Origin of the sequence: Pseudomonas sp. AKS31 (assembly GCF_023634765.1) — a bacterium.
Taxonomy (GTDB): Bacteria; Pseudomonadota; Gammaproteobacteria; order Pseudomonadales; family Pseudomonadaceae; genus Aquipseudomonas.
In genome coordinates this window covers 57,319-108,670 of record NZ_JAMLFX010000002.1, presented here as the reverse complement: position 1 = coordinate 108,670, position 51,352 = coordinate 57,319, and the positions used below count along the sequence as shown (strand labels likewise).

The following is a 51,352-nucleotide window of genomic DNA, read 5'->3' as shown; positions in this document are numbered from 1 at the left end:
CAGGCCGTCGCGCTGGTCGTTGCGGAGACGTTCGAGCAGGCCCGCGCCGCCGCGCAACGGGTCAAGGTCGATTACGAAACCGTCGAAGGCAAGTTCGATCTGGCCAGCGTGAAAGCGCTGGGCGTCGAGCCAAAAGATGAGTTGCCCGACGTCAATCACGGTGACTTCGACAAAGCCTTCGCCGCCGCTCCGGTGCAGTTCGATCAGACGTACACCACCCCGGACCAGTCCCACGCGATGATGGAACCCCACGCGACCCTGGCGGCGTGGAAAGGTGATCAACTGACCGTGTGGACCTCCAATCAGATGGTCGCCTGGAGTGTCGGTGACATTGCGAAAACCCTCGGTCTACCGAAGGAAAATGTACGTCTGGTCTCGCCGTATATCGGTGGCGGTTTCGGCGGCAAGCTGTTCATCCGCGCCGACGTTATCCTCGCCGCCCTCGGTGCGCGCATGGCTGGCCGACCAGTGAAAGTGGCCCTCGCCCGCCCGCAGATGGCCAACAACACCACACACCGTCCGGCGACGATTCAGCGCATCCGCATGGGCGCCACAGCCGACGGCAAGCTCAGCGCCATCGCCCACGAAGGCTGGTCGGGCAACCTTGCAGACGGCAAGGTCGAACTCGCCGCACAACCAAGCCAGTTGCTGTACGCCGCCGAAAACCGTCGCGTGAGCATGCGCCTCGCGCCGCTCGATTTGCCCGAGGGCAACTCCATGCGCGCGCCGGGAGAAGCGCCGGGGTTGATGGTGCTGGAAATCGCCATGGACGAGATGGCCGAGCAATTGAAGATGGACCCGGTGCAGTTCCGCATTGTCAACGATACGCAAGTCGATCCGGTCAAAACCGAGCGGCCATTTTCCCAGCGCCAATTGATCAAGTGCCTGCAGACAGGCGCCGAGAAATTCGGTTGGGATCAGCGCAAGGCTCAACCGGGCAGCCGTCGTGAAGGCCGCTGGCTGATCGGCATGGGCGTGGCGGCGGCGTTTCGCAACAACCTGCTGGTCAAGTCCGGCGCCCGCGTACGCCTGGAGCGGGACGGCAAGATTGTTGTGGAAACCGACATGACCGATATCGGCACCGGCAGCTATACGATCCTCGCGCAGACTGCCGCCGAGATGATGGGCGTTGGCCTCGACGCGGTGGTGGTGCGTCTGGGTGATTCGGACTTCCCGGTGTCGGCCGGCTCCGGCGGCCAGTTCGGCGGCAACTGCTCGACCTCTGGCGTCTATGCCGCGTGCGTAAAACTGCGCGAAGCGGTGGCGAGCAAACTGGGGCTGGCGGCGGATCAGGCCGAGTTCATCGACGGTCAGGTACGCGTCGGCAGCAAGAGCGTGCCATTGCGCAATGCGGCTGAAGGCGGCGCACTGGTCGGCGAGGACAGCATCGAGTTCGGTGATCTGGCCGAGAAGTATCAGCAGTCGACCTTCGGCGCGCATTTCGTCGAAGTTGCCGTCGATGCTGCCACCGGTGAAGTACGCGTGCGCCGCATGCTCGCGGTGTGTGCGGCGGGACGGATTCTCAACCCGACTTCGGCGCGCAGCCAGGTGATCGGTGCGATGACCATGGGCGTCGGTGCGGCGTTGATGGAAGAGTTGGCGGTGGACAAGAAACTTGGGTTTTTCGTCAACCATGACCTGGCCGGATATGAGGTGCCGGTGCATGCCGACATTCCGCATCAGGAAGTGATTTTCCTTGATGAGACCGATCCGGTGTCTTCGCCGATGAAGGCCAAGGGGGTTGGTGAGTTGGGGATTTGCGGGGTCAGTGCGGCGGTGGCGAATGCGATCTACAACGCCACCGGGGCTAGGGTGCGGGAGTATCCGATTACCCTCGATAAAATCCTCTCTTCACTGCCGGAGATGATCTAAACGCCTGAAAAGAGCCCCTCACCCTAGCCCTCTCCCAAAGGGAGAGGGAACCGATCCGGGGATATTCGGGAGTTACACCGACTTGAACGTCTTGCTGTGAATCCATAATCGATACAGCACTTTCAGGTCGATGGATCACGTTTTGCTGTGAATCCATAATCGATAGAGCATTTTCAGGTCGATGGGTCGCGTTTGCTGTGAACCCATAATCGACTCGGTCTTTCCGGTCGATGTATGACACAAGACACCTCGGTCGGCTCCCTCTCCCTCTGGGAGAGGGCTGGGGTGAGGGAAGCGCTTCACTCGGAAAGCGGATATTGCTCGGCACTCACCGGCTCCATCCAATCCGCGACGTTGCCATCGAGCACTTCAGCAATCGCGATATGCGTCATCGCCGTGCCGGGCGCCGCCCCGTGCCAATGCTTGGTCCCCGGCGCGATCCACACCGTATCGCCAGGACGAATGTTGCGAACCGGCTGCCCCCATTCCTGCACAAAACCGGAACCGGCCGTGACGATCAAGGTCTGCCCCAACGGATGCGTATGCCACGCGGTGCGCGCGCCCGGCTCAAACGTCACCGTCGCGCCACTGACTCGCGCTGCGTCGGAGCCTTTGAACGGCGCATCGACCCGCACAGTGCCAGTGAACCAATCTGCCGGGCCTCTGGCCGAAGGTTGCGAACCATTCGGTGTCACGGTCACGCGCGGATTGTCATTGGCCTGCACCTCACCCGCCAACAGGGAAAGGGTCAACGCAGAAGCGGCAATCGGGTTCATGGCAATTCCTCCAGATAAGCAATGCCACTACTTTACCCATCCGAACTCTTCAGATAATCGACTAGAATTCGAAAAAACTTATGCAGGACACTCATCAATGCTTCGGGAAAACGCCACCGACCTGCTCGCCTTCCTCGCCGTCGCCCGCGAGCGCAGTTTCACCAAAGCGGCGGCCAAACTCGGCGTTTCGCAATCGGCGCTCAGTCACACGATTCGCGCGCTTGAAGCGCGTTTTGGCTTGCGCCTGCTGACCCGCACGACTCGCAGCGTCTCGCCCACCGAGGCCGGCGAACACCTGCTGCAAACCATCGGCCCGCGCTTCGAAGAAATCGAACTGGAGCTCGCCGCCCTGAGCAACCTGCGCGACACCCCGGCAGGCAAGATCCGCCTCAACGCCACCGATCATTCGCTGGACTGGCTGCTGCGCCCGGTGCTCAAGGACTTTTTGCCGAAATACCCGGATATCAGCGTCGAGGTGAGCTGCGATTATGGTTTCGTCGACATCGCCGGCCAGGGTTTCGACGCGGGTGTGCGTCTGGGCGAAGACGTCGCGCAAGGCATGATCGCCACCCGCATCGGCCCCGACATGCGCATGGCGGTGGTTGGCTCGCCCGCCTACTTCACCAAACGCCCCCCGCCGCAAACGCCACGCGACCTGACCGACCACGCCTGCAACAATCTGCGCCTGCCCACCAACGGCGGTTTGTACAGTTGGGAGTTCGAGAAGGATGGCGAAAGCCTGAAAGTGCGGGTGTCCGGGCAGGTCACCCTGAACGGCGTCTACCCGTTGCTCGACGCGGCGCTGGACGGTTTCGGCCTGAGCTACATCCCGGAGAACATCGTCGCGCCGTATCTGGCCGACGGCCGTTTGCGGCAAGTGCTGGAAGACTGGTGCCCGGCGTTTGCCGGTTATCACCTCTACTACCCGAGCCGACGCCAGGCTGCGCCGGCGTTTGCGTTGTTGCTGGAGGCGTTGCGCTATCGCGGTTGAGGGCTTGTCATTTTTTATAACAACCCGCAGCCCCCCACAACGCCTTGGCTAACGTCACCGCCTCTTTCACAGAATTCGCAGTCACGGTTGCAAACTGTCCACGCTGCGGTCCCATACACACATATTTTTCATCAAGCGCGTAGGCAGCAAACAGAATGAACACGAGGCAAACTCCGGTAAAACAGGCCAATCGACGGCTTAGCACATCCATGCTGATTCTTCCTGAGCGAAGTAGGTGTCATCATGATTACGTGCTAACAAACCCCCTCCAACTGTCAGATCTGACAGTTTCAAAGACCATTTGGAAATTAAAACCCTCAGCCATAGAAGAAAACGGAAGATCCCGGCTCGCTCAACCTGCCAACGCAATCAACTGATGCCGCTGCGCATCGGTGAGCATCGGACCGAACCCGGCCCTGGCGTTATCAGCCATGTAACGCGGATTGCCCGTGCCCGGGATCACGCAAGTCACCGCCGAATGTGACAGCAGAAACTTCAATGCCAATTGTGGCCAACTGTTGACTTGCACATCCGACACCCAGCCCGGCAGCGGTTTATCTTTGAGCCGCGCCAGCAAGCCTCCCCCACCAAAAGGCCGATTGCAGATCACCGCCACGCCGCGCTCACGACACAACGGCAGAATACGTTTCTCTACGCCTCGATCATCAAGGGCGTAATTGATTTGCAGGAAATCCACTGGTTCGGCCTTCAGCACCGCTTCGACTTCCTCATAGGCCGAGGGCGTGTAATGGGTGATGCCGATGTAACGGATGCGCCCCTGCGCTTTCCATTCGCGCAGGGTCGGCAGGTGGGTCTGCCAGTCGAGCAGGTTGTGGATCTGCATCAGGTCGATGCGCTCGGTGCGCAGCAGGTTGAACGACTGCTCCATCTGCGCGATGCCCTCCTCGCGCCCGCGCGTCCACACTTTGGTGGCCAGAAACGCCGGCGAACGCGGTTCGTGGATCGACAGCAGTTCACCGGTGGTTTGTTCGGCGCGGCCGTACATCGGTGAGCTGTCGATCAGCGTGCCGCCCTTGGTGAACAGCTCATCGAGCACCGCCTGCAATTGCCGGTAGGCCGGGTCGCCGGGGCCGACGTCGAAACCGCGATAGGTGCCCAGGCCGACGATGGGCAGCGACTCGGCGCTGGAGGGGATGGCGCGGGTCTGCATGGTTTGGCCTCCGGTGGTCGCGGACGTGGTGGTTGTGGCCAACGCCCGATCAAAGGTGAAGACCGCCGAAACCCCGGCAGCCAGCGTGAGCAATCGGCGACGGGAGTAACCCTCAGTGTGGCGCATGCTGGTTCCCCTGCTGCGTGGATCTGTTGCCGGTTGTGTGGGTGTGCGGCCCGGTTGCAGGGCTGGACTACACTGCGACAGCCATCCTTCACACACCGTTAAAAGTAGCCGAATGTCCCGAACCCTGGTGTCACTCGTCGCATTGATCGTTGCCGTGTACCTGGTGCTGTGTGCGGCGCTGTTCTTTTTTCAGCGCTCGCTGATCTATTTTCCGCAGCCCAATGCTGTCAGCGGCAGCGACTCACAACTGACTCTGTCGATGCCGGACGCGCAGATATCAGTGGTCACCCGCGAGCGCGTCGGGCCACGGGCACTGATCTACTTCGGCGGCAATGCCGAGGACGTGTCGCGCAATCTGCCGGAGTTTTCCGAGGCGTTTCCCGGTTACGCGGTGTATTTGCTCAACTACCGCGGCTTCGGTGGCAGCGGCGGCTCACCGTCCGAGGCGGCGATTGCCGAGGATGCGCTGGCGCTGTTTGATCAGGTCTACGCCAGCCATCCGCAGATTGCGGTGGTCGGGCGCAGTCTCGGTTCCGGCGTGGCCGTGCGTCTGGCCAGTCAGCGGCCGGTGCAGCAATTGATTCTGGTGACGCCTTACAACAGCCTCGAAGAAATCGCGGCACGCCAGTATCCGTGGGTGCCGGTGCAGTGGTTGCTCAAGGACCGCTTCGAATCCGGCAAGTACGCCGCGCATATCCGCGTGCCGACGTTGTTACTGGCGGCAAGCGACGACGAGGTGATTCCCCGCGCCAGCACGCAGCGTTTGCTGGAGAATTTCCCGCAGGGTGTGGCGGAGCTCCGGGTGGTACCAGATTCGGGGCATAACTCGATCTCGGACCGTGCGCAGTATTTGCAGTGGATGGGGGATGTGTTGAATCGGTGATAGTGGTCTGCCTGTGTCTTTTTGTATTGGCTGAACCGTCCCCATCGCTGGCGAGCCAGCTCCCACAGGGTACGGAGTCGTTCACACAAATCGTGTTCAGCGCAAAAACTGTGGGAGCTGGCTTGCCAGCGATTAGGCCTGATCAGCCACCGCCCATTTCCCTGAAACTGACAGCAAGTCGTCGTCCCACAATAAAACCCCTCCCCGCCCCTTGAACCAAGTCCAAAAAGCCCAGTCCTACCCGCGCCGCTTTCTGCGGTTCACTCAACTTTTGCGCTGTTTTCCTTCAGAGCTGTCCGTCTCATGCGCCACGCCGTCCGTTCGTCTCGCTTCGTTTCGCTGTGCCTGCTGATCCTTGCGCCGCTGTTCGCTGAAACCGCCCATGCCGGTGCGGAGCGACAACTGGTGGCCGCCATCAACGACTATCGCGCCCATCCGCAGCGCTGTGATCGACGCCCGGCGCAGCGCCTGGCGCCGTTGGCGCTGAAGTCGAACCTGGCCTTGCCGATCGGTTACCGCTACGCCGGGGGCATGCGCGAGGCGTTGAAGTCATCAGGGTATTCAGCCGTCGCGGTGCGCAGTATTCGCGTGGTCGGTGCCGAAGACGCCGAAGAAGCCTTCGACCTGCTGCAGAACGACCACTGCACCGCGCTGCTGGATGCGAGCTACGCCGACATCGGCGTCAGTCGTTCGCGCAATGAATGGCAAGTGGTGTTAGCACAACCGGTGCTCGACCGCCGCGTCGGCGATAACCGCAGCGTCGGCAAGGCGCTGCTCGCGGAGGTCAACGCCGCACGCGCGCGACCACGGATGTGCGGACGCCAGCGCTTCGCTGCCGCCCGGCCATTGAGCTGGAACGCAGCGCTAGGCGCCGCCGCGCAGGGGCACAGCAAAGCCATGGCTTACGGTAACTACTTCGCGCACCGCGATCCGGACGGCGACCTGCCGGCCGATCGTGCCCGTGCGGCGGGCTACCGTGGTCGGCAAATCGGCGAAAACATTGCCGCCGGGCAAAGTTCACCGGGCAAGGCCATGGCCGGATGGCTGGCCAGCCCCGGGCATTGCGCCAACCTGATGAACCCGATGTTTACCCAGGTCGGCGCCGGGTTTGCCAGCGAGCCGCGCAGTGATGAAGGGGTTTACTGGACGATGGTGTTTGGCGCGCAGTGACTGGTAGCGTCAAGGCCCAATTTCAACAATTCCTTGCGCAGCATTGACGGCACCCGAACGGCCAGCCCGGCCTGCCAGTCGAGTGGCAACAAATGATTGAGCTTTGCCTGGCTAACCTCGGCTGGCGCCAGAAAACAGCTTTTGCGGTCGCGAATACTGATCACATTCAGCAGCCAGTCATCGCCCTGCTCTGCCATCCAGCGATTGATCGTTGAGCGATGCCTTTGCAGCAAGTTGTCGGCATCCCACACGGTCATTTGCGCGAATATCTGCGGCAGACCGGATTCGGGCGCCATCTGTTTCAGATCGGCGGCCAAAGCGACGGCAACATCAGATTCGACGGCAGCCTGGCACTCGATGAAATACTGCTCTGGCCAGTCTGCCGACAAATTCGCCAGCCGCGCGAGCAGCGCATACGCCTGCACATCCTGCGCCGTGGTCATTTGCCCGGTGAAGTTCAAGGTGTTGTCGAGTATCGCCGTGGCCAACAGCGCAGCGCTTTGCTGACTTATTTTCGGCAACAAGTCAGCCCGATCCCAACGCTGCACGACCTGCGTGGCGGCAGCACCGATCGGCCGGATATCGGCGGCAGAGCCGAGTCTCTGCGCCCAGTAATCCTCGTAACCGGGATGATGGTCGATGATCTCCACCACCCGATCGAGCACCACCAGCGGGTCGAAATGGTGATAGTCCGAGACATCCACCAGAACAAACTCATCCATTGCCGTCGGCAGGTAATCGTCGAGCGAGTCGCCATTAACCTTGAGTCGTTGGGGAATGCTGGCATTGAGCGGCGCACCGCTGACCGCCCGGGCCGTCACGCCCTGGCAGTTCAGCAGTTCGGCATACGCAATGCAGCAGGCGTAGGCATCAATGTCCAGGTAAGCCGAACCGGACGTCACCACTCTCACAAAACATGCTCCTCTAGCCGTGCTGCCGTTGCGCTCTGCGGTAAATTCAAGGCCTGAGCGATGCCGGCGAAAATTCGTTCGTAGGCAACCTGACACTGTTCCTCGGCAATGGAAATTCGCACGGTGCTCGCGGCGATCCGCTCAGGGTAGCCCAGTTGCGTGACGGTATTGGACAGGTTGTTTTTCTTGTCCGAACAGGCTGATCCACCCGTGATGTAGATCGCCTGGTTGTTCAATGCCCACTGCAGTTTTTTCGTATTGATCCCCGGCAGTGCGACGAAGCTGACGCAGGGCACTCGTGGCGCTTGCTGTCCGATCACAACCACTTCATCGAGCAAGCCTTGCAGCTTGCCTTCAAACCACTCCCTCGCGAGCTGCACCTCGCCATTCCCTTGCGAATACTTGAGGTGCTTTTCTTGCAAAGCCGTTTCGATTGACAGAATCCCGGGGTAATTCTGCGTGCCACCGCGCAGCCCGCCCTCCTGGCCACCGCCTGCAATCAACGGCGATAAGTCATAACGATTGCGCGCATACAGAAACCCCGCGCCGGGCAGTGCGCCGAACTTGTGTCCCGAGGCAATGGCGAAGTCGACGCCGGATGCCTGTAGATCCACAGGGATTTTGCCGATCGCCTGGGTCATGTCGGAAAACAGCAACCCGCCCTGCGCCTTGACCAGTCCGGCGATGGCTTCCAGGGGTTGAATCACCCCAGTTTCGTTATGCACGGCCATGACGCAGACCAGCGTCGGTCGCCCGGCATGGTCAATCAATAATCGCTGCAGCTGCTCGAGGTCGAGCAACCCGTTTGTGTCATGACCGACGGCGATGGCGTGCAGACCTTCCAGGCAATAACGCTTGATGTTTTGCAGCGTACAGGCGTGCTCAATGGCCGAGTAAAGCACCACCGGCCGCTCGTGCTTGTAGCGCTCGAAAAAATCATGAAAGACCTGCGCGCAACCTTCGCTGGAACCGCTATTGAAAATCAGGCATTGCGTGTCGACATTTAACAGGCGAGCGACACTGCCTCTTGCCCGCTCGACCCTTTCCAGCAACTGCACACCGAGGGCATGGTTGGCATTGGGATTGGCACACTGGCGGTTCGAGAACAGTGCCTGGAGCATGTTGCTCACACCCGTCGAGACTGGTGCCGAACCACACACATCGGCATAAATTGCATCCACAGGGATATCCATATCAAACACTTCCAGTTTTCTGTTTTATGTCATTAGGATGCTGCCCGAGATACCCGGACAGTCGTGGTTATTCAGATGATCAAGCGCGCCATAAGCTGAATCGAACAGAGCAGAACAAAAGCATTGAGCGCGCGCTTCAAATGCCTGGCCTCCAGTCGATGAGACAAGGCAGCGCCAAAAAAACCGCCCAGCACAATCCCGATTACCAGTTCACCGGTGTAACCGAGAAACTCCCCCGCCGAGCCCAGCCGGCCAAACAAAGCCCCACTGGCGCCGATGATGCCGATCAGCGCCGAGGTCGAAATGGCTTGTTTGATGGGCAGGCCGAACAGGCTGATCAACACCGGCAGATAAATGAATCCGCCACCCTGCCCAACCAGCCCGCACAACACCCCAAGCACCAACCCCGTCAACGGCAGCGACAGCGTCGGGTAGTTGCACAACAAGGCAACCGGCTGGCGGAACAGATACGTCACCAGCAGCGACAACAATCCCAGCAGTCCGAAGACAAACAGAATGAAGTTCTCACTGAACGCTTCGGCATGGACCGAGGCGAAGAAATTGGCAACGGCCATCGGTATCGCGAAGTTTCTGATCACTCGCCAATCCGGCTGAAAGCGGACTCGGTGCAGCGCAAACGAAACCAGCGAAGAGAAAAAGCCCTGCGCGGAAGACAGCCCCGTGACCACTTCAATCGGTAACTTCTGACCGGCCAACATCGGATAAACCAGCACCAGCAGAGGCGTCACAATGATGCCTCCACCGATACCGAACAGGCCCGACATGAACCCGGCCATCACTCCCACACCGGTCATGACCGGGTAGAACGTCATGGCAGTCATCTCAGCACACCTTGATCTTGCCCGCCCCGTCCGTCACCCGGCCGATCACCATCAGATCGGGGCACAACGATTGCCACGCTTGTCGGTTTTCCGCCAGGCACGCTTCGCTGACGGTAAACAGCAACCCGCCGTTGGTTTGCGGATCGTGCAGCAGAAACTTGTGCGCCAGTGACAGCTCGCCGAGGTATTCGACGTGCTGCGCGTACTTTCTGATGTTGGCGAAAACGCCGCTTTCAGATGAGGTCACCGCCACCGCCAATGATTCGGCACCGTCATAAAAAGCCAGTGCAGCGCTGTCCAGCATGACATCCAGCTGCCCCAGCCCGACCATTTCACTGATATGCCCGATCAAGCCGAACCCGGTAATGTCGGTCAGGCTGCTGACCTCGGGACTGGCGCTCAGGGTGCGGCCAAACTCGTTGTCACCGGTGATCAACGCCAGGGTGCGCGGAGCAATATCCGCTTGTTCGAGAATCCCGGCCTTCAGCGCGCTGGCGAGGATGCCTACGCCCAGCGGACGCGTCATCACCAACACATCGCCGGCCTTGGCGGTGTTGTTCTTTTTCAAACGATTTTTTTCGACCTGGCCGATGATTGAAAAGCCGTAGAGCGGTTGGCTGTTCTTGATCGTGTGCCCGCCAACGATACTGACATTGAACTTGTTCATGACTGACTGGGCGCCGAGGATCATCTGCGTGACCTGCTCCACCGGTACCAGCTCGGGGTCGAATGCCATGATCGAGTTGGCAATCAACGGATAACCGCCAGAAGCAAAGACATCGCTCACCGCGTTGCTCGCCGCCAATTGGCCGAACACATAAGGATCGTTGACGATCGGGGAGAAATAATCGGTCGTGAACAACAGGTAATTGTCGCCGTTGTCATACACGGCGCAATCATCGGAGGACTCGAAACCCAGAACAACTTTGTCATCCGCAACGGTATTGGCCGCGGCGGTTTCCGACAAGATTCTGCTCAACACGCTGGATGGGATCTTGCACCCGCACCCGCCACTCTCAGATTTATCCATAATCTGGCAAAACGTCGACATCAGACTTCCTTAGAATCCATTTTCCGTTTTAAAAACAGAGCGTTACCCCGCTCAGCACCTGTTACATCATGTTTCAGGCAGGGGCAAAGTCGCACACTCTGATGACGGAAATATGACAAGGCGAAGAGATTTCGACGTCTGAACAATGACAACGGGATAACCGCTATTGAGCGGTTACCCCGTTTTTAATACGCGCTCACGCCGCGCGCTGACCGCCCGCCACCATCGCCGAAGCCGCCAGCATCGCCCGCAACAACACCGCACACCCCGCCGCCAGATCATCCGGCGCGGCGTTTTCGATTTCGTTGTGGCTGATGCCGCCTTCACACGGCACGAAAATCATCCCGGCCGGGCCGAGTTCGGCAAGGAAAATCGCGTCATGCCCGGCGCCGCTGACGATGTCCATATTCGACAAGCCAAGGCCTTTTGCCGCACCGCGCACGGCTTCCACACAACCTTTTTCGAAGTACAGCGGCGGGAAGTCAGCAGTAGGCGTCAGTTCGTAGGTAAGGCCATGTTCTTCACAAGTGGCGTCGATGACTTGCTTCACCTCGGCAATCATCGAGTCGAGGCGCGCCGGTTCCAGGTGACGAAAGTCGAGGGTCATGCGCACCTCGCCGGGGATGACGTTGCGCGAGCCGGGATAGGCTTGCAGGCAACCGACCGTGCCGCAGGCGTGGGGTTGATGGCCGAGGGCGGCGCGGTTGACCGCACCGACGATTACCGAGGCGCCGACCAGCGCGTCTTTACGCAGGTGCATCGGCGTCGGGCCGGCGTGGGCTTCGACGCCGCGCAGCTTGAGGTCAAACCACTTCTGCCCCAGCGCGCCCAGTACGACGCCGATGGTTTTTTGCTCGTCTTCGAGGATCGGGCCTTGTTCGATGTGCGCCTCGAAATAAGCGCCGACCTTATGCCCGCTGACCTTGCGCGAACCAGCGTAGCCGATGGCGTTGAGCGCTTCGCCAACGGTCACACCATCGGCATCGACTTTGGCCAGGGTTTCTTCGAGGGTGAATTTCTCCGCGAACACCCCGGAGCCCATCATGCACGGGGCGAAGCGCGATCCTTCTTCGTTGGTCCAGACCACCACTTCCAGCGGCGCTTCGGTTTCCACTTTCAGGTCGTTGAGGGTGCGCAGGACTTCGACGCCGGCGAGCACGCCGAAGCAGCCGTCGAACTTGCCGCCGGTAGGCTGGGTGTCGATGTGGCTGCCGGTCATCACCGGCGGCAGGTCGGGATTGCGCCCCGGGCGCCGGGCGAAGATGTTGCCGACGGCATCGACCGTGACGCTGCACCCGGCGTCCTTGCACCATTGCACGAAGAGGTCGCGGGCCTGGCGATCGAGGTCGGTCAGGGCCAGGCGACAGACCCCACCCTTGACCGTGGCGCCGAGCTTGGCCAGCTCCATGAGCGACGCCCACAGTCGGTCGCGGTTGATGTGCTGATGGCTCGATTGCAGAACGTCTACGGCTGCGTTCATGGTGATCTCCTCAGGCTGCTTTTCTTATGGATATTGCTGTGGTGTCGGGTAGACCGCTATCGCTGGCAAGCCAGCTCCCACAGGTTTTTGAGTGAACACACAATTTGTGTACGACTCGATCCCTGTGGGAGCTGGCTTGCCAGCGATGGGGCCCTCATTCACACCGCTGTTTTCACGACCGAAGGCTGCGCACGCATCACGCACAACCCGTAATAAATAATCCCGCCCAGCGCCGAACCGGTGAACCAGCCGTAGCTGTAGAACCAGCTGAACGCATCGCTGCCCAGCGACAGCAAGGTCAACACCACCGGCACACCGAACGCGAGAAACCCGGCCCAGTTCCATGCCGGATAGACGTCGTCGCGGTACAACCCGGCCAGGTCCAGTTGCTGTTTCTTGATCAGGAAATAGTCCACCACCATGATCCCGGCGATCGGCCCGAGCAGGCTCGAATAACCCAGCAACCAGTTGGAATACACGGTTTCGAGGCTGACATCGGAGACGATCAAACCGAGCTTCTTCAACAGCTCATGCGCCATCAACACCAGTCCGACAAAGCCTGTCAGCAACACGGCTTTGGTGCGGTTGATCACTTTGGGCGCGATGTTCTGGAAGTCGTTGGTCGGGGAAACGATATTGGCGGCGGTGTTGGTCGACAGCGTGGCGATGATGATCAGCGCCATCGCCACCGCGACCCACACCGGGCTCTGGATATGACCGATCAGACTGACCGGATCGGAGACGGTGACACCGACCAGTTTCACCGACGCGGCCGTCATGATCACGCCGAGCGAAGCGAACAGAAACATCGTCAGCGGCAGGCCAAAAATCTGCCCGAGAATCTGATCCTTCTGGCTCTTGGCGTAACGGCTGAAGTCAGGAATGTTCAGCGACAACGTCGCCCAGAAACCGACCATCGCCGTCAGCCCGGCGGCGAAGTAACTGACCACACTGGCGCCCTCCGGACGCTTGGCCGGAATCGCCAGCAGCTCGGTCATCGACACATTGGGCATCGCCCACACCAGCAGGCCGATGCCGACCGCCACCAGCAACGGCGCCGACAAGGTTTCCAGCCATTTGATCGACTCGGCGCCGCGGATCACCACCCACAGATTCAGCGCCCAGAAAATCATGAAACCAATCACCTCCCCCGTACCGCCGAGGGATTTCCAGCCCTCGAACACTGAGCCGAGAAACAGGTGAATCGCCAACCCGCCAAACATCGTCTGAATGCCGAACCAGCCACACGCCACCAGTGCGCGAATCAGACACGGCACGTTGGAACCGAGAATGCCGAACGACGAGCGCAGCAACACCGGAAAGGGAATGCCGTACTTGGTGCCGGGAAAGGCGTTGAGCGTGAGTGGAATCAGGACGATGACGTTGGCGAACAGAATTGCCAGCAACGCTTCACCAACGGTCAGGCCAAAGTAAGCGGTGAGTACGCCGCCGAGGGTGTAGGTCGGCACGCAGATCGACATGCCGACCCACAGCGCGGTGATGTGCCATTTGTTCCAGGTTCGTTCATGCACCTTGGTCGGTGCCATGTCGTGGTTGTAACGGGGACTGTCGAGGACGTCGCTGCCGGCTTCAAGCTCGAACAAGCCGTCGCGCTCGGTCACTTGCGATCTGATCTGTTGCATGGCCGCTCCACTGTTCTTCTGATTATTTTTTTGCTCATCAAGCGGCTGGCACACAAGGGTGCGAGCCGGACGATGGCCGGAGGAACTGACAACTTTCGTGCACCGGCCATGGTGTCAGCGGCGGCATCAATAAACGTGCCGGGTGCCCCGCTTGCGCATCGGGCCGAGGGTTAAACGCTGTGCAACTTTCTGATATTCATCAGTTTTAATTATTTATCTGCTGAGCCCGTGGAAACTTGTCTGAACGCTCAGGCTAGACGTCTGGCAAGTTGTCCGAACTGTCAGGACTCAATCTGGTGCACTGCACTTTTTTTCATCGTGAGCGAGCAACCGCAGCTCAACTTCAAGCGGCTGATTTCACATAGGAAATCTTGCTCATATTTCCATCCTGTCAAGTGCGTCAAAATGGTGAACAGCCTCACCATTTTGGTGATTTTGTATTTTTATCGTTATTTTTCATGCACTTAAAACAGTCATAAGCTTATAAAAAATAATCTTGCTCTATTGCAAATCTGCGACTAGCTTCTATTCCTGACAGCGCTGACAGGAATACGCCCTTCATCGCCGTACATCAATAAAACATCTAGAACCGGCACAAGTCGGTCAATGCCTGCGAGGAACTCGGAATGTCTCTGTTGATCCGTGGCGCCACCGTTGTTACCCATGATGAAAGTTATCGCGCCGACGTCTATTGCGCCGACGGCGTGATCAAAGCCATCGGTGAAAACCTTGATGTTCCCGCCGGCGCCGAAGTCCTCGACGGCAGCGGCCAGTACCTGATGCCCGGCGGCATCGATCCGCACACCCACATGCAACTCCCCTTCATGGGCACCGTGGCCAGTGAGGACTTCTACAGTGGCACGGCGGCCGGTCTGGCTGGCGGCACCACGTCAATCATCGATTTTGTGATTCCCAATCCTCAGCAGTCGCTGATGGAAGCGTTTCATCAGTGGCGCGGCTGGGCGGAAAAGTCCGCCTCCGACTATGGCTTCCACGTCGCGATCACCTGGTGGAGCGAGCAGGTGCGTGAGGAAATGGCCGAGCTGGTCAGCCATCACGGCATCAACAGCTTCAAGCATTTCATGGCGTACAAAAACGCGATCATGGCCGCTGACGACACGCTGGTGGCGAGTTTCGAGCGCTGCCTGGAACTCGGCGCGGTGCCGACCGTGCACGCGGAAAACGGCGAACTGGTCTATCACCTGCAACGCAAGTTGATGGCCCAGGGCATCACCGGGCCGGAAGCGCATCCGCTGTCGCGGCCCTCGCAGGTTGAAGGCGAAGCGGCGAGTCGGGCGATTCGTATCGCTGAAACCATTGGCACGCCGTTGTACCTGGTGCACGTTTCGACCAAGGAAGCCCTCGACGAAATCACCTATGCGCGCAGCAAGGGCCAACCGGTGTACGGCGAAGTCCTCGCCGGGCATTTGCTGCTCGACGATAGCGTCTATCAACACCCGGACTGGCAGACCGCTGCCGGTTACGTGATGAGCCCGCCGTTCCGTCCGCGCGGGCATCAAGAGGCACTGTGGCACGGGCTGCAAAACGGCAATCTGCACACCACCGCGACGGACCACTGCTGCTTCTGCGCCGAGCAAAAAGCCGCCGGCCGCGATGACTTTAGCAAGATTCCCAACGGCACGGCCGGTATCGAAGATCGCATGGCGGTGTTGTGGGATGAAGGCGTCAACAGTGGGCGTTTTTCGATGCAGGATTTCGTCGCCCTCACCTCTACCAACACCGCGAAGATCTTCAACCTCTACCCGCGCAAAGGCGCGATTCGCGTCGGTGCCGATGCCGACCTGGTGCTGTGGGACCCGCAAGGCACCCGCACCATCTCCGCCAAGACCCACCATCAGCAGGTGGACTTCAACATCTTCGAAGGCAAGACCGTGCGCGGCGTGCCGAGCCATACCATCAGCCAGGGCCGGCTGGTTTGGGCCGACGGCGACCTGCGTGCCGAGCGTGGTGCCGGACGGTATATCGAACGGCCGGCGTACCCGGCGGTGTTTGATTTGCTGAGCAAGCGGGCTGAGTTGTATAAGCCGACTGCTGTGAAACGCTGAAAGCGGCCTTCGGCCTATCGCTGGCAAGCCAGCTCCCACAGGGATCTGTGGTGCTCACAAAACCTTGTGGGAGCTGGCTTGCCAGCGATGAGGCCATCCCGAACGCCACAAAAACCACTGCCCATCAGAGGCAGAGAACCTCAATAACCGTGAGGCACAAAACCGTGATCGAGACCCTGAACCATCTCCCCCACCCGCACGAAAGCGCGGCCGCCCTCGCCGGGCATTTCACCGATCTGGCGCCGCCGCTCAACGCCCGGCAGGCGCATCTGGAAGCCTCGCGCTGCCTGTATTGCTACGACGCCCCGTGCGTCAATGCGTGCCCGAGCGAGATCGACATCCCGTCGTTCATCCGCAACATTCATCAAGACAACGTGCCCGGTGCGGCGCAGAAAATCCTTTCGGCGAACATCCTCGGCGGCAGTTGCGCGCGGGTCTGTCCGACGGAAATCCTTTGCCAGCAAGCCTGCGTACGCAATAACGCTCAGGAATGCGCGCCGGTGCTGATCGGCCTGCTGCAACGCTACGCCGTGGACAATGCGCACTTCACCGAGCACCCGTTCCAGCGTGCTGCCGCGACTGGCAAACGCATCGCCGTGGTCGGTGCCGGGCCGGCCGGTTTGTCCTGCGCTCACCGCAGTGCCATGCACGGGCATGACGTGGTGATTTTCGAAGCGCGGGAGAAGGCTGGCGGCCTCAATGAATACGGGATCGCCAAGTACAAACTGGTCGACGACTACGCGCAGAAAGAACTGGATTTCCTCCTGCAGATCGGCGGCATCGAGATTCGTCACGGGCAGAAACTCGGTGACAACCTGACGCTGAGCGAACTGCATCAACAGTTCGACGCGGTGTTCCTCGGCCTCGGTCTCAACGCCAGCAAGCAACTCGGCCTGCCTCACGAAGATGCTCCGGGCCTGCTCGCCGCCACCGATTACATTCGCGAACTGCGCCAGGCCGATGACCTCACGCAACTGCCACTGGCCGAACGCTGCATCGTGCTCGGCGCCGGCAACACGGCGATCGACATGGCCGTGCAAATGGCCCGCCTCGGTGCCCGCGACGTCAATCTGGTGTATCGCCGTGGCGCCGCCGACATGGGCGCCACCGGTCATGAACAGGACATCGCCAAAGCCAATCAGGTACGCCTGCTGACCTGGGCGCAACCGGAAGAGGTGCTGCTCGACGATCAGGGCCAGGTGCGCGGCATGCGTTTCGCCCGCACCGATCTGGTCGACGGTCGCCTGCAAACCACTGGCGAAACTTTCGAGCTGGCCGCTGACGCGATCTTCAAAGCCATCGGTCAGGCCTTCGACGGCAGCGCCCTCGCCGACCCGTTGGCGCGTGAACTCAAGCGTCAGGGCGAACGCATCTACGTCGATGAGAACCTGCGCACCAGCATCCCCGACGTGTATGCCGGCGGCGACTGCACCAGCCTCGATCAGGACCTCACCGTACAAGCCGTGCAGCACGGCAAACGCGCCGCCGAGGCGATCAACGCTCAACTGATGCTTAACGTGGAGGCTGCGTAAATGGCCGATCTGTCGATTGTCTTCGCTGGCATCAAAGCCCCTAACCCGTTCTGGCTGGCCTCTGCGCCACCGACCGACAAAGCTTATAACGTCGTCCGTGCCTTTGAGGCAGGCTGGGGTGGCGTGGTGTGGAAAACCCTCGGAGAGGACCCGGCGGCGGTCAACGTGTCGTCGCGCTACTCGGCGCACTACGGCAATAACCGTGAAGTGTTGGGCATCAACAATATCGAGCTGATCACTGACCGTTCGCTGGAAATCAACCTGCGCGAAATCACTCAGGTCAAGAAGGACTGGCCGGATCGCGCGCTGATCGTTTCGTTGATGGTGCCGTGTGTCGAGGAGTCGTGGAAACACATTCTGCCGCTGGTGGAAGCGACTGGCGCTGACGGTATCGAACTGAACTTCGGCTGCCCCCACGGCATGCCCGAGCGCGGCATGGGTGCGGCGGTCGGCCAGGTGCCGGAGTACGTCGAGCAGGTCACGCGCTGGTGCAAGACCTATTGTTCGCTGCCGGTGATCGTCAAACTGACGCCGAACATCACCGACATCCGCGTCGCCGCCCGCGCGGCCCATCGCGGTGGTGCGGACGCGGTGTCGCTGATCAATACGATCAACTCGATCACCAGCGTCGACCTGGAACACATGGTTGCCCTGCCCACCGTCGGCAGCAAAAGCACCCACGGCGGTTACTGCGGCTCGGCGGTGAAACCGATTGCGCTGAACATGGTCGCCGAGATTGCCCGCGATCCGCAGACCCAGGGCTTGCCGATCTGTGGCATTGGCGGCATCGGCAGTTGGCGCGACGCGGCGGAATTCATGGCGTTGGGCAGCGGCGCGGTGCAGGTGTGCACGGCGGCGATGCTGCATGGCTTCCGCATTGTCGAGGAGATGAAGGACGGCTTGTCGCGGTGGATGGACAGTCAGGGCTACGCCAACATCGCCGAGTTCTCCGGGCGCGCGGTGGGCAATACCACGGACTGGAAGTACCTCGACATCAACTATCAGGTGATCGCGAAGATTGATCAGGACGCGTGCATTGGTTGCGGGCGCTGCCACATTGCTTGCGAGGACACCTCACACCAGGCGATCAGCAGTCTGAAGCAGGCGGACGGGACGCATAAATATGAAGTGATCGATGAGGAGTGTGTGGGTTGTAATTTGTGCCAGATCACATGCCCGGTGGCCGATTGCATCGAGATGGTGCCGATTGAGACTGGGAAGCCGTTTCTCGATTGGAATCATGATCCGCGCAATCCGTATCACGTTGCGCTCTAGCCCCTCACCCTAACCCTCTCCCAAAGGGAGAGGGGACTGATCCGGGGATATTTCAGAAATCCACCGACCTGAACGATTTGCTTTGAATCCATAATCGATACATGCACAGGCACGGACGGCTAATCGAAACAGGCAAAGGCTCGGACGGCTTTTTGAATCCATAATCGACTGGATTTTTCAGGTCGATGTATCTCTAAATACACCTCGGTCGGCCCCCTCTCCCTCCGGGAGAGGGCTGGGGTGAGGGTCTGCTTTCAGGGTTCCAAACCGATCCCACGCAAAATCACACTCGTCACCGTCTGCACCGCCCGCTCAAACTGCATGTCCGACAACGGCTGGTGATCATTGAGGATATTCACCTGATGATCAAAGTCGGCATAGTGCTGGGTCGACGCCCAAATCATGTACAGCAGACTCGACGGTTCCACCGGCAAAATTCGCTTGTCCTCGACCCACTGACGAATCTTCGCTTCCTTCATCTTCGCCCAGTCATACAGGCTGACATCCAGCGCCTCGCCCAAGGTCGGTGCACCGTGAATGATCTCGTTGGCCCAGACTTTCGAGCCATACGGACGGCTGCGCGAGTGGTTCATCTTGGCGCGGATATAGCTGCTCAGCACCACGCGCGGATCGTCGAACATCTCGAAGCACAGCGCATCCTGTTTCCACACTTCCAACAGGTCGAACAGCACCGCGCTGTACAGCTCGCTCTTGGTGCTGAAGTAGTAATGCAGGTTGGAGCGCGGCAGTTGCACCTCCGCTGCGATGTCGGCCATGGCGGTGCCGCCGAAGCCTTTTTCGGCGAAGACTTTTTCCGCCGCGAGGAGGATTTTCTCGACGTTACTGCGACGAATCTCGATCTTGTGATTGCCCATGAGGGCTCCCTGACAACAGCGTTGCCCAAGACTAGCATCCGCTCTGGTCCGCGGGCGACCGCTGCAAACAAAACTTCGTACTGGCGTCAGCGGATGGCTAAACTGACGCTTCTTCGATCCTGCCTCAGAGGTATCCGCGATGCTGTTCAAGAACGTCCTGACCACCACCGCCCTGCTCGCTTCGCTGTTCGCCGCATCTTCCGTGTTTGCCCATGCCCACCTGAAAAGCCAGACCCCGGCCGCCGACAGCACCGTCGCCGCTCCCGCCGATTTGCGCCTGACCTTTTCCGAAGGTGTCGAGGCCAGTTTCACCAAAGTCACGTTGACTCGCGATGGCGCACCGGTCGCGGTCAAGCCGCTAACCACCGAGGGCGACAAGAAAACCCTGATCGTCACACCGGCCGCTCCGCTGAGCGCCGGCGAGTACAAAATCGAATGGCATGCGGTGTCGGTGGACACGCACAAAAGCGAAGGCGCCTACCAGTTCAAGGTGGGTCAGTAATTCATGAGTGAAGCGCTGGTGCTGTGCCGCTTCGTGCATTTCATCGTGGTGTTGATGCTGTTCGGGGCCTGGCTGTTCAGGCCGTTACTGCTCAAAGATGAAGCGCCGCAAGTGGATCGGTACCTGGCGCGACTGGCGCGCGGGCTGGCTGCAGTGGCGCTGGTCAGCGGGATTGCCTGGGCACTTTTGATTACTGCAAGCATGGCCGGTTCGGCTACAGCGGCGTTTGATCCGGACACGGTTGCGCGGGTGCTGGGCCATACGTTTTTTGGTCAGGTCTGGCGTTGGCATCTGCTGATCAATGCTGTGCTGTTGGCGCTGTTGTTCACACCTTGGCGTTCAAACATGCCGTTGCGACTTGGCTTGAGTGCACTGCTGCTGGCGACTCTCGCTCCGGTCGGACACGGCGCCATGCTCGATGGTTTGAGTGGGCAATTGCTGATTTTCAACCAGATCGTGCATCTGACCTGCGTAGCGGCGTGGCTCGGCGGGCTGTTATTGCTGGTGCTGATTCTGCGTCAGCCGACGGAGCCGGTGAATGAAGTTTTGCGACGTTTCAGCGGGATCGGTTATACGCTGGTCGCGGGGTTGCTGATCACGGGTTTGATCAACGTACGCGTGCTGACCGGCCAGTGGTGGCCGACGCCATTGTTCAGCGGGTTTGCGTTGATTCTGTTGATCAAGGCGATGACCGTGCTGGGGATGCTTGGATTGGCGCTGTTCAATCGTTTGCGGATTGAGGATTGCGAACAACGGATTGGCACGCTCAGGCGCAGTGTGCTGCTGGAGTGGTTGCTCGGCATTGGTGCCGTAGCCGCCGTATCCCTGCTCGGCACCCTGCCCCCGATGATCACAACCTGAAACACGATCCCCCTGTGGGAGCTGGCTTGCCAGCGATGGCGGTGTGTCAGGAACAGATATTTCGGATATGCCGACGTCATCGCTGGCAAGCCCACAGGGTTATGCATTGTGTCAGTGAGGCTGGGTGTCGCCCGCCGCGGTGTCGATGCTGACCACCACCGACATCCCCGGCCGCAACCGCTCCTCTTCCTGCTGATCCGGATCGATGGTGATCCGCACCGGCACCCGCTGGGCAATTTTCACGAAGTTGCCGGTGGCGTTGTCCGCCTGCAACAGGGCAAATTCAGAACCGGTGCCCGGGGAAATATGCTGCACATGTCCGGTGAATTTGCGGTGGTTCAGCGCATCGACTGTGAAGCGTACCGGTTGCCCGACGCGGACGTTGTCCATCTGGGTTTCCTTCATGTTGGCGATCACCCATTTCTGGTTCGGCACCAACGCCATCAACTGCGCCCCGGAGTTGACGTAAGCGCCGAGGCGCACGCCGATCTGCCCGAGCTGACCGTCACGCGGGGCGACAATACGCGTATTCGACAGGTCGATCCGCGCCAGTTGCACCGCTGCTTCGGCGCTGGCCACCGCTGCTTCCAGCGAGCCACGATTGACGATCACCGTTTGCAGATCCTGACGGGCGATTTCCAGATTGGCCTTGGCTTGCGCGACCGCCGCAATGCTTTGCGCATTGGCCGCCAGCGCGACGTCCATCTCGCGTTTCGACACCGAACCGTCGCGCACCAATTCCTGATTGCGGCGCAGATCCGCCTCGCTTTTACGCAACTGCGCTTCGCTGTCGGCCTGCACCGCCTGACGCAACTTGATCGTCGCCTCGGCGCTGTTGCGTTGCTGCACCACATTGGCCAATGCGGCCTTCTGCACTGCCAGTTGCGCCAGTGCCTGGTCGAGGCGTTGCTGATAGATACGGTCGTCCAGACGCACCAGCAAATCCCCAGCCTTCACGTACTGGAAATCCTGCACCGGCACCTCGTAGACATAGCCGGCGAGTTGCGGGCCGATGATCGTCACCTGCCCGCGCACCAACGCGTTTTCGGTGGTTTCGACCGCACTGCTGAACGGCGGCAATTGCCAGGCATACAAAACGATCAATACGCCGACGATGGCAATCGCGGCAAAGCCCAGCGACGAGATGATCCGCACCCGCAGCGAGCGTGGCTCGGTGTTCGGCGATGACGGCGGCGCGACGCCCTCAGGCGTGGCAGCGATAGCATTGGTGGTTGTGGTGGTCGGTTCGGTCATGAAGAAGTGGCACCGCTCGGAGGTGTGGATGGCGCAGGGGCGACGGCTTTGGTGGTGCTCATCAGCCACAGCGCACGAATGGACAGCCAGATCATGGTCAGCACCGCAATCACGGCGATCAGCATGAACACATCGTTATAGGCCAGCACGTTGGCCTCGCGGGTCGCGGCGTTGGACAGGCTGCGAATCCCCGCCAGGTTGCGCAGGCTCGGGTCGGCCAACAGCGAGCCGTACGCCGAGCCGCCGCTCTGCACGCGCGCGGCCACCAACGGGTCAGACAGCGTCAGGTGTTCAACGATGTGACTGGAATGAAATTTTTCCCGGACGATCTGAAAGGTGCCCAGCAGTGCCGCACCCAGCAGGCCGCCGAGGTTGTTGCAGATCCCGAACAGCACAGAAAAACTCACCAGGTTGCGTGGATTGGTCAGCACATTGCGCGTACCGAAGACCATGGTCGGGCCGAGGAAAAACGTACTGCCGAACGCCAGCAGGAATTGACTGAAGTAGAGGTTTTCCGGGCGGGTCAGGTTGTTGGAAAAACTGTCCATCACCGACCCGGTGGCCATCAGGCCCAGCGAGATGATCAATGGCATCAGCAGGTGTTTGGGGTCGATGGTCAGCGCACTGGTCAATAGCCCGGCGACACTGCCGATCAGCATCACCACGTAGAGGCTGTGCAGTTGCTCATAGCCCATGTTCAGGTTCTGCATGAAACCGACCGCACCGGTCGACTGCTCCGAGGTGACCATGCGAATCAGGGTCACCGCCAGCGCCAGGCGGATCATCGTCCCGCTGCCAAGCCAACGGGTCATCAGCAGCGGGTTGCTGCGATTATGTTCGATGGCCAGGCCGGCGAGGATCAAAGCAATCGAGGCGGCCAGCGCATAGCCGATCCAGTTGGCCTCCAGCCACCAGTCAATCCGCCCCAGCGACAACACCGCACACAGCAGCGCCACGCCCGTGGCGAGAATGGCGAAGGTGAGAAAGTCGAGTTTTTCGAAGGTTTTGAAACGGTCGCCCGGCGGAAGCTTGAGCAGCAATACGCAGCCCAGCGACAGCAGTGCCATGCCCAGTTCGAAGAGGTAGAGGCCGCGCCATTCGGCGATCTGCAGCAAATCTTCCGAGAATAATCGCGCCAATGGCAGCGCCAGTTGTGAAGTGCCGAGGCCGAGCACCAGGGCCTTCATGCGCCACTTCGCCGGGAACGCCTGGACCATGTAATACAGACCCAGCGAACTCAGTGCCGCGCCGACCATGCCGTGGGCCGCGCGCACCGCCACCGCCGAATTCAGGTCATTGACGAACAAATGGCCGAAGGTCACCAGCGCATACAACACCAGAAACACCTCGGTGAACGCACGCAAACCGAACTGCTGACGAAACTTCACCAGCAGCAGATTCATCGATACGTTGGTCATCACGAACGCCGCCGGCAGCCAGGCCATTTCCGCCGTGGTCGCGCCCAGTGCGCCTTGCAGGTAAGGCAGGTTGGCCACCACTAGCGAGTTGCCCAAGCCACCGGTCACCGCCACCAGCACGCCGACCAAGGCATAGGCCAGGCGCTTGGGGTTGGAGTGCAACGGCGTCGAAGGGGAACCGGGCAGACTGGGCTTTTCGTGGGGCTGCCAGTTGCGCGGGGCGTATTGATCCATGGACAGGCCTTGTGCGGAAGGTGGGTGAAGTTTGCCGCAAATTCACCGGCAACACACTCATCCCCTGTCATCCACCAAACCCTGTGGGAGCTGGCTTGCCAGCGATGAGGCCGGCATATCCAGCATCCTTGTTGAATGACACTACGCAATCGCTGGCAAGCCAGCGCCCACAGGTTTTAGCGATAAGTTGAAAATTCGGGCACGACAAGGTCATCGTATAACTGGCAGTTGACTTTCCCGTAAAACCTAGGAAATATCCGCATCCATGTTGTACGACGACGTATGACAAATAATAAAAACAACAAACGATTCAGGGAGCGTCACAGTGAGCACACTTGTCTGCAGTTCCGTCCGCCCTTTCCGCTTTGCCACGCTTCGACCACGCACCACCCTTGGCCTGATCGGCTGCAGCAGCCTGGCCCTGGCCTTGCCGATGAACGCCGATGCCGAAGGCTTTCTCGAAGACAGCAAAGCCACGCTGAACCTGCGCAATGCCTACTTCAACCGCAACTTCGTCAACCCGGCCAACCCGCAGGGCAAGGCTGAAGAGTGGACGCAAAACTTCATCCTCGATGCCAAATCCGGCTTCACCCAAGGCACGGTCGGCTTCGGGCTCGACATCCTTGGCATGTACTCGCAAAAGCTCGATGGCGGCAAAGGCACGGGCGGCACGCAACTGTTGCCGATCCACGATGACGGGCGCCCGGCAGACAACTTCGGTCGCCTCGGTGTGGCGCTGAAGGCCAAGGTTTCGAAGACTGAACTGAAGGTCGGCGAATGGATGCCGGTGCTGCCGATCCTGCGTTCCGACGATGGCCGTTCGCTGCCGCAGACCTTTCGCGGCGGCCAGATCACGTCCACCGAGATCAACGGTCTGACTGTCTACGGCGGCCAGTTCCGCGGCAACAGCCCGCGCAACGACGCGAGCATGGAAGACATGTCAATGAACGGCCGTGGCGCGTTCACTTCCGACCGCTTCAACTTCGGCGGCGGCGAATACACCTTCAACGACAAGCGCACGCTGGTCGGCGTGTGGTACGCCGAGCTCAGCGACATCTACCAGCAGCAGTATTTCAACCTCAGCCACAGTCAGCCATTAGGCGACTGGACCCTGGGCGCCAACCTCGGTTTCTTCACCGGCAAAGAAGACGGCAGCGCCCAGGCCGGCGACCTCGACAACAAGACTGCGTTCGCCCTGCTCTCGGCCAAATACGGCGGCAACACCTTCTATGTCGGCCTGCAAAAACTCAGCGGCGACGATGCGTGGATGCGGGTCAACGGCACGAGCGGCGGCACCCTGGCCAACGACAGTTACAACGCCAGTTATGACAACGCCAAGGAGCGCTCCTGGCAGTTGCGCCACGACTACAACTTCGTCGCCCTCGGCATCCCCGGCCTGACCCTGATGAACCGCTACATCAGCGGTGACAACGTGCACACAGCCAGCACCACTGATGGCAAGGAATGGGGCCGCGAGTCGGAACTGGCCTACACGGTGCAGAGCGGCCCGTTGAAAAACCTCAACGTGAAATGGCGCAACGCGACGATACGCCGCGACTTCAGCACCAACGAGTTTGACGAGAACCGGATCTTTATCAGTTATCCGATTTCGTTGTTGTAAAGCCAGTCGCCACACCGAGCTTCCCTGTGGAAGCGAGCCTGCTCGCGAAGGCGGCGTGTCAGGCGATGCAAGAGTTGCCTGCACCGGCCTCATCGCTGGCAAGCCAGCTCCCACAGGTATCGAAGTTGTTTTCGATGTCTGTGTCCACCACAACACCCTGTGGGAGCTGACTTGCCAGCGATGGCGGCGGCAGATTCACCATTGATGTTGATTGACACACCGCCTTCGCGAGCAGGCTCGCTCCCTCAAGGGGGTTGCGTAGCTACGAAGTCATTGTGGTGATCGAAAAGTGTTTTGGGCCTTCCGTCATTTACACCGAAAGTCGCGTTGACAAGTTCCAGAAACCCTACCGATACTTCAGCGTAGTCATACGACAACCTACAACAAACCTAATAACAACGTGTAAGGGCTTGCCATGACGTCTACCTCTACTCCCCGCGCCCCTTTCAACCGCCTGCTGCTGACCGGCGCCGCCGGGGGCCTGGGCAAAGTCCTGCGCGAACGTATGCGCCCTTATGCCAATGTCCTGCGCCTGTCAGACATTGCCGCCCTCGCCCCGGCCGTCGACGATCGCGAAGAAGTCGTCCCGTGCGATCTGGCCGACAAACACGCCGTGCACCAACTGGTCGAAGGCGTCGACGCGATCCTGCATTTTGGCGGCGTCTCTGTAGAACGGCCCTTCGAAGAAATCCTCGGCGCCAACATCAGCGGCGTGTTTCACATTTACGAAGCGGCGCGCCGGCATGGCGTCAAGCGCGTGATCTTCGCCAGCTCGAACCACGTCATCGGTTTCTACAAACAGGACGAAAAACTCGACGCCACCTCGGCGCGCCGTCCCGATGGTTACTACGGTTTGTCCAAGTCCTACGGCGAAGACATGGCCAGTTTCTATTTCGATCGCTACGGCATCGAGACCGTCAGCATCCGCATCGGCTCCTCGTTCCCCGAGCCGCAGAACCGCCGGATGATGCACACCTGGCTGAGCTTCGACGACCTCACGCAACTGCTCGAACGCGCGCTGTACACACCCAACGTCGGCCACACCGTGGTCTACGGCATGTCCGCCAACAAGGACGTCTGGTGGGACAACAAATTCGCCAGCCACCTCGGTTTTGCCGCGAAGGACAGCTCCGAAGTGTTCCGCGAAAAAGTCGAGGCACAGCCCATGCCGGCCGCCGATGACCCGGCGCGGATCTACCAGGGCGGCGCGTTCGTCGCGGCAGGGCCGTTCGGCGACTGATCACTCTGACAACGACGCAAAGGAATGAGTATGCAAGCCGAATTGATCGTCGATGCCCGCAACGCCGTGGGCGAAAGCCCGGTCTGGGTGCCGCAGGAAAACGCGCTGTATTGGGTGGATATTCCCAACGGCGGGCTGCAACGCTGGAGCGCTGACACCGGCCATGTGCATGCCTGGACAACCCCGGAAATGCTCGCCTGCATCGCTCGTCACAGCGATGGCGGCTGGGTAGCCGGCATGGAGAGCGGCTTTTTTCATCTGCACCCGCACAGCGACGGCAGCCTCGACAGTGAGTTGCTTGCCACCGTGGCGCACAGTCGCGCAGACATGCGCCTGAACGATGGTCGCTGCGACCGCCAAGGGCGTTTCTGGGCCGGCAGCATGGTGCTGAACATGGGCCTGAATGCGCCCGAAGGCTGGCTCTACCGCTACGGCGCCGGGCAATCTGGCGTGATCGAAGCGCAGCTCGACGGTTTCATCGTGCCCAACGGCCTCGGTTTCAGCCCTGACGGCAAGACGATGTACCTGTCCGATTCGCACCCCGACGTGCAACTGATCTGGGCGTTCGATTACGACACCGAGACCGGCACGCCGTCGAATCGTCGAGTGTTCGTCGACATGAACCACTTTCCCGGACGGCCCGATGGCGCTGCCGTGGATGCTGAAGGTTTTTACTGGATCTGCGCCAACGACGCCGGCCTGATTCACCGCTTCGCGCCGGACGGTCGTCTGGATTTCTCACTGGAGGTGCCGGTGAAAAAACCGACCATGTGTGCCTTCGGCGGTGACCGGATGGACACCTTGTTCGTGACTTCGATTCGTCCCGGCGACGACCATGATCCGCACTCCCTGGCCGGTGGCGTGTTCGCCTTGAAGCCAGGCGTCAAAGGCCTTGCGGAACCCTTGTTCAACGATTTGCTTTAAACCCTCTGCTGCACCGCTGCGCCTTGAACACAACAATAACAAGACTGGAGACTCACCCCCATGAACTTCAAACGCACCTTGCTGGCCGCTGCACTCCCGCTGATGTTTACCTTCACTGGCGCCGCTCAGGCACTGCAACTCAAATTTGCTGACATCCATCCCGCCGGTTATCCAACCGTGGTGGCCGAAGAAAACATGGGCAAGACCCTGACCAAGGAAACCAACGGCGAGCTGACCTTTCAGTACTTCCCCGGCGGTGTGCTGGGTTCCGAAAAGGAAGTCATCGAGCAGATGCAGGTCGGCGCAGTACAGCTGTCTCGCGTCAGCCTGGGTATCGTCGGCCCGGTGGTACCGGACGTGAACGTGTTCAACATGCCGTTCATCTTCCGCGACCATCAACACATGCGTAACGTCATCGACGGCCCGGTGGGCGACGAAATCCTCGACAAAATCACCCACTCCGAATTCGGCCTGGTGGCCCTGGCCTGGATGGACGGCGGCACGCGCAACGTCTACACCAAGAAACCGGTGCGCAAGCTCGAAGACCTCAAGGGCATGAAAATCCGCGTGCAAGGCAACCCGATGTTCATCGACATGATGAACGCCATGGGCGGCAACGGTATCGCCATGGACACCGGCGAAATCTTCAGTGCCCTGCAGACCGGCGTGATCGACGGCGCGGAAAACAACCCGCCAACCCTGCTCGAACATAACCACTTCCAGAACGCCAAGTACTACAGCCTGACCGGTCACCTTATCCTGCCAGAGCCGATCGTGATGTCGAAAATCACCTGGGAAAAACTGACCCCGGATCAACAAACGCTGGTCAAGACCGCCGCCAAGGCTGCCCAGGCTGAAGAGCGTGTGCTGTGGGACAAGAAGTCCGCTGCCAGTGAGGAAAAACTCAAGGCCGCGGGCGTCGAGTTCATCGAGGTCGACAAGAAACCCTTCTACGACGCCACCGCTCCGGTGCGGGAAAAATACGGCGCGAAATACGCCGACCTGATCAAGAAAATCGAAGCCGTCCAGTAACACTTCCCGCTCCGTACTCATGAGAAAAGGCCCGGCGCATCTGATGACTCAGGCGCGCCCGGTTACGGTGGAACCCGATGAAGAATCTGCTGCTGCGTATCAACGACAAGATCTACATGACGTGTATCTGGGTCGCCGGTCTTTCGGTCCTGGCGATTTCCCTGATGATTCCCTGGGGCGTGTTCGCCCGCTACGTGCTGGGCACCGGCTCGAGCTGGCCCGAGCCCACGGCGATTCTGTTGATGATGGTGTTTACCTTCATCGGCGCCGCCGCCAGTTACCGCGCCGGTGCGCACATGGCCGTGGCCATGCTCACCGACCGCATGCCTCCACAGCTGAGATCTGCGGCGGCGATATTCTCGCAACTGCTCATGGCGGCGATCTGCATCTTCATGACGATCTGGGGCGCCAAGCTGTGCATGTCCACCTGGAACCAGTTCATGGCGGCCCTTCCCGATCTGCGGGTGGGCGTGACCTATCTGCCGATTCCTGTGGGCGGCTTGCTGACGCTGGTTTTTGTTCTGGAAAAACTCTTGCTCGGTGACCAGAGCAAACGGCGGGTCGTGCAGTTCGACCTGGTGGAAGAAAGTGAAGGTGCCGCTTAATGGACGCTTTGATACTGCTGGGCAGTTTTATCGTATTGATCCTGATCGGCATGCCCGTCGCCTACGCGCTGGGCGCCGCCGCGCTGATCGGTGCATGGTGGATCGACATCCCGTTCCAGGCGGTGATGATCCAGGTCGCGTCAGGGGTGAACAAATTCTCGCTGCTGGCCATTCCGTTCTTCGTGCTGGCCGGTGCGATCATGGCCGAGGGCGGCATGTCGCGCCGGCTGGTGGCGTGTGCCGGGGTACTGGTGGGTTTTGTCCGCGGCGGTCTGTCACTGGTCAACATTGTCGCCTCGACCTTTTTCGGCGCGATTTCCGGCTCGTCGGTGGCCGACACCGCATCGGTGGGTTCGGTGCTGATTCCGGAAATGGAACGCAAGGGTTATCCACGGGAGTTCTCCACCGCCGTGACCGTCAGCGGCTCGGTGCAAGCCCTGCTGACTCCGCCAAGCCATAACTCGGTGCTCTACTCCCTGGCCGCCGGTGGTACGGTTTCGATTGCCTCGCTGTTCATGGCGGGCATCGTGCCAGGCTTGATGATGAGTGCCTGCCTGATGGTGCTGTGCCTGATCTTCGCGAAAAAGCGCAACTACCCCAAAGGTGAAGTCATCCCGATGCGCCAGGCGCTGAAAATCGTCGGCGAAGCCCTCTGGGGCATGATGGCGATGGTGATCATCCTCGGCGGCATCCTCTCGGGGATCTTCACGGCTACAGAGTCGGCGGCCATCGCCGTGCTGTGGTCGTTCTTCGTCACCATGTTCATCTACCGCGACTACAAGTGGAGCGAACTGCCGAAACTGATGCACCGCACCGTGCGGACGATTTCGATCGTGATGATCCTGATCGGTTTCGCCGCGAGCTTCGGCTACATCATGACCCTGATGCAGATCCCGGCGAAGATCACTACGCTGTTCCTGACCCTGTCGGACAACCGCTACGTGATCCTGATGTGCATCAACGTCATGCTGCTGTTGCTCGGCACGGTGATGGACATGGCGCCGCTGATCCTGATCCTCACGCCGATCCTGATGCCGGTGATTCTCGGCATCGGCGTGGATCCGGTGCAGTTCGGCATGATCATGCTGGTCAACCTCGGGATCGGACTGATAACACCGCCGGTGGGCGCGGTGCTGTTTGTCGGTTCAGCGGTGGGCAAGGTCAGCATCGAGAGCACCGTGAAAGCGCTGTTGCCGTTTTACGCGGTGCTGTTTCTGGTGCTGATGCTGGTCACATACGTTCCGGCGATTTCGCTGTGGTTGCCGCATCTGGTGTTGTAACACCCTAAAAGATCGTCCGATCGCGGCCCGAGCCTTCGGCAGCTCCTGCATGAATCGCATTCCCATGTAGGAGCTGTCGAGTGAAACGAGGCTGCGATCTTTTGATCTTCCCCACGCTCAGGCGCGAAACAGCATGTAGGCCGCCACCACCAGACACACGCTGGCAAACCCCACCTGCAATGCCCGCGCCGGCACCCGCGCACTGAGTTTGCGCCCGATGATCATGCCGACAATGCTGGCCACGATAAACGCTGCACCCTGCGCATCAATCCGCACACCGGCGTGAAACGAGCCGATCACCCCTATCACCGAAATCAGACTGATCACCATCAACGACGTCGCGACAATCCCGCGCATCTGCACATCGGTCAGTTGCTTGAACGCCGGCACGATCAAGAAGCCGCCACCGACGCCGAGCAAACCGGACACCACGCCGGTAATCGCGCCCAGTGCAGCCAGCGTTGCGGTGCATTTGGCGGTCCAGTCGAAGCGCCCGGTTTCTTCGTTGAGCATGCAATTCTTCTGACCCCAACTGGCGTGACCGTGATCGCTCGGCCCTTCCTGCTGACGCTCGCGGCGCAGCATGCGCCAGGCCACCATGACCATCAGCAGACTGAACAGAATCATCAGGATTTTCTCCGGCAACTGGTGCGCGAAGTAAATCCCCAATGGCGAAAACACGGCGCCCAACGCGGCAATCAACAACGCGGCGCGATAGCGCACCAGGCCATGACGCAAACCGTCGATAGCCCCGACCGCCGCCGCACTGCCCACCGCAAACAACGCCACTGGCGCTGCCTGGGTCATCGTCCAGCCGAGGCCGAGGACCAACGCCGGCACCGCGAGAATACCGCCGCCGGCCCCGGTCAAGCCGAGGACCAACCCCATCACCACACCAAACAGACTTGCCAGCAACATAGGGTTTTCTCAGTCGACTCTGGACAGAGTTGTCAGCCACTCGCGGCCCTTGAGCATGCCGTTCCAGTAGAACCACGGCAGCAAGGTTGCCTTGAGAAACCACGCCGAACGCCGCGCCACGGTCGGGTCCATCGGGAAGGTCGGCAGCAACTTGCCGGCATAGCCGAACTCGGCGAGGATCACCTTGCCCTTCTCCACCGTCAGCGGGCAGGAACCGTAGCCGTCGTACTTCAGCGGCAGCGGTTGCTGCTTGCGCAGAGCCAACAGGTTTTCCGCAACCACCACGATTTGCTTGCGCACTGCTGCGGCGGTTTTCGCGTTGCTGGTGCCGCAGATGTCACCCAGTGCGAACACCTCGGGATAGCGCGGATGCTGCAGGCTGTGTGGGTTGACCTCACACCAGCCAGCCGCGTCAGCCAGAGGACTTTGCGCGATGAAGTCCGGCGAAACCTGCGGTGGCACGACGTGGAGCAGATCGAAGGTTTTCGCCTCGAGGCTGGCATTGCCGTCCGCGTCCTTGACCTCGAACCATGCAGTTTTCGCCGGACCGTCGACCTTGACCAGGTTGGAGTTGAACGCCAGTTGTGCGTTGTATTTCTCGATGTACTTCATCAACGGCGGCACGAACGTCGCCACGCCGAACAGCGCGGCGCCAGCCAGATTGAATTCGACATGGATGTTGTTCAGCGCAGCGCTTTTACGCCAGTGATCGCACGACAGGTACAGCGCTTTTTGCGGCGCGCCGGCGCATTTGATCGGCATCGCCGGTTGCGTGAACAGCGCATTGCCGCCGCGCAGTTTCTGCACCTGATCCCAGGTGTACTGCGCGTGCTGATAGCTGTAATTGGAGGTGACGCCGTGGTTGCCAAGGCTCTCTTGCAAGCCTTCGATCTTCTCCCAGGCCAGGCGCAGACCGGGGCAGACGATCAGGTTCTGATAGCTGACCGTGCGTTGGTCGTTGAGGGTGAGCTGGCGCTGGTCCGGGTCGATCGCGGTGACTGCCGCTTGCAACCAGTTCGCTTGCTTGGGCATGACCTTGTTCATCGGTTTTGCGGTGTCTTTGACGTCGTAGGCGCCACCGCCGACCAGTGTCCACGCCGGTTGGTAGTAATGCTGGGTGCTCGGGTCGATGACTGTGATCTTCAAGTGTGGATCACGCTTGAGCAGACTGGCGACAAACCCGATACCGGCCGTACCGCCGCCGATGACTACGATGTCTGCACTGATGGATGGGCCCCAGTGTTGATCGTTCATTGCTTGTTCCTTTTACTGCACGCAAGGATTTCTCAGCCTCTACACAAAACCCTGTGGGAGCTGGCTTGCCAGCGATGGCGGAGTTTCAGTCGCCATCAATGTTGGCTGACACGCCCTCATCGCTGGCAAGCCAGCTCCCACAGGGTAAGTGATGTATTGGCTGGCATTTATTGATGGCCCAGACTTTTCAGCACGGCTCCGCAATACAGCCCGGACAGGGTCTTCATCACCTGAATGACTTCCGGACTGGCCAGACCATAAAAAATGTACTTGCCCTCACGACGGGTCGCGACCAGCCCTTCATCCCGCAGGATGCCCAGTTGCTGCGACAGCGTCGGCTGGCGTACGCCGGTCATTTTTTCCAGTTCGCCCACGTTGCGTTCGCCCTGGGTCAATTGACACAGGATCAACAGACGATCCTCATTGGCCAAGGCCTTGAGCAACGCGCAGGCCTTGGAGGCCGAGGCGCGCAGTTGGGCGACTTCACATTCGGTCAGACTGGATTGCATTTGCACGATGCCTTCAAGGTCACTTAAGCTGCGAACATTATGTTTTTAGATAAAGTGTTGCAACCCATTTTCCTTGTTCAGGTTGGTGTCCATGCCCGCGCAGATTGAAGCTTTCCTCGACCCCGCCTCCTCGACCTACAGCTATGTGGTCTATGAAACCGACGGTGGGCAGTGTGCGATCGTCGACCCGGTGCTCGATTACGACGGCGCCGCCGGACGCACCTGCACCGCCCAGGCCGACAAAATCATCGCCTTCGTCCGCGCGCACAACCTGCAGGTGCAGTGGCTGCTGGAAACCCATGCCCACGCCGATCACCTGTCCGCCGCGCCTTACTTGCGCCGCGAACTGGGCGGGAAAATCGCCATCGGCGAATCGATCAGCAAAGTGCAGAACGTGTTCAAGGCGCTGTTCAATCTGGAGCCGGAATTCTGCGTCGACGGTTCGCAGTTCGATCACCTGTTCGCGCCGAACGAGTCATTCCGCATCGGCAACCTCAAAGCCACTGCCCTGCATGTTCCAGGGCACACCCCGGCGGACATGGCCTACTTGATCGACGGCGAACAGATTCTGGTCGGCGACACGCTGTTCATGCCCGACGTTGGCACCGCGCGTTGCGACTTTCCCGGTGGCAACGCCCATCAGCTGTTCAACTCGATTCACAAACTGCTGGCCTTCCCGGCCAGCGTGAAACTCTACGTTTGCCACGACTACCCGCCCGACGGCCGTGCCTCGCAGTGCCAGACCACCGTCGGCGAACAGCGCAAAAGCAATATTCATGTGCATGACGGCATCGATGAGGCGGCGTTTGTCGAGATGCGTACGAAGCGTGATGCCGGGCTGGGCATGCCGACGCTGCTGCTGCCGGCGATTCAGGTCAATGTGCGGGCGGGGAATCTGCCGCCGGCCGAGGAAAACGGCGTGGTGTACCTGAAGATTCCGCTCAATTCTCTATAGGAAAAAGTCGCTCGAACCCTCGCCAGATTATTTTTCCTACGAACGCTGGCGATAGTGATGAACTGGTGAAAATCCCCTCAGCGATCAGACTCCATTGGGCAAACATTCAATGGAGTTTTCGCAATATGGATATTCGTCGTAATCACCGAGACATGACACCGCAACAGAAATCCGCGTTCATCGAAGCGATCCTGATACTGAAAAACAACGTCGACAGCGTCCTGCGCCCCGGGCAGCAAAATCGCTACGATGACTTCGTGCAGATCCACAAAAACTCGATGGGTGGGGCCAATCCGCTGATACCCAATCCGCACCGCAGCCCTTTGTTCTATCCGTGGCATCGAATTCTGCTTCGCCAGTTCGAACTGGCCCTGCAGTCCGCCACCAATGATCCGACCATCACCCTGCCCTACTGGAACTGGCAACTGACCGGAGCCGACAACCCCTTCACGTCTGACTTCATGGGTCCAAACGGTGACAACCTGCAAGATCAACGCGTCACTGGCGGCCCGTTTTCCAGGGAGCACTCACAATTCGATGTCAGGGTCTGGGACGAGGGCATTGGCAACACCGGCATTCTTCGAAATCTGGGGGCAAGCGGCGCACTGCCCACGCCGCTGGATGTTATTTCGGCCCTCAACAGAACGCCTTACTGGATGGATGAAAGCGGCTGGGAAAACGTCTCGGAAAGCCTTTTGCACAATCCGGTACATACCTGGATTGGCGGCAGCATGGCACAAGCTTCCTCACCCAACGATCCGATATTCTTCCTGCACCACTGCTACCTCGACTTGCTGTGGGAGCGCTGGAAACATCAGCATGCTGGAACTCCAGGCTTCACCAATGAGGCTGGCTCGGCAGACATGAATGAAACCGTTCTGGTCTTTCATCCTGCCAATGAACTGGCGCCCTGGGAGCAAAGCTTTACCGTCCAACAAACCCTCTATACCGCAGAACTCGATTACCGGTATGACTACATCTGACGTTCAGTTACCTAGCGTCAGGCCGTTCGCTGGCAGGGGCAACGCAGTCTTGTAGCGCACCTGCTTGAGCGCAAAGCTCGACCGGATGTTCGCCACACCGGGAACCTTGGTGAGGAAGTCCATCATGAAGCGTTCCAGCGACTGAATCGTCGGCACCAGGACCCGGATGAGGTAATCCGGGTCTCCGGCCATCAGGTAGCACTCCATCACCTCCGGGCGATCGGAAATGGCCTCTTCGAAATGCTGCAACGCCTCCTCGACCTGTTTTTCCAGACTGACATGGATGAACACGTTCACATGCAGCCCCAGCAGGTCGGCATCCAGCAGCGTCACCTGCTCGCGAATCAGGCCCAATTCCTCCATCGCCTTGACCCGGTTGAAGCACGGTGTCGGCGACAGATTGACCGAGCGCGCGAGGTCGGCGTTGGTGATACGCGCATTCTCCTGAAGGCTGTTGAGAATGCCGATATCGGTACGGTCCAGTTTGCGCATGAGACAAAACCACCTGTTTTTTATGTTTATGCAGAATTTCTATCTGCAAATCGTCTTCAGCGCAACGAAACAGAGATAAATATTCTTCTTGGCCGGGCCTATGATTGTTGTAGGACAAGATTTCTTCTACCGAAGAATGACTGCCAGCTCACTACAAGAAATTCACAAGATCGAGCGTAGAAGCCATGACCCAAGCGTATGAACCGCTGCGCCTGCACGTCCCTGAACCCTCGGGCCGTCCCGGCTGTAAAACCGACTTCTCCTATCTGCATCTGACCGATGCCGGTACGGTGCGCAAACCTTCCATCGACGTCGAACCTGCCGACACCGCCGACCTGGCGCGTGGGCTGATTCGCGTGCTCGACGATCAGGGCAACGCCCTCGGCCCATGGGCTGAAAACGTGCCGGTCGAGATCCTGCGCAAGGGCATGCGCGCCATGCTCAAGACGCGCATCTACGACAACCGCATGGTGGTCGCCCAGCGCCAGAAAAAAATGTCGTTCTACATGCAGAGCCTCGGCGAAGAAGCCATCGGCAGTGCTCAGGCCCTGGCCTTGAACATCGACGACATGTGCTTTCCGACCTATCGCCAGCAAAGCATCCTGATGGCTCGCGAAGTGCCGCTGGTCGACCTGATCTGCCAACTGCTGTCCAACGAGCGCGATCCGCTCAAGGGCCGGCAGTTGCCAATCATGTACTCGGTCAAGGACGCCGGTTTCTTCACCATTTCCGGCAACCTCGCCACTCAGTTCATTCAGGCTGTCGGCTGGGGCATGGCCTCGGCGATCAAGGGCGACACGAAAATCGCCTCGGCGTGGATCGGTGACGGCGCTACCGCCGAGTCGGACTTCCACACCGCCCTCACCTTCGCCCACGTTTATCGCGCGCCGGTGATCCTCAACGTGGTGAACAACCAGTGGGCGATTTCGACCTTCCAGGCAATTGCCGGTGGTGAAGCCACCACCTTCGCCGGACGCGGCGTCGGTTGCGGCATCGCTTCACTGCGCGTGGATGGCAACGATTTCTACGCGGTCTATGCGGCATCTGCCTGGGCTGCCGAACGCGCCCGCCGCAACCTCGGCCCGACCATGATCGAATGGGTCACCTACCGCGCCGGCCCGCACTCGACCTCCGACGATCCATCCAAATACCGCCCGGCCGATGACTGGAGCCATTTCCCGCTCGGCGACCCGATCGCCCGTCTCAAACAGCACCTGATCAAAGTCGGTCACTGGTCGGAAGAGGAGCACACCGCCGTCAGCGCCGAACTTGAGGCCGAAGTGATTGCCGCACAGAAACAGGCCGAACAGTACGGCACCCTCGCCGGCGGCCAGATTCCAAGCGCCGCGACCATGTTCGAAGACGTCTACAAAGAGATGCCGGAGCACTTGAAGCGCCAGCGTCAGCAGTTGGGGATCTGACATGAACGATCACAACAACAATATTCAGTTGGAAACCGCCATGACCACGACCACCATGACCATGATCCAGGCCCTGCGCTCGGCCATGGATGTGATGCTTGAGCGTGATGACAATGTGGTGGTGTTCGGTCAGGACGTCGGCTACTTCGGCGGCGTGTTCCGCTGCACCGAAGGCCTGCAGACCAAGTACGGCACTTCCCGCGTATTCGACGCACCGATCTCCGAAAGCGGCATCGTCGGCGTCGCCGTCGGCATGGGTGCCTACGGTTTGCGTCCGGTCGCCGAGATCCAGTTCGCCGACTACGTCTACCCGGCTTCCGACCAGATCATTTCCGAAGCGGCGCGCCTGCGCTATCGCTCGGCCGGCGAGTTCACCGCGCCAATGACCCTGCGCATGCCATGCGGCGGCGGCATCTACGGCGGCCAGACCCACAGCCAGAGCATCGAGGCGATGTTCACCCAGGTCTGTGGTCTGCGCACGGTGATGCCGTCCAACCCGTATGACGCCAAAGGCTTGCTGATCGCCTCCATCGAAAACGATGACCCGGTGATCTTCCTAGAGCCGAAACGCCTGTACAACGGCCCGTTCGATGGCCACCACGACCGCCCGGTAACGCCGTGGTCGAAACACCCGCAAGCCCAGGTGCCGGACGGTTACTACACCGTACCGCTGGACGTCGCCGCAATCACCCGTCCGGGCAAGGACGTCACCGTGCTGACCTACGGCACCACCGTCTACGTCTCGCAAGTCGCGGCCGAAGAATCCGGCGTCGATGCCGAAGTCATCGACCTGCGCAGCCTGTGGCCGCTGGACCTGGAAACCATCGTCAAATCGGTGAAGAAAACCGGCCGTTGCGTGGTGGTTCACGAGGCCACCCGCACCTGTGGTTTCGGCGCCGAACTGGTGTCGCTGGTGCAAGAGCATTGCTTCCATCACCTGGAAGCGCCGATTGAACGCGTCACCGGTTGGGACACCCCCTACCCGCACGCGCAAGAGTGGGCGTATTTCCCTGGGCCGTCCCGAGTGGGTGCGGCGTTGAAACGGGTCATGGAGGTCTGAATGGGCACGCACGTTATCAAGATGCCGGACATCGGCGAAGGCATCGCAGAAGTAGAACTGTCGCAGTGGCACGTCAAGGTCGGCGATCTGGTGGTTGAAGACCAGGTGCTGGCGGACGTGATGACCGACAAGGCGATGGTCGATATTCCCTCGCCGGTGCACGGCAAGGTGATTGCCCTCGGCGGTCAGCCGGGTGAAGTCATGGCCGTTGGCAGTGTGTTGATCAGCATTGAGGTTGAAGGTGCCGGTAACTTGAAAGAGTCCGCCGCACCCGCGCCCGTCAAAGAAGCACCGGTTGCGCCGAAAGTTGAAGCTGCTGTCGAAAGCAAACCCGCTCCGGCTGCCGCACCACGTCCGGCTGCGGTTTGCCAGGGCCCGATGGTTGCCCGCGAAGCCGATGAGCGCCCACTGGCCTCACCGGCCGTGCGCAAACATGCGCTGGATCTGGGCATTCAATTGCGTCTGGTACGCGGTTCCGGCCCGGCCGGTCGTGTGCTGCACGAAGACCTTGAAGCCTATCTGGCGCAAGGTCAGTCGAACGCTTCGGCACCGGTTGCCGCCGCGTACGCCCAGCGTAACGACGAAGAACAGATTCAGGTGATCGGCATGCGCCGCAAGATCGCCCAGCGCATGCAGGACGCTACTCAGCGTGCTGCGCACTTCAGCTACGTTGAGGAAATCGACGTTACAGCCATCGAAGAACTGCGCACGCATCTGAATGAAAAACACGGCGCCAGCCGTGGCAAGTTGACTTTGCTGCCATTCCTCGTCCGCGCCCTGGTCGTCGCCCTGCGCGACTTCCCGCAGATGAACGCCCGTTACGACGATGAAGCTCAGGTCATCACCCGCCTCGGCGCCGTGCATGTCGGCGTCGCCACGCAAAGCGATGTCGGCCTGATGGTGCCGGTGGTGCGTCATGCCGAGGCGCGCAGCCTGTGGGACAGCGCCGCCGAGATCTCGCGTTTGGCCAACGCAGCGCGCAATGGCAAGGCCAGCCGTGATGAGCTGTCTGGCTCGACCATCACCCTGACCAGCCTCGGTGCCTTGGGCGGCATCGTCAGCACGCCGGTGCTGAACCTGCCGGAAGTGGCGATTGTCGGCGTGAACAAAATCGTCGAACGGCCAATGGTCGTCAAAGGCCAGGTGGTAATCCGCAAGATGATGAACCTCTCCAGCTCCTTCGATCACCGTGTGGTCGACGGCATGGACGCAGCGCTCTTCATCCAGGCCATTCGTGGCTTGATCGAACAACCTGCCACTTTGTTTGTGGAGTAAGGCGCGCATGCAATCTCTGAACACTACGCTGCTGATCATCGGCGGCGGTCCTGGCGGTTATGTGACCGCGATTCGCGCCGGGCAACTGGGCATCCCGACGATTCTGGTCGAAGGCCAGTCGCTGGGCGGCACCTGCCTGAACATCGGCTGCATCCCGTCGAAAGCGCTGATTCATGTGGCTGAGCAGTTTCACCAGACGCAGTATCACAGCCAGCATTCAGCGCTGGGCATCAGCGTTTCCGCGCCGAGCCTGGACATCAGCAAAAGCGTCGAGTGGAAAGACGGCATCGTTGATCGCCTGACCACTGGCGTCGCGGCGCTGCTGAAAAAGAACAAGGTTCAGGTCATCAATGGCTGGGCCAAAGTCATCGACGGCAAAACCGTCGACGTCGGCGACACGCGCATCCAGTGCGAGCATTTGGTTCTGGCCACTGGTTCGACCAGTGTCAACTTGCCGATCCTGCCGATTGGCGGGCCAATCATCTCCTCCACCGAAGCGCTGGCACCGAAATCCGTGCCCAAACGTCTGGTGGTGGTGGGCGGCGGTTACATTGGTCTGGAACTGGGCATCGCTTACCGCAAGCTCGGCGCCGAGGTCAGCGTGGTCGAGGCGCAGGACCGCATCTTGCCGGCCTACGATGCGGAGCTGACGCAACCGGTGCACGACGCGTTGAAGCAACTGGGTGTGAAACTGTACCTCAAGCACAGCGTGCTGGGTTTCGACGGTACTTTGCAGGTGCGCGATCCCGAGGGCGAAACCCTGAATCTGGAAACCGATCAGGTGCTGGTCGCCGTCGGTCGCAAACCGAACACGCAAGGCTGGAACCTCGAAGCGCTGAATCTGGACATGAACGGCTCGGCCATCAAGATCGACAACCGCTGCCAGACCAGCATGCGCAACGTCTACGCCATCGGCGACCTGAGCGGCGAACCGATGCTCGCGCACCGGGCCATGGCCCAGGGCGAAATGGTCGCCGAGCTGATCAGCGGCAAAACCCGCGAGTTCAACCCGACCGCCATCGCCGCCGTGTGCTTCACCGACCCGGAACTGGTGGTGGTCGGCAAGACGCCGGACGAGGCCAAGGCTGCCGGGCTGGACTGCATCGTCTCGAGTTTCCCGTTCGCCGCCAATGGCCGTGCGATGACGCTGGAGTCGAAAAGCGGCTTCGTGCGCGTGGTCGCTCGTCGGGATAACCATGTGATAGTCGGCTGGCAAGCGGTGGGCGTGGGTGTTTCGGAGTTGTCGACGGCATTCGCGCAAAGCCTGGAAATGGGCGCGCGCCTGGAAGACATCGGCGGCACCATCCATGCGCACCCGACCTTGGGTGAAGCGGTGCAGGAAGCGGCGTTGCGTGCCCTCGGGCATGCGTTGCACCTGTAACTGGTGATGGCAACACCGGCCCCTTCGCGAGCAGGCTCGCTCCCACATTTGAAATGCGTTCCACCTGTGGGAGCGAGCCTGCTCGCGAATTCTTGAGGGCAACACGATTTATCTGTGTGTCATCCGATAGTCCGGGCTGCGAAACCGCTCAAGAATGAAGTATTGTTGTGCCCATCCAAAAAACGTCAGAAGCCTTGAACCGTTTCGGCGGTTGTTCAGTGATAGAGGGTGTCATGGGTAACGAAAGCATCAATTGGGACAAGCTGGGTTTTGACTACATCAAGACCGATAAACGCTATCTGTCGTACTTTCGCGATGGCGAGTGGGACAAAGGCACCCTGACCGAAGATAACGTGCTGCACATCAGCGAAGGCTCGACGGCCCTTCACTATGGCCAGCAGTGCTTCGAAGGCCTGAAGGCCTATCGTTGCAAGGACGGCTCGATCAACCTGTTCCGCCCGGATCAGAACGCCGCGCGCATGCAACGCAGTTGCGCCCGCCTGCTGATGCCGCACGTGTCCACCGAGCAGTTCATCGAAGCGTGCAAGCAAGTGGTTCGCGCCAACGAGCGCTTCATCCCGCCATACGGCACCGGCGGCGCGCTGTACCTGCGTCCGTTCGTGATCGGCGTGGGTGACAACATCGGCGTGCGCACCGCGCCGGAGTTCATCTTCTCGGTGTTCGCGATCCCGGTCGGCGCCTATTTCAAGGGCGGCCTGACCCCGCACAACTTCCAGATCTCCAGCTTCGACCGCGCTGCTCCACAAGGCACCGGTGCGGCCAAGGTCGGTGGCAACTACGCCGCCAGCCTGATGCCGGGCTCCCAGGCCAAGAAAGCGCACTTCGCTGACGCCATCTACCTGGATCCGCTGACCCACAAGAAGATCGAGGAAGTCGGTTCGGCCAACTTCTTCGGGATCACCCACGACAACAAGTTCATCACCCCGAACTCGCCGTCGGTCCTGCCAGGCATCACCCGCCTGTCGCTGATCGAACTGGCCAAGACCCGTCTGGGCCTGGAAGTGGTTGAAGGTGATGTGCTGATCGACAAGCTCTCGGACTTCAAGGAAGCCGGTGCCTGCGGTACTGCTGCGGTGATCACCCCGATCGGCGGCATCAGCTACAACGACCACCTGCACGTGTTCCACAGCGAGACCGAAGTGGGTCCAGTGACCCAGAAGCTCTACAAAGAGCTGACTGGCGTGCAGACCGGCGACATCGAAGCGCCAGCGGGCTGGATCGTCAAGGTTTGATCTGACGGCTGCTGATGCACAAAAGCCCTCCACCGAGTGATTGGTGGGGGGCTTTTTTGATTGTGGTTGTTGGTTTTTTTTGTGTAAGGCTGGAGATCTTTTCCCCCTCACCCCAGCCCTCTCCCCCAAGGGGAGCGAGGGGGAAAGGGGGCCGATTTTTGTGCTTTTCAAAACCTGAGTTCGACGCGAGCTTTCAGGTCGATGTAGTGCGGGAGAACACCTCGGTCGGCCCCCTCTCCCTCCGGGAGAGGGCTGGGGTGAGGGTAAGCTTTTAGCTCTTCAAGGCAATCCGTTTGCCTGCACGGTTGGCAATCCCGCTCGCCTGCCCATTCTGCTGCTTACCCATCCGCGCCTGCGTAATCAACCCGGGGATCAACTCCCCCTCCGGCAGGTTCTTCCAGAACCGCGCCGGCAAATGCCCCTGCATGACCTTCGGGTTCAACCGTGCCGGGTTGAAGATGTGGCTGTAATAGGTCAGCCACAGATCCCCATGGGGATCGTCGACGTTCTGCGCCAGTTGCTGCCATTCCAGCGGGCATTGCCGTTGATGGATCAGTTGTTCGCCATCGTAATAGACCCCGTCACGCGGGGTGGCGATCAACCAGCGATGGCGGCCCATCCGTCCAATGAAATGCTCACTGGCACTGTGCAGGATGTCGTGGGCCGGTTCGTGCCACGCCACGTACTGCGGACCCGCGCTGGAGGATGGGCGTTCGATGAAACGTACAAACGCATGCAGATGATGGGCCTCCCGATGCACTTGCTTGATCCGTCGCTGCAGCTCGCTGCCGAGTTTGTCCCCGGCCATCATTGCCGTACGGTCGCCGTGGCTGACGCGCCACAGCACTTCATACAACAAACTCCAGCGTTGATCACCGCGATAGCGCGAGGCCTGTTCCAGGGTGTCGAGCAGCGCTCGCGGAATACGTGCCTGAAACGGCCCCTGCCCTTCGGGCACCGGATCATCATTGGCAAACAGATCACCCACGCCTTGCGAGGCCCAGCTCACCAGACTCGGATCGACTTCATGGCTCAGCAGCCAGCGCGCCTGCTGGCGCCAGGTGTCGAACAGGTCGTCGCAATCAAGATTGATCATCCCCACAGCCCCATCTGCTGTGGCATCGGCCGGTCGCGCAATTGCTGATAGAGCATATGGCTGGTGACCTCGGCCTGCTGCGGGTGATAGTCGCTGGTGATGATGAACGGCTTGGCCTTGGCCAGCACGCAGCGCATGCGCGCGACGTCTTCGTAACGGATGCGCCGCTGGCGGCGCAGCTCCATCAGACGTTCGGTGGTGCGCAGACCAATGCCGGGAATACGCGCGATCAACGATGCTTCGGCACGGTTCAGATCCAGCGGAAACACCTCGCGATTCTGCAGCGCCCAAGCCAGTTTCGGGTCGATGTCCAGCGCCAGATTGCCCGGCCCCTTGAGCAATTCATCGGCGCTGTAGCCGTAGCTGCGCAGGAGAAAATCGGCCTGATACAAACGGTGTTCGCGCATCAGCGGCGGCGCGGCCAGCGGTACGCTTTTCGGGCTGTCGGGGATGGGGCTGAAGGCCGAGTAATAGACCCGGCGCAAACGGAAGTTGCCGTACAAGGCCTGAGCGCTATGGAGGATGGTGCTGTCGTCGGTGTCGTCGGCGCCGACAATCAATTGCGTGCTCTGCCCGGCCGGGGCGAACTTAGCCGAGCGTGGTTCGTTCAACACGGTCTGCACGCCGGTGTAGATGGTGTTCATTGCCTGTTTGATCGATGTGATGTCTTTCTCCGGCGCCAGCACTTGCAGGCTGGCATCGGTGGGCAGTTCGATGTTGACGCTCAGGCGATCGGCGTAGCGCCCCGCTTCTTCGATCAACGCCGGATCGGCTTCGGGAATGGTCTTGAGATGGATGTACCCGCGAAACTCATGTTCTTCGCGCAGCAGCTTCGCCACCCGCACCAATTGCTCCATGGTGTAGTCCGCCGAGCGAATGATGCCGGAACTGAGAAACAGCCCGCTGACGCAGTTGCGCCGGTAGAAATCCATGGTCAGCGCCACGACCTCCTCAGGCGTAAAGCGCGCACGCGGGACATCGCTGGAGCGGCGGTTGACGCAATACTGGCAATCGTAAAGGCAGAAGTTGGTCAGCAGAATCTTCAACAGCGACACGCAGCGCCCGTCCGGCGTGTAGCTGTGGCAGATGCCCATGCCATCGGTCGAGCCCAACCCGCTCTTGCCCTCGGAGCTGCGCTTGGGCGCGCCGCTGCTCGCGCAGGACGCGTCGTACTTGGCGGCGTCGGCGAGGATGCTCAGCTTGTCGATGATTTGCATGGCGCGGGCTCTATACTGTTTGCATATACAGTATAGGGTCGTCTGCGGTGATACAAGGTGGCAGATGCGCCCCTCGTCGGTCAGAAGCTGAAAATCAAAAGATCGCAGCCTTCGGCAGCTCCTACAGGGATTCGGTACGGTCGGAATTTATCGGGTGGGCACGCTTTACGGCTGGCTGCGATCTTTTGATCTGCCCGTCGACCGGCCACTCAACACCAAACCGCGCACCGATCTCCTTGCGCCCCGCCGCCGTCAACGCCAACGCCCGACTGTCCAGATCCTGCGTCACCCACTTGCGCTTCAACGCCGTTTGCAACAGCGCCGCGCCCAGCGCGCCACCGAGATGCGGCCGGCGCATGCTCCAGTCCAGGCACGGGCAGGCAAACTTGCGGCGCAGGGTGGTCAAGTCCTGCACTTCAATTCCAAGTCCGAGAAACAACGCCTCGCCGCTTGCACTCAAGCGATACGCCTGCTCGTCGGTTGCCACCAGCCAACCGGCCTCGAGCAAACGGTCGTGCAGCAACACCGCCAGCGTTCCGGCCATGTGATCGTAGCAAGTGCGGGCGAATTGAAGGCGATCCGGGGTGTGCGCCTTGAACGTCGGCGCGGCGTTCTGGCCGATCACCATCAGCGCTTCCAGCGCTTGTGCCACCCGCTGATCGGCGAGGCTGTAATAGCGATGGCGGCCCTGCACATGCAGGCGTACCAGGGCCAGGTCCTTGAGTTTCGCCAGGTGCACACTGGCGGTCGAGGCGCTGACTTCGGCGATCGTCGCCAACTCAGTGCTGGTACGGGCGTGGCCGTCCATCAGCGAACAGAGGATTTTCGTTCGCGCCGGCTCGGCGATGGCGGCGGCCACTTGGGAAACGCCGATGTCCTGATGTTCTGCGTGCATAGTTCGCTCCCGGACGAATCGTCGTCGCTGCGCAGTGGAGATAGTAGCAACACTTTCCCCGACGACAAGGATGCAAACCATGAACCCGATCAGCGCCGCAACGCACGCCGATCCTTATCCCTACTACGCCCAGTTGCGCGCAGCAGGTGGACTGACGTTTCATCCCGAGCTGAAATTGTGGGTCGCCAGCAGCGCCCGAGCGGTGTGTGCGGTGTTGGCCCACGCCGATTGCCGGGTGCGTCCGGCGCAGGAGCCCGTACCCAAAGCCCTTGCAAATGGCATGGCCGGCAAGGTCTTTGGCCAACTGATGCGGATGAATGACGGTGAACGCCAGCGCTGCCCGCGTTCTGCGATTGAGCCTGAGTTGGCCGCGCTCGACCTTGAGGCCGTCGACAGACTGGTCGCCGCGCGGCTGATCACAGCGGACGCCGACGGTGTGTATAAGGCGATGTTTCGTGGCCCGGTGTGCGTGGTCGCGGCGCTGCTGGGCTTCACCCCGGCGCAGGCGCGGGTCATCAGTGAGCTGACGGCGGACTTCGTTGCCTGCCTGTCGCCGTTGAGCAATGACCTGCAATTGGCAGCGGCAGATGCAGCGGCCGAGCAGATGCGCGGTTACTTCATCGAATTGCTCGCCGAACCCGCCAGCGACTTCCTCAGCGCGATCCAACAGCGCTTTGCCGGCGATGAAGACACCATGATCGCCAACCTGATCGGCCTCTGTTCGCAGGCGTTCGAAGCTTGCGCCGGCCTGATCGGCAATACGCTGTTGGCGCTACGTCGGCAGCCGGCGTTGCGCGGCGAATCTGTCGAAGCGCTGCTCAGCGAAGTCCAGCGTTTCGACCCGCCGGTGCAGAACACTCGGCGCTTTGTCGCCGCGTCCTGTGAGATTGCCGGTGTGCGGGTCGAAGCAGGCGATGTGATTCTGGTGCTGCTGGCCTCGGCCAATCGTGATCCGGCGTTCAACGACCGGCCGGAGCAGTTTCTGTCACAGCGCGCCAACCGCCGCAGTTTCAGTTTTGGCAGTGGCCGGCATCAGTGTCCGGGGCAAGCGCTGGCGATGAGTATTGCCGGGGCGACGGTCAGGGAAATAATCAGGCTCGACATCGACCTGAATCGCCTGAGCTGGCACTACCGGCCTTCGCTCAATGGGCGCATTCCAATATTTAGCGATGTCGACGCCTGAAACTCCGCATTCGCGAGCAGACTCGCTCCCACAGGGTTACGGGGTGTACACACTGTTGAAATCACCTTGAAAACTGTGGGAGCGCGCCTGCTCGCGAAGAGGCCAGCCCAGTCACTGCAAATTCTGGCTCACGCCGCCCACTGCAAAATCAGCCAACTGTTAGCGCCGCTGATCACCACAAACAAGCCCCACGCCAACACCCGGGTTGGCCAACGGTTCACAAACGGCCCCATCAGCTTTTTATCATTGGTCATGCGGATCAATGGATACAAGGCAAACGGCAATTGCAGACTCAACACCACCTGACTCAACACCAGCAATTTGCCGATCGCGTTATCGCCCATCAGCCACACGCCGATAAACGCCGGAATCAACGCCAGTCCGCGAGTAATCAAGCGCCGCTGCCAGCACGGGATCCGCAGGTTCAGATACCCCTCCATGATCACCTGGCCGGCGATGGTGCCGGTGAAGGTCGAACTCTGCCCCGACGCGAGCAGCGCGACGCCGAACAACACGCTGGCCAGCGCGCCGCCCACCAGCGGATCGAGCAAGTGGTAGGCGTCCTGAATGTCCACCACATCAGTGTGCCCGGACTGGTGAAACGCCGCAGCGGCGAGAATCAGGATGGCCGCGTTGACCAGCAACGCCAGGGCCAGCGAACCGATGGTGTCGATGCGCGCCAGTTTCACCGCGTCCCGCTTGCTCGCCAGATCCTTGCCGATCATCCGCGTCTGCACGATCGAGGTGTGCAGATAGAGGTTATGCGGCATCACCGTCGCGCCGAGAATACCGATCGCCAGGTACATCGGCGCCGCCTCGCTGATCGCCGCCAGCGACGGTTTGAAACCTTGGGCGACGTCCGGCCAGTAGGGTTTAATCAGCAGCAACTCAACGAAAAAACACACGCCGATCGTCGCGACCAGCACCAGCATGATCGCTTCCAGACGGCGGAAACCACGATTCTGCAAGGCCAGCACGAGCAAGGTGTCGAACGCCGTCAAGGCAATGCCGAAGGTCAGCGAACAACCAAGCAACAAGTGAAACGCCAACGCGCAGCCGAGCACTTCGGCCAGATCAGTGGCGATGATCGAGATTTCCGCCAGCACCCACTGCAGGCGTGCAGTGGGCGTGCTGTAGCGCTCGCGGGACAATTGCGCCAGATCGCGCCCGGTGGCAATGCCCAACCTCGAGCACAGGCACTGCACGACCATGCCTGCCAGACTCGCCAGCAACACCACAAATAACAGGCTGTAACCAAAGCGTGAACCGGCCTCGATGGCCGTGGCCCAGTTGCCCGGGTCCATGTAGCCGATCGACACCAGCAAACCGGGGCCGGCGAAACGCAGCACGCGTTTGAAGAACGAGGCGTTGGGATCCACCGCAACACTGCCGGCCACTTCCGGCGGGCAAAACGGCGCGGTGGCGATTTTGGGCAAACTGAATTTCACGCACACATCCAGAAACAAGTCGGAAAGGCGCAGCTTAGAGGTTTCCGCCACAGCCTTGAAGCGCAAAAGATCGTCCGATCGCGGCCCGAGCCTTCGGCAGCTCCTACATTGGAATGCACTCTCCTGTAGGAGCTGCCGAAGGCTGCGATCTTTTGCTCTTATCGACTCCCCCCCAACAACTGTTCGCGCAAAGCGGGATTGCGCGTGCGCGGATCGAGCCAGATATCAAAAAACGCCCGGGCAAACAGCGGGTCATTGATCTCGTGCTGCAATTGCTGACCAACAAAAAACCGCGCGCCCTGCCCCGGCAGGTACACGCCGGTAATCCGCGTGCCGGCCTGCACGTCGACGAATGACTGCTGCATCTGTACCTGCCACCCGGCCAATTGCGCCGGGCTGACGCGGGCACCGGCCAGGCGTTTGATTTCGTCGACACTGGCCTTGACCAGGTCGTCGCGGGAAATGTTGCGGCGGTAGATCAGCTCCAGCGCAAACGGCTGACCGTCGACCAAGGGCCGCGCGGCGCTCCACAGCCGCGCGTTGTAGACATCGAACCCGAACACGCTGAAATCACCGGTGCCGATGATCTGCGCGCCGGGCACTGCATCCTGCCAGTTGGCCCAGGTCGGCGTCAGCAACAGCGCCCACAAGCCAATACCGCAGCATCCTCGCACCAGTTTCGGTGTTCTTTTCATCGCAGCATCGACTCCGGTAAACCCTGATACACACATCATAGCCGGGTATCGCTCCCGATACTTTGTATACAAAAACTGCGCACATAGGCAGCAATCGCCGATCGACAATGCTAACGTGGCCTACCCTCAACGGACGGAGACACCTGCGTGCTGATCCTCAAACTGCTGCTGATTCCCGGTTTTCTGCTGCTGATTTCCCTGGCGGGCAAACGCTGGGGGCCGAGCGTGGCCGGGTGGCTGTCGGGATTGCCGGTGGTGGTCGGGCCGATCCTGTTTTTCCTCGCCATCGAGCAAGGTCCGGCGTTTGCCGCACAGTCAGCGGTGGCCGCGTTGTCGGCGATGTTCGCGATGATTGCGTTCTGCATCACCTACGCGCAGGTGGCGCAGCGGGCGAACTGGCCGTTGGCGTTGGCGGCGTCGCTGTCGGTGTGGGCCGTGATTGCTTGGGTGTTGTCGCTGATCCCGGCATCGCTGCCTTTTTCAGTGGCGGCGGCGGCAGTTGCGTTGTTGGCATCGCCGTATCTGTTTCCCACGGTACAACCGGTGCTCAGCGGCCCGGCGCCGAAGTCGGACAAGCTGATCTGGCGGATGATCGCTGGCGCCGCGCTGACCCTGGTGGTGACGATGCTCGCCAGCACCGTCGGCGAGCGCTGGAGCGGTTTGCTCGCGGTGTTCCCGGTGCTCGGCAGTGTGATGGCGGTGTTCTCGCAACAGACCCGCGGCCCGGCATTTACCGCCGCATTGTTACGGGCGACAGCGACTGGCATGTATTCGTTTTCGGCGTTTTGTCTGGTCTCGGCGCTGACTTTGCCGAGCATGGGGCTGAGTGGATTCGCCGTGGGTGTGGCGGTGTCGGTGGCGATGCTTGGTGTGACCAAACGATTGTTGGCCCGTCCGCTGGCGAAAGCGCAGGCGCAGCAACCGCTCAGATGATTCGCGCTGGAACGCCCGGCACGCTCCGTGGGATGATCGCCCGCCTCGCGCGACCATCCACCGGAGATTCACATGTCACTGTTGAGCAAAAAAGCCGTCGTCCTGCTGGTGGCGGCCCTCGCCGGTTTCGGCGCCCTCCACGCCCAAGCGGCCAAGGAAAAAGTCAGCGCCGAGAAAGTCTCGATGCTTGATGGCAAGTTCACATTCGTGTTGCCTAAAGGTTTCATCGCCGACCCGCTGCCGCCCAGCCCGAGCGGGACCAAGGGCACGATGTACACCAATGAAGCGACGAAGACCGTGGTCATTACAGCTGAAAACAAGATTCCCGAAGGCCAGCACGTCAAGGACAACGACGGCCAGTTCCTCGACGGCACCGTCTCAAGCTTCATCGAAGACCAACGCAAGGCCCTGCCGGACTTCAACAAACTCAGTGAAAAAAGCCTGACCCAGAAAGGCACCGGTCTTGGCTTGCGTCAGGTCGACAGCACCGCGACCCAGGGCGGCGGCCAGACCCTCAACACCACGTTGATGGCCGGCTCCGGGACGAAAATGGCGCTGGTGCAGGTGATCTCCCGCGCCAGCGACAAGAAAGGTCACGATGCACTGGTGAAAACCATCCTCAAGGATTGAGCTGCTGCAACCAGCCGCTCAAGTCACGCAGCTCGGCCGCACTGATACTGTGGCCGACGCCGGGGTAGGCATGGAACTGCGGTTTATAACCGAGTTTCTGTAACTGAGCGTTGGCCTCGGTGCCGTTCTTATACGGCACCGGATCATCGGCGGTACCGTGGCCGATGAAGATGCTCAGCGGCAACGGCTGCTGCTCGCCCTTGAGTTCAGCCTTCAAGACCGGCAATAAACGCCCGCTCAACGCGGCGATCCCGCCGACAGCGACTGGCGGCCGCAACCCCACTTCGTAGGTCATCATCGCGCCTTGGCTGAAGCCGATCAGGTACACCTTGCTCGGGGTGGTGTGATATTTCTGCGCCGCTTGCGCGATAAAGTCGCGCAGCTTCTGGGCACTGACCTTCAGATCATCGCTCTCGCCGTTGTAGGCGCCTTCGCCTTTCTTGCGGAACCACTGGAAACGTCCTTCGCCCAACGACAACGGCGCCTGCACCGACAGGTAGTTGTATTGCGCCGGGAGCTGGAATTTCATGCCGATCAGATCGGCTTCGTTACTGCCATAGCCATGCAGAAAAATCACCAGCGGACGCGCCTCGGCATCGGCGTGAACCTGCTCGATGTACTTGAGCGGCAGATCGGATTGCAGCGTCGTTTGCGCCTGCACGGCGCTGGACGCCAGCAGGGTCAACAGAGCAAACACCTTCAACATAGAGCCTTCCTTTCACAGAGTGTCGGGTTCGGGGGGAGCCTAACATCCTGCGGCGAGGATCCAAATTCGGTGGTGCTGCTGATGCCGCCATCGCTGGCAAGCCAGCTCCCACAGGATTTGTGTGAACGCAATATTTGTGAACACCTTCAATCACTGTGGGAGCTGGCTTGCCAGCGATGAGGCCAGTAGCCCCAATGAAGGTCTATAAATTGGGTTTGCT

Annotated in this window: 47 protein-coding genes; 25 read left to right on the top strand and 22 right to left on the bottom strand. The window is 60.3% G+C overall.

Annotated features, from left to right (window positions below):
• On the top strand, positions 1–1,872 hold a 1,872-nt coding region (locus tag M9827_RS06600), incomplete at its 5' end, for a xanthine dehydrogenase family protein molybdopterin-binding subunit (RefSeq protein WP_250604416.1).
• A 299-nt stretch (positions 1,873–2,171) separates the two neighbouring features.
• Here the strand turns inward: M9827_RS06600 and M9827_RS06595 are convergent.
• Positions 2,172–2,648, bottom strand: coding sequence for a (R)-mandelonitrile lyase (locus M9827_RS06595; RefSeq protein ID WP_250604414.1), 477 nt, complete (start codon positions 2,646–2,648; stop codon positions 2,172–2,174).
• A gap of 97 nt (positions 2,649–2,745) precedes the next feature.
• Here M9827_RS06595 and M9827_RS06590 point away from each other — a divergent pair, with 97 nt between their 5' ends.
• The gene (locus M9827_RS06590) at positions 2,746–3,639 is read left to right on the top strand and encodes a LysR family transcriptional regulator (protein ID WP_250604413.1); all 894 of its coding nucleotides are present in this window, start codon (positions 2,746–2,748) and stop codon (positions 3,637–3,639) included.
• A 7-nt stretch (positions 3,640–3,646) separates the two neighbouring features.
• Here the strand turns inward: M9827_RS06590 and M9827_RS06585 are convergent, their stop codons facing one another.
• Positions 3,647–3,850, bottom strand: coding sequence for a hypothetical protein (locus tag M9827_RS06585; RefSeq protein WP_250604411.1), 204 nt, complete (start codon positions 3,848–3,850; stop codon positions 3,647–3,649).
• A gap of 141 nt (positions 3,851–3,991) precedes the next feature.
• Positions 3,992–4,936, bottom strand: a complete 945-nt coding sequence (locus tag M9827_RS06580) for an aldo/keto reductase (RefSeq protein ID WP_250604409.1) — start codon at positions 4,934–4,936, stop codon at positions 3,992–3,994.
• 112 nt (positions 4,937–5,048) lie between these two features.
• Between M9827_RS06580 and M9827_RS06575 the strand changes: the two genes are divergently transcribed.
• Together M9827_RS06575 and M9827_RS06570 are read left to right on the top strand one after the other, a co-directional pair.
• Positions 5,049–5,819 carry an alpha/beta hydrolase gene (locus tag M9827_RS06575; protein WP_250604407.1) on the top strand — a complete coding sequence of 257 codons (771 nt, stop codon included), beginning with the start codon at positions 5,049–5,051 and terminating at the stop codon, positions 5,817–5,819.
• A gap of 303 nt (positions 5,820–6,122) precedes the next feature.
• Positions 6,123–6,989, top strand: a complete 867-nt coding sequence (locus M9827_RS06570) for a CAP domain-containing protein (protein ID WP_250604405.1) — start codon at positions 6,123–6,125, stop codon at positions 6,987–6,989.
• Here M9827_RS06570 and M9827_RS06565 read toward each other — a convergent pair.
• The 6 genes from M9827_RS06565 to M9827_RS06540 all read right to left on the bottom strand — a co-directional run bounded on the left by M9827_RS06565 (position 6,959) and on the right by M9827_RS06540 (position 14,109).
• On the bottom strand, positions 6,959–7,900 hold the full coding sequence (locus M9827_RS06565) for a DHH family phosphoesterase (protein ID WP_250604403.1): 942 nt from the start codon (positions 7,898–7,900) through the stop codon (positions 6,959–6,961). The two genes, M9827_RS06570 and M9827_RS06565, sit on opposite strands and share 31 nt — an antisense overlap.
• Positions 7,897–9,093, bottom strand: a complete 1,197-nt coding sequence (locus tag M9827_RS06560; protein WP_250604401.1) for a cysteine desulfurase family protein — start codon at positions 9,091–9,093, stop codon at positions 7,897–7,899. Before M9827_RS06560 ends, M9827_RS06565 begins: the two co-directional genes overlap by 4 nt.
• Positions 9,094–9,164: 71 nt before the next feature.
• A complete protein-coding gene (locus tag M9827_RS06555) occupies positions 9,165–9,935 on the bottom strand; it encodes a sulfite exporter TauE/SafE family protein (RefSeq protein ID WP_250604399.1) in 771 nt (256 codons plus the stop codon).
• A gap of 1 nt (position 9,936) precedes the next feature.
• Positions 9,937–10,986 carry a selenide, water dikinase SelD gene (gene selD, locus M9827_RS06550; RefSeq protein WP_502943398.1) on the bottom strand — a complete coding sequence of 350 codons (1,050 nt, stop codon included), beginning with the start codon at positions 10,984–10,986 and terminating at the stop codon, positions 9,937–9,939.
• A 196-nt stretch (positions 10,987–11,182) separates the two neighbouring features.
• The gene (locus M9827_RS06545; protein WP_250604395.1) at positions 11,183–12,466 is read right to left on the bottom strand and encodes a Zn-dependent hydrolase; all 1,284 of its coding nucleotides are present in this window, start codon (positions 12,464–12,466) and stop codon (positions 11,183–11,185) included.
• Between the two features lie 158 nt (positions 12,467–12,624).
• Positions 12,625–14,109 carry an NCS1 family nucleobase:cation symporter-1 gene (locus M9827_RS06540; RefSeq protein WP_250604393.1) on the bottom strand — a complete coding sequence of 495 codons (1,485 nt, stop codon included), beginning with the start codon at positions 14,107–14,109 and terminating at the stop codon, positions 12,625–12,627.
• Positions 14,110–14,735: 626 nt separating this feature from the next.
• On the opposite strand from M9827_RS06540, the gene hydA reads away from it, so the two are divergent.
• From hydA to preA, 3 genes are all read left to right on the top strand, one after another.
• Positions 14,736–16,175 carry a dihydropyrimidinase gene (gene hydA, locus M9827_RS06535; RefSeq protein WP_250604391.1) on the top strand — a complete coding sequence of 480 codons (1,440 nt, stop codon included), beginning with the start codon at positions 14,736–14,738 and terminating at the stop codon, positions 16,173–16,175.
• 164 nt (positions 16,176–16,339) lie between these two features.
• Positions 16,340–17,707, top strand: a complete 1,368-nt coding sequence (locus M9827_RS06530) for an NAD(P)-dependent oxidoreductase (RefSeq protein WP_250604389.1) — start codon at positions 16,340–16,342, stop codon at positions 17,705–17,707.
• On the top strand, positions 17,708–18,982 hold the full coding sequence (gene preA, locus M9827_RS06525) for an NAD-dependent dihydropyrimidine dehydrogenase subunit PreA (RefSeq protein ID WP_250604387.1): 1,275 nt from the start codon (positions 17,708–17,710) through the stop codon (positions 18,980–18,982). It abuts the gene before it with no gap.
• Between the two features lie 254 nt (positions 18,983–19,236).
• On the opposite strand, the gene M9827_RS06520 is transcribed toward preA, so the two are convergent.
• Positions 19,237–19,857, bottom strand: coding sequence for a TetR/AcrR family transcriptional regulator (locus tag M9827_RS06520; RefSeq protein ID WP_123450587.1), 621 nt, complete (start codon positions 19,855–19,857; stop codon positions 19,237–19,239).
• Between the two features lie 139 nt (positions 19,858–19,996).
• Here M9827_RS06520 and copC point away from each other — a divergent pair, with 139 nt between their 5' ends.
• Both copC and copD read left to right on the top strand, forming a co-directional pair.
• Positions 19,997–20,359: a copper homeostasis periplasmic binding protein CopC gene (copC, locus tag M9827_RS06515; protein WP_250604385.1), complete on the top strand. Its 363-nt coding sequence runs from the start codon at positions 19,997–19,999 to the stop codon at positions 20,357–20,359.
• 3 nt (positions 20,360–20,362) lie between these two features.
• Complete coding sequence (gene copD / locus M9827_RS06510) at positions 20,363–21,220, top strand: copper homeostasis membrane protein CopD (RefSeq protein ID WP_250604383.1); 858 nt, start codon at positions 20,363–20,365, stop codon at positions 21,218–21,220.
• A gap of 111 nt (positions 21,221–21,331) precedes the next feature.
• Here copD and M9827_RS06505 read toward each other — a convergent pair whose 3' ends face one another.
• Complete coding sequence (locus M9827_RS06505; RefSeq protein WP_250604381.1) at positions 21,332–22,474, bottom strand: HlyD family secretion protein; 1,143 nt, start codon at positions 22,472–22,474, stop codon at positions 21,332–21,334.
• A complete protein-coding gene (locus M9827_RS06500; protein WP_250604379.1) occupies positions 22,471–24,126 on the bottom strand; it encodes an MFS transporter in 1,656 nt (551 codons plus the stop codon). Before M9827_RS06500 ends, M9827_RS06505 begins: the two co-directional genes overlap by 4 nt.
• A gap of 325 nt (positions 24,127–24,451) precedes the next feature.
• On the opposite strand from M9827_RS06500, the gene M9827_RS06495 reads away from it, so the two are divergent.
• From M9827_RS06495 to M9827_RS06470, 6 genes are all read left to right on the top strand, one after another.
• The gene (locus M9827_RS06495) at positions 24,452–25,747 is read left to right on the top strand and encodes an OprD family porin (protein ID WP_250604377.1); all 1,296 of its coding nucleotides are present in this window, start codon (positions 24,452–24,454) and stop codon (positions 25,745–25,747) included.
• A gap of 415 nt (positions 25,748–26,162) precedes the next feature.
• Positions 26,163–26,987 (top strand): NAD-dependent epimerase/dehydratase family protein, encoded by an 825-nt coding sequence (locus M9827_RS06490; RefSeq protein WP_250604375.1) that lies wholly within the window; start codon positions 26,163–26,165, stop codon positions 26,985–26,987.
• Positions 26,988–27,017: 30 nt separating this feature from the next.
• Complete coding sequence (locus M9827_RS06485) at positions 27,018–27,911, top strand: SMP-30/gluconolactonase/LRE family protein (RefSeq protein ID WP_250604373.1); 894 nt, start codon at positions 27,018–27,020, stop codon at positions 27,909–27,911.
• Positions 27,912–27,971: 60 nt separating this feature from the next.
• The gene (locus M9827_RS06480) at positions 27,972–28,943 is read left to right on the top strand and encodes a TRAP transporter substrate-binding protein (protein WP_250604371.1); all 972 of its coding nucleotides are present in this window, start codon (positions 27,972–27,974) and stop codon (positions 28,941–28,943) included.
• A gap of 77 nt (positions 28,944–29,020) precedes the next feature.
• Complete coding sequence (locus M9827_RS06475; RefSeq protein ID WP_007915101.1) at positions 29,021–29,548, top strand: TRAP transporter small permease; 528 nt, start codon at positions 29,021–29,023, stop codon at positions 29,546–29,548.
• Complete coding sequence (locus tag M9827_RS06470; protein WP_250604369.1) at positions 29,548–30,828, top strand: TRAP transporter large permease; 1,281 nt, start codon at positions 29,548–29,550, stop codon at positions 30,826–30,828. The genes M9827_RS06475 and M9827_RS06470 overlap by 1 nt, the downstream gene beginning before the upstream one ends.
• Positions 30,829–30,945: 117 nt before the next feature.
• Here M9827_RS06470 and M9827_RS06465 read toward each other — a convergent pair whose 3' ends face one another.
• The 3 genes from M9827_RS06465 to M9827_RS06455 form a co-directional block, all read right to left on the bottom strand.
• Complete coding sequence (locus M9827_RS06465; RefSeq protein WP_250604367.1) at positions 30,946–31,746, bottom strand: sulfite exporter TauE/SafE family protein; 801 nt, start codon at positions 31,744–31,746, stop codon at positions 30,946–30,948.
• A gap of 9 nt (positions 31,747–31,755) precedes the next feature.
• On the bottom strand, positions 31,756–33,000 hold the full coding sequence (locus tag M9827_RS06460; RefSeq protein ID WP_250604365.1) for an NAD(P)/FAD-dependent oxidoreductase: 1,245 nt from the start codon (positions 32,998–33,000) through the stop codon (positions 31,756–31,758).
• Between the two features lie 167 nt (positions 33,001–33,167).
• Positions 33,168–33,509 carry an ArsR/SmtB family transcription factor gene (locus M9827_RS06455; protein WP_007965280.1) on the bottom strand — a complete coding sequence of 114 codons (342 nt, stop codon included), beginning with the start codon at positions 33,507–33,509 and terminating at the stop codon, positions 33,168–33,170.
• Between the two features lie 91 nt (positions 33,510–33,600).
• Between M9827_RS06455 and M9827_RS06450 the strand changes: the two genes are divergently transcribed.
• The gene (locus M9827_RS06450) at positions 33,601–34,464 is read left to right on the top strand and encodes an MBL fold metallo-hydrolase (protein ID WP_250604363.1); all 864 of its coding nucleotides are present in this window, start codon (positions 33,601–33,603) and stop codon (positions 34,462–34,464) included.
• 125 nt (positions 34,465–34,589) lie between these two features.
• Complete coding sequence (locus tag M9827_RS06445; protein WP_250604361.1) at positions 34,590–35,447, top strand: tyrosinase family protein; 858 nt, start codon at positions 34,590–34,592, stop codon at positions 35,445–35,447.
• Between the two features lie 3 nt (positions 35,448–35,450).
• Here the strand turns inward: M9827_RS06445 and bkdR are convergent, their stop codons facing one another.
• Positions 35,451–35,939 carry a Bkd operon transcriptional regulator BkdR gene (gene bkdR, locus M9827_RS06440; RefSeq protein ID WP_007915088.1) on the bottom strand — a complete coding sequence of 163 codons (489 nt, stop codon included), beginning with the start codon at positions 35,937–35,939 and terminating at the stop codon, positions 35,451–35,453.
• Positions 35,940–36,124: 185 nt separating this feature from the next.
• On the opposite strand from bkdR, the gene M9827_RS06435 reads away from it, so the two are divergent.
• The 5 genes from M9827_RS06435 (at position 36,125) to M9827_RS06415 (ending at position 42,329) form a co-directional block, all read left to right on the top strand.
• Entirely contained in the window at positions 36,125–37,360 is a 1,236-nt protein-coding gene (locus M9827_RS06435) for a 3-methyl-2-oxobutanoate dehydrogenase (2-methylpropanoyl-transferring) subunit alpha (RefSeq protein ID WP_077573470.1), read from the top strand.
• A 1-nt stretch (position 37,361) separates the two neighbouring features.
• Positions 37,362–38,420 (top strand): alpha-ketoacid dehydrogenase subunit beta, encoded by a 1,059-nt coding sequence (locus M9827_RS06430; protein WP_003224000.1) that lies wholly within the window; start codon positions 37,362–37,364, stop codon positions 38,418–38,420.
• Positions 38,421–39,695: a dihydrolipoamide acetyltransferase family protein gene (locus tag M9827_RS06425; RefSeq protein WP_250604358.1), complete on the top strand. Its 1,275-nt coding sequence runs from the start codon at positions 38,421–38,423 to the stop codon at positions 39,693–39,695.
• 7 nt (positions 39,696–39,702) lie between these two features.
• On the top strand, positions 39,703–41,076 hold the full coding sequence (lpdA, locus tag M9827_RS06420) for a dihydrolipoyl dehydrogenase (protein ID WP_250604357.1): 1,374 nt from the start codon (positions 39,703–39,705) through the stop codon (positions 41,074–41,076).
• Positions 41,077–41,309: 233 nt separating this feature from the next.
• Positions 41,310–42,329, top strand: a complete 1,020-nt coding sequence (locus M9827_RS06415) for a branched-chain amino acid aminotransferase (protein ID WP_123450621.1) — start codon at positions 41,310–41,312, stop codon at positions 42,327–42,329.
• Positions 42,330–42,600: 271 nt separating this feature from the next.
• On the opposite strand, the gene M9827_RS06410 is transcribed toward M9827_RS06415, so the two are convergent.
• The 3 genes from M9827_RS06410 to M9827_RS06400 form a co-directional block, all read right to left on the bottom strand.
• The gene (locus M9827_RS06410; protein ID WP_250604355.1) at positions 42,601–43,425 is read right to left on the bottom strand and encodes a TIGR03915 family putative DNA repair protein; all 825 of its coding nucleotides are present in this window, start codon (positions 43,423–43,425) and stop codon (positions 42,601–42,603) included.
• Complete coding sequence (locus tag M9827_RS06405) at positions 43,422–44,642, bottom strand: putative DNA modification/repair radical SAM protein (protein WP_250604353.1); 1,221 nt, start codon at positions 44,640–44,642, stop codon at positions 43,422–43,424. Before M9827_RS06405 ends, M9827_RS06410 begins: the two co-directional genes overlap by 4 nt.
• A gap of 121 nt (positions 44,643–44,763) precedes the next feature.
• Positions 44,764–45,537, bottom strand: coding sequence for an ArsR/SmtB family transcription factor (locus M9827_RS06400; RefSeq protein ID WP_250604351.1), 774 nt, complete (start codon positions 45,535–45,537; stop codon positions 44,764–44,766).
• 79 nt (positions 45,538–45,616) lie between these two features.
• Between M9827_RS06400 and M9827_RS06395 the strand changes: the two genes are divergently transcribed.
• On the top strand, positions 45,617–46,720 hold the full coding sequence (locus M9827_RS06395) for a cytochrome P450 (protein ID WP_250604349.1): 1,104 nt from the start codon (positions 45,617–45,619) through the stop codon (positions 46,718–46,720).
• A 128-nt stretch (positions 46,721–46,848) separates the two neighbouring features.
• Here M9827_RS06395 and M9827_RS06390 read toward each other — a convergent pair whose 3' ends face one another.
• A complete protein-coding gene (locus tag M9827_RS06390) occupies positions 46,849–48,168 on the bottom strand; it encodes an Nramp family divalent metal transporter (RefSeq protein ID WP_250604346.1) in 1,320 nt (439 codons plus the stop codon).
• Between the two features lie 158 nt (positions 48,169–48,326).
• Complete coding sequence (locus M9827_RS06385; protein ID WP_250604345.1) at positions 48,327–48,863, bottom strand: chalcone isomerase family protein; 537 nt, start codon at positions 48,861–48,863, stop codon at positions 48,327–48,329.
• A gap of 147 nt (positions 48,864–49,010) precedes the next feature.
• Here M9827_RS06385 and M9827_RS06380 point away from each other — a divergent pair, with 147 nt between their 5' ends.
• Complete coding sequence (locus M9827_RS06380; RefSeq protein WP_250604343.1) at positions 49,011–49,796, top strand: hypothetical protein; 786 nt, start codon at positions 49,011–49,013, stop codon at positions 49,794–49,796.
• 72 nt (positions 49,797–49,868) lie between these two features.
• Positions 49,869–50,426 carry a DcrB/PsbP domain-containing protein gene (locus M9827_RS06375; RefSeq protein WP_250604341.1) on the top strand — a complete coding sequence of 186 codons (558 nt, stop codon included), beginning with the start codon at positions 49,869–49,871 and terminating at the stop codon, positions 50,424–50,426.
• On the opposite strand, the gene M9827_RS06370 is transcribed toward M9827_RS06375, so the two are convergent.
• The gene (locus tag M9827_RS06370) at positions 50,416–51,132 is read right to left on the bottom strand and encodes an alpha/beta hydrolase (RefSeq protein WP_250604339.1); all 717 of its coding nucleotides are present in this window, start codon (positions 51,130–51,132) and stop codon (positions 50,416–50,418) included. The two genes, M9827_RS06375 and M9827_RS06370, sit on opposite strands and share 11 nt — an antisense overlap.
• Between the last annotated feature and the right edge of the window lie 220 nt (positions 51,133–51,352).

Coding starts and splice junctions, on each gene's coding strand:
- M9827_RS06370 (WP_250604339.1), bottom strand. CDS start 51,132: ATGTTGAAGGTGTTTGCTCTGTTGACCCTGCTGGCGTCCAGCGCCGTG.
- M9827_RS06485 (WP_250604373.1), top strand. CDS start 27,018: ATGCAAGCCGAATTGATCGTCGATGCCCGCAACGCCGTGGGCGAAAGC.
- M9827_RS06415 (WP_123450621.1), top strand. CDS start 41,310: ATGGGTAACGAAAGCATCAATTGGGACAAGCTGGGTTTTGACTACATC.
- preA (WP_250604387.1), top strand. CDS start 17,708: ATGGCCGATCTGTCGATTGTCTTCGCTGGCATCAAAGCCCCTAACCCG.
- M9827_RS06465 (WP_250604367.1), bottom strand. CDS start 31,746: ATGTTGCTGGCAAGTCTGTTTGGTGTGGTGATGGGGTTGGTCCTCGGC.
- M9827_RS06455 (WP_007965280.1), bottom strand. CDS start 33,509: ATGCAATCCAGTCTGACCGAATGTGAAGTCGCCCAACTGCGCGCCTCG.
- selD (WP_502943398.1), bottom strand. CDS start 10,986: ATGTCGACGTTTTGCCAGATTATGGATAAATCTGAGAGTGGCGGGTGC.
- M9827_RS06520 (WP_123450587.1), bottom strand. CDS start 19,857: ATGGGCAATCACAAGATCGAGATTCGTCGCAGTAACGTCGAGAAAATC.
- M9827_RS06430 (WP_003224000.1), top strand. CDS start 37,362: ATGAACGATCACAACAACAATATTCAGTTGGAAACCGCCATGACCACG.
- M9827_RS06375 (WP_250604341.1), top strand. CDS start 49,869: ATGTCACTGTTGAGCAAAAAAGCCGTCGTCCTGCTGGTGGCGGCCCTC.
- M9827_RS06480 (WP_250604371.1), top strand. CDS start 27,972: ATGAACTTCAAACGCACCTTGCTGGCCGCTGCACTCCCGCTGATGTTT.
- M9827_RS06410 (WP_250604355.1), bottom strand. CDS start 43,425: ATGATCAATCTTGATTGCGACGACCTGTTCGACACCTGGCGCCAGCAG.
- M9827_RS06595 (WP_250604414.1), bottom strand. CDS start 2,648: ATGAACCCGATTGCCGCTTCTGCGTTGACCCTTTCCCTGTTGGCGGGT.
- M9827_RS06405 (WP_250604353.1), bottom strand. CDS start 44,642: ATGCAAATCATCGACAAGCTGAGCATCCTCGCCGACGCCGCCAAGTAC.
- M9827_RS06425 (WP_250604358.1), top strand. CDS start 38,421: ATGGGCACGCACGTTATCAAGATGCCGGACATCGGCGAAGGCATCGCA.
- M9827_RS06590 (WP_250604413.1), top strand. CDS start 2,746: ATGCTTCGGGAAAACGCCACCGACCTGCTCGCCTTCCTCGCCGTCGCC.
- M9827_RS06500 (WP_250604379.1), bottom strand. CDS start 24,126: ATGGATCAATACGCCCCGCGCAACTGGCAGCCCCACGAAAAGCCCAGT.
- M9827_RS06555 (WP_250604399.1), bottom strand. CDS start 9,935: ATGACTGCCATGACGTTCTACCCGGTCATGACCGGTGTGGGAGTGATG.
- M9827_RS06395 (WP_250604349.1), top strand. CDS start 45,617: ATGAACCCGATCAGCGCCGCAACGCACGCCGATCCTTATCCCTACTAC.
- M9827_RS06560 (WP_250604401.1), bottom strand. CDS start 9,093: ATGGATATCCCTGTGGATGCAATTTATGCCGATGTGTGTGGTTCGGCA.
- M9827_RS06570 (WP_250604405.1), top strand. CDS start 6,123: ATGCGCCACGCCGTCCGTTCGTCTCGCTTCGTTTCGCTGTGCCTGCTG.
- M9827_RS06585 (WP_250604411.1), bottom strand. CDS start 3,850: ATGGATGTGCTAAGCCGTCGATTGGCCTGTTTTACCGGAGTTTGCCTC.
- M9827_RS06475 (WP_007915101.1), top strand. CDS start 29,021: ATGAAGAATCTGCTGCTGCGTATCAACGACAAGATCTACATGACGTGT.
- M9827_RS06505 (WP_250604381.1), bottom strand. CDS start 22,474: ATGACCGAACCGACCACCACAACCACCAATGCTATCGCTGCCACGCCT.
- M9827_RS06490 (WP_250604375.1), top strand. CDS start 26,163: ATGACGTCTACCTCTACTCCCCGCGCCCCTTTCAACCGCCTGCTGCTG.
- M9827_RS06400 (WP_250604351.1), bottom strand. CDS start 45,537: ATGCACGCAGAACATCAGGACATCGGCGTTTCCCAAGTGGCCGCCGCC.
- M9827_RS06385 (WP_250604345.1), bottom strand. CDS start 48,863: ATGAAAAGAACACCGAAACTGGTGCGAGGATGCTGCGGTATTGGCTTG.
- M9827_RS06445 (WP_250604361.1), top strand. CDS start 34,590: ATGGATATTCGTCGTAATCACCGAGACATGACACCGCAACAGAAATCC.
- copD (WP_250604383.1), top strand. CDS start 20,363: ATGAGTGAAGCGCTGGTGCTGTGCCGCTTCGTGCATTTCATCGTGGTG.
- M9827_RS06580 (WP_250604409.1), bottom strand. CDS start 4,936: ATGCGCCACACTGAGGGTTACTCCCGTCGCCGATTGCTCACGCTGGCT.
- copC (WP_250604385.1), top strand. CDS start 19,997: ATGCTGTTCAAGAACGTCCTGACCACCACCGCCCTGCTCGCTTCGCTG.
- M9827_RS06575 (WP_250604407.1), top strand. CDS start 5,049: ATGTCCCGAACCCTGGTGTCACTCGTCGCATTGATCGTTGCCGTGTAC.
- M9827_RS06450 (WP_250604363.1), top strand. CDS start 33,601: ATGCCCGCGCAGATTGAAGCTTTCCTCGACCCCGCCTCCTCGACCTAC.
- lpdA (WP_250604357.1), top strand. CDS start 39,703: ATGCAATCTCTGAACACTACGCTGCTGATCATCGGCGGCGGTCCTGGC.
- M9827_RS06545 (WP_250604395.1), bottom strand. CDS start 12,466: ATGAACGCAGCCGTAGACGTTCTGCAATCGAGCCATCAGCACATCAAC.
- M9827_RS06435 (WP_077573470.1), top strand. CDS start 36,125: ATGACCCAAGCGTATGAACCGCTGCGCCTGCACGTCCCTGAACCCTCG.
- bkdR (WP_007915088.1), bottom strand. CDS start 35,939: ATGCGCAAACTGGACCGTACCGATATCGGCATTCTCAACAGCCTTCAG.
- M9827_RS06470 (WP_250604369.1), top strand. CDS start 29,548: ATGGACGCTTTGATACTGCTGGGCAGTTTTATCGTATTGATCCTGATC.
- M9827_RS06460 (WP_250604365.1), bottom strand. CDS start 33,000: ATGAACGATCAACACTGGGGCCCATCCATCAGTGCAGACATCGTAGTC.
- hydA (WP_250604391.1), top strand. CDS start 14,736: ATGTCTCTGTTGATCCGTGGCGCCACCGTTGTTACCCATGATGAAAGT.
- M9827_RS06540 (WP_250604393.1), bottom strand. CDS start 14,109: ATGCAACAGATCAGATCGCAAGTGACCGAGCGCGACGGCTTGTTCGAG.